The 57,671-nt window shown below is 64.5% G+C and carries 47 protein-coding genes (2 of these 47 only partly in view); 19 read left to right on the top strand and 28 right to left on the bottom strand.

Annotation, left to right across the window (positions count from 1 at the left end; genetic code table 11):
* The 3 genes in view from crtY to fni are tightly spaced (at most 19 nt apart) and all read right to left on the bottom strand, a layout consistent with a single transcriptional unit that may run on beyond the window.
* Positions 1–936, bottom strand: partial view of a lycopene beta-cyclase CrtY gene (gene crtY / locus B597_RS31095; protein WP_024161837.1) — the 5' portion only. Its footprint begins 234 nt before the window's first position; 936 of the gene's 1,170 nt are visible here — the first part of the coding sequence; it begins with the start codon at positions 934–936; its stop codon lies off the left edge, out of view.
* A complete protein-coding gene (locus B597_RS31100; RefSeq protein WP_003293996.1) occupies positions 926–2,212 on the bottom strand; it encodes a glycosyltransferase in 1,287 nt (428 codons plus the stop codon). Before B597_RS31100 ends, crtY begins: the two co-directional genes overlap by 11 nt.
* Positions 2,213–2,231: 19 nt before the next feature.
* Complete coding sequence (fni, locus tag B597_RS31105; RefSeq protein ID WP_024161838.1) at positions 2,232–3,272, bottom strand: type 2 isopentenyl-diphosphate Delta-isomerase; 1,041 nt, start codon at positions 3,270–3,272, stop codon at positions 2,232–2,234.
* 158 nt (positions 3,273–3,430) lie between these two features.
* Here fni and B597_RS31110 point away from each other — a divergent pair, with 158 nt between their 5' ends.
* The 5 genes from B597_RS31110 (at position 3,431) to selO (ending at position 13,056) form a co-directional block, all read left to right on the top strand.
* A complete protein-coding gene (locus tag B597_RS31110; protein WP_003293998.1) occupies positions 3,431–4,321 on the top strand; it encodes a polyprenyl synthetase family protein in 891 nt (296 codons plus the stop codon).
* A gap of 101 nt (positions 4,322–4,422) precedes the next feature.
* The gene (locus B597_RS31115) at positions 4,423–6,225 is read left to right on the top strand and encodes an acyl-CoA dehydrogenase (protein WP_003294000.1); all 1,803 of its coding nucleotides are present in this window, start codon (positions 4,423–4,425) and stop codon (positions 6,223–6,225) included.
* Positions 6,226–6,353: 128 nt separating this feature from the next.
* Complete coding sequence (locus tag B597_RS31120; RefSeq protein ID WP_003294001.1) at positions 6,354–8,099, top strand: potassium/proton antiporter; 1,746 nt, start codon at positions 6,354–6,356, stop codon at positions 8,097–8,099.
* Positions 8,100–8,213: 114 nt separating this feature from the next.
* Positions 8,214–11,504, top strand: a complete 3,291-nt coding sequence (gene mscK / locus B597_RS31125; RefSeq protein WP_003294003.1) for a mechanosensitive channel MscK — start codon at positions 8,214–8,216, stop codon at positions 11,502–11,504.
* A 91-nt stretch (positions 11,505–11,595) separates the two neighbouring features.
* A complete protein-coding gene (gene selO / locus B597_RS31130) occupies positions 11,596–13,056 on the top strand; it encodes a protein adenylyltransferase SelO (RefSeq protein WP_003294005.1) in 1,461 nt (486 codons plus the stop codon).
* A gap of 475 nt (positions 13,057–13,531) precedes the next feature.
* On the opposite strand, the gene B597_RS31135 is transcribed toward selO, so the two are convergent.
* From B597_RS31135 to B597_RS46295, 5 genes are all read right to left on the bottom strand, one after another.
* A complete protein-coding gene (locus B597_RS31135; protein ID WP_003294006.1) occupies positions 13,532–14,722 on the bottom strand; it encodes a hybrid sensor histidine kinase/response regulator in 1,191 nt (396 codons plus the stop codon).
* Positions 14,723–14,724: 2 nt separating this feature from the next.
* A complete protein-coding gene (locus B597_RS31140) occupies positions 14,725–15,327 on the bottom strand; it encodes a chemotaxis protein CheB (protein ID WP_024161839.1) in 603 nt (200 codons plus the stop codon).
* Positions 15,324–16,142, bottom strand: coding sequence for a CheR family methyltransferase (locus B597_RS31145; protein ID WP_024161840.1), 819 nt, complete (start codon positions 16,140–16,142; stop codon positions 15,324–15,326). The genes B597_RS31140 and B597_RS31145 overlap by 4 nt, the downstream gene beginning before the upstream one ends.
* A 1-nt stretch (position 16,143) precedes the next feature.
* The gene (locus B597_RS31150; RefSeq protein ID WP_024161841.1) at positions 16,144–19,653 is read right to left on the bottom strand and encodes a response regulator; all 3,510 of its coding nucleotides are present in this window, start codon (positions 19,651–19,653) and stop codon (positions 16,144–16,146) included.
* A 204-nt stretch (positions 19,654–19,857) separates the two neighbouring features.
* Entirely contained in the window at positions 19,858–20,016 is a 159-nt protein-coding gene (locus B597_RS46295; protein WP_003294011.1) for a YqaE/Pmp3 family membrane protein, read from the bottom strand.
* Positions 20,017–20,450: 434 nt separating this feature from the next.
* Between B597_RS46295 and B597_RS31160 the strand changes: the two genes are divergently transcribed.
* On the top strand, positions 20,451–21,443 hold the full coding sequence (locus tag B597_RS31160) for an SDR family oxidoreductase (RefSeq protein WP_003294014.1): 993 nt from the start codon (positions 20,451–20,453) through the stop codon (positions 21,441–21,443).
* A gap of 9 nt (positions 21,444–21,452) precedes the next feature.
* On the opposite strand, the gene B597_RS31165 is transcribed toward B597_RS31160, so the two are convergent.
* Positions 21,453–21,641, bottom strand: a complete 189-nt coding sequence (locus B597_RS31165) for a hypothetical protein (RefSeq protein WP_003294016.1) — start codon at positions 21,639–21,641, stop codon at positions 21,453–21,455.
* 295 nt (positions 21,642–21,936) lie between these two features.
* Here B597_RS31165 and B597_RS31170 point away from each other — a divergent pair, with 295 nt between their 5' ends.
* Both B597_RS31170 and B597_RS31175 read left to right on the top strand, forming a co-directional pair.
* The gene (locus B597_RS31170; RefSeq protein ID WP_003294018.1) at positions 21,937–22,449 is read left to right on the top strand and encodes an LEA/WHy family protein; all 513 of its coding nucleotides are present in this window, start codon (positions 21,937–21,939) and stop codon (positions 22,447–22,449) included.
* Positions 22,450–22,644: 195 nt separating this feature from the next.
* Positions 22,645–23,574 carry an EamA family transporter gene (locus B597_RS31175; protein ID WP_024161843.1) on the top strand — a complete coding sequence of 310 codons (930 nt, stop codon included), beginning with the start codon at positions 22,645–22,647 and terminating at the stop codon, positions 23,572–23,574.
* 37 nt (positions 23,575–23,611) lie between these two features.
* On the opposite strand, the gene treF is transcribed toward B597_RS31175, so the two are convergent.
* Positions 23,612–25,252 carry an alpha,alpha-trehalase TreF gene (gene treF / locus B597_RS31180; RefSeq protein ID WP_003294021.1) on the bottom strand — a complete coding sequence of 547 codons (1,641 nt, stop codon included), beginning with the start codon at positions 25,250–25,252 and terminating at the stop codon, positions 23,612–23,614.
* Positions 25,249–26,016 carry an SDR family NAD(P)-dependent oxidoreductase gene (locus B597_RS31185; RefSeq protein WP_003294022.1) on the bottom strand — a complete coding sequence of 256 codons (768 nt, stop codon included), beginning with the start codon at positions 26,014–26,016 and terminating at the stop codon, positions 25,249–25,251. The genes treF and B597_RS31185 overlap by 4 nt, the downstream gene beginning before the upstream one ends.
* Positions 26,017–26,215: 199 nt before the next feature.
* Between B597_RS31185 and rarD the strand changes: the two genes are divergently transcribed.
* Positions 26,216–27,106 carry an EamA family transporter RarD gene (rarD, locus tag B597_RS31190; RefSeq protein ID WP_003294024.1) on the top strand — a complete coding sequence of 297 codons (891 nt, stop codon included), beginning with the start codon at positions 26,216–26,218 and terminating at the stop codon, positions 27,104–27,106.
* Positions 27,107–27,109: 3 nt separating this feature from the next.
* On the opposite strand, the gene B597_RS31195 is transcribed toward rarD, so the two are convergent.
* A complete protein-coding gene (locus tag B597_RS31195; protein ID WP_003294025.1) occupies positions 27,110–27,634 on the bottom strand; it encodes a glycine cleavage system transcriptional repressor in 525 nt (174 codons plus the stop codon).
* Positions 27,635–27,860: 226 nt separating this feature from the next.
* Here B597_RS31195 and B597_RS31200 point away from each other — a divergent pair, with 226 nt between their 5' ends.
* The 3 genes from B597_RS31200 (at position 27,861) to B597_RS31210 (ending at position 32,942) form a co-directional block, all read left to right on the top strand.
* Positions 27,861–30,041 (top strand): malate synthase G, encoded by a 2,181-nt coding sequence (locus B597_RS31200; RefSeq protein ID WP_003294026.1) that lies wholly within the window; start codon positions 27,861–27,863, stop codon positions 30,039–30,041.
* Between the two features lie 262 nt (positions 30,042–30,303).
* A complete protein-coding gene (locus B597_RS31205; protein WP_003294027.1) occupies positions 30,304–32,238 on the top strand; it encodes a putative nucleotidyltransferase substrate binding domain-containing protein in 1,935 nt (644 codons plus the stop codon).
* Complete coding sequence (locus B597_RS31210) at positions 32,235–32,942, top strand: 3'-5' exonuclease (protein WP_003294029.1); 708 nt, start codon at positions 32,235–32,237, stop codon at positions 32,940–32,942. The genes B597_RS31205 and B597_RS31210 overlap by 4 nt, the downstream gene beginning before the upstream one ends.
* A 174-nt stretch (positions 32,943–33,116) precedes the next feature.
* Here the strand turns inward: B597_RS31210 and B597_RS31215 are convergent, their stop codons facing one another.
* The 4 genes from B597_RS31215 to B597_RS31230 form a co-directional block, all read right to left on the bottom strand.
* Complete coding sequence (locus B597_RS31215; protein ID WP_003294030.1) at positions 33,117–33,635, bottom strand: hypothetical protein; 519 nt, start codon at positions 33,633–33,635, stop codon at positions 33,117–33,119.
* 98 nt (positions 33,636–33,733) lie between these two features.
* Positions 33,734–35,503: a sodium:solute symporter family protein gene (locus B597_RS31220; RefSeq protein ID WP_003294031.1), complete on the bottom strand. Its 1,770-nt coding sequence runs from the start codon at positions 35,501–35,503 to the stop codon at positions 33,734–33,736.
* 5 nt (positions 35,504–35,508) lie between these two features.
* Complete coding sequence (locus B597_RS31225) at positions 35,509–35,772, bottom strand: DUF4212 domain-containing protein (RefSeq protein WP_003294033.1); 264 nt, start codon at positions 35,770–35,772, stop codon at positions 35,509–35,511.
* Between the two features lie 574 nt (positions 35,773–36,346).
* Positions 36,347–36,856, bottom strand: a complete 510-nt coding sequence (locus tag B597_RS31230; RefSeq protein WP_003294035.1) for a retropepsin-like aspartic peptidase RloA2 — start codon at positions 36,854–36,856, stop codon at positions 36,347–36,349.
* Between the two features lie 177 nt (positions 36,857–37,033).
* Here B597_RS31230 and dbpA point away from each other — a divergent pair, with 177 nt between their 5' ends.
* From dbpA to B597_RS31245, 3 genes are all read left to right on the top strand, one after another.
* Positions 37,034–38,413: an ATP-dependent RNA helicase DbpA gene (gene dbpA, locus B597_RS31235; protein WP_003294037.1), complete on the top strand. Its 1,380-nt coding sequence runs from the start codon at positions 37,034–37,036 to the stop codon at positions 38,411–38,413.
* A gap of 207 nt (positions 38,414–38,620) precedes the next feature.
* Positions 38,621–40,813: a YccS family putative transporter gene (gene yccS, locus B597_RS31240; protein ID WP_003294038.1), complete on the top strand. Its 2,193-nt coding sequence runs from the start codon at positions 38,621–38,623 to the stop codon at positions 40,811–40,813.
* 43 nt (positions 40,814–40,856) lie between these two features.
* On the top strand, positions 40,857–42,041 hold the full coding sequence (locus B597_RS31245; protein WP_003294040.1) for a BaiN/RdsA family NAD(P)/FAD-dependent oxidoreductase: 1,185 nt from the start codon (positions 40,857–40,859) through the stop codon (positions 42,039–42,041).
* Between the two features lie 22 nt (positions 42,042–42,063).
* Here B597_RS31245 and B597_RS31250 read toward each other — a convergent pair whose 3' ends face one another.
* The 6 genes from B597_RS31250 to B597_RS31275 form a co-directional block, all read right to left on the bottom strand.
* Positions 42,064–42,246, bottom strand: a complete 183-nt coding sequence (locus B597_RS31250) for a hypothetical protein (protein WP_003294041.1) — start codon at positions 42,244–42,246, stop codon at positions 42,064–42,066.
* 67 nt (positions 42,247–42,313) lie between these two features.
* Positions 42,314–42,595 (bottom strand): hypothetical protein, encoded by a 282-nt coding sequence (locus tag B597_RS31255; RefSeq protein ID WP_024161844.1) that lies wholly within the window; start codon positions 42,593–42,595, stop codon positions 42,314–42,316.
* A 143-nt stretch (positions 42,596–42,738) separates the two neighbouring features.
* Positions 42,739–44,946 carry a putative bifunctional diguanylate cyclase/phosphodiesterase gene (locus B597_RS31260; protein ID WP_024161845.1) on the bottom strand — a complete coding sequence of 736 codons (2,208 nt, stop codon included), beginning with the start codon at positions 44,944–44,946 and terminating at the stop codon, positions 42,739–42,741.
* A gap of 232 nt (positions 44,947–45,178) precedes the next feature.
* Complete coding sequence (locus B597_RS31265; RefSeq protein ID WP_003294044.1) at positions 45,179–45,652, bottom strand: hemerythrin domain-containing protein; 474 nt, start codon at positions 45,650–45,652, stop codon at positions 45,179–45,181.
* An 88-nt stretch (positions 45,653–45,740) separates the two neighbouring features.
* Positions 45,741–46,019, bottom strand: coding sequence for a DUF3509 domain-containing protein (locus B597_RS31270; RefSeq protein ID WP_003294046.1), 279 nt, complete (start codon positions 46,017–46,019; stop codon positions 45,741–45,743).
* A gap of 177 nt (positions 46,020–46,196) precedes the next feature.
* The gene (locus B597_RS31275; protein WP_003294047.1) at positions 46,197–46,811 is read right to left on the bottom strand and encodes a class I SAM-dependent methyltransferase; all 615 of its coding nucleotides are present in this window, start codon (positions 46,809–46,811) and stop codon (positions 46,197–46,199) included.
* Between the two features lie 264 nt (positions 46,812–47,075).
* On the opposite strand from B597_RS31275, the gene B597_RS31280 reads away from it, so the two are divergent.
* Complete coding sequence (locus tag B597_RS31280; protein WP_003294049.1) at positions 47,076–47,456, top strand: response regulator; 381 nt, start codon at positions 47,076–47,078, stop codon at positions 47,454–47,456.
* Positions 47,457–47,518: 62 nt separating this feature from the next.
* On the opposite strand, the gene fba is transcribed toward B597_RS31280, so the two are convergent.
* From fba to tkt, 6 genes are all read right to left on the bottom strand, one after another.
* Positions 47,519–48,583: a class II fructose-bisphosphate aldolase gene (fba, locus tag B597_RS31285; RefSeq protein ID WP_003294050.1), complete on the bottom strand. Its 1,065-nt coding sequence runs from the start codon at positions 48,581–48,583 to the stop codon at positions 47,519–47,521.
* Positions 48,584–48,762: 179 nt separating this feature from the next.
* The gene (locus B597_RS31290) at positions 48,763–49,098 is read right to left on the bottom strand and encodes an MliC family protein (RefSeq protein WP_003294052.1); all 336 of its coding nucleotides are present in this window, start codon (positions 49,096–49,098) and stop codon (positions 48,763–48,765) included.
* A gap of 23 nt (positions 49,099–49,121) precedes the next feature.
* On the bottom strand, positions 49,122–49,316 hold the full coding sequence (locus B597_RS46300; protein WP_031323314.1) for a hypothetical protein: 195 nt from the start codon (positions 49,314–49,316) through the stop codon (positions 49,122–49,124).
* 134 nt (positions 49,317–49,450) lie between these two features.
* Positions 49,451–50,611 (bottom strand): phosphoglycerate kinase, encoded by a 1,161-nt coding sequence (locus tag B597_RS31295; RefSeq protein WP_003294054.1) that lies wholly within the window; start codon positions 50,609–50,611, stop codon positions 49,451–49,453.
* A gap of 49 nt (positions 50,612–50,660) precedes the next feature.
* Positions 50,661–51,704 (bottom strand): erythrose-4-phosphate dehydrogenase, encoded by a 1,044-nt coding sequence (epd, locus tag B597_RS31300; RefSeq protein ID WP_003294055.1) that lies wholly within the window; start codon positions 51,702–51,704, stop codon positions 50,661–50,663.
* Between the two features lie 107 nt (positions 51,705–51,811).
* Complete coding sequence (gene tkt / locus B597_RS31305; RefSeq protein ID WP_003294057.1) at positions 51,812–53,809, bottom strand: transketolase; 1,998 nt, start codon at positions 53,807–53,809, stop codon at positions 51,812–51,814.
* 298 nt (positions 53,810–54,107) lie between these two features.
* Between tkt and B597_RS31310 the strand changes: the two genes are divergently transcribed.
* The 3 genes from B597_RS31310 to B597_RS31320 form a co-directional block, all read left to right on the top strand.
* Positions 54,108–55,109: an ArsR/SmtB family transcription factor gene (locus B597_RS31310; protein WP_003294058.1), complete on the top strand. Its 1,002-nt coding sequence runs from the start codon at positions 54,108–54,110 to the stop codon at positions 55,107–55,109.
* Between the two features lie 15 nt (positions 55,110–55,124).
* Positions 55,125–56,315 (top strand): methionine adenosyltransferase, encoded by a 1,191-nt coding sequence (metK, locus tag B597_RS31315; protein WP_003294060.1) that lies wholly within the window; start codon positions 55,125–55,127, stop codon positions 56,313–56,315.
* Between the two features lie 196 nt (positions 56,316–56,511).
* Positions 56,512–57,671, top strand: partial view of a PAAR domain-containing protein gene (locus B597_RS31320; RefSeq protein WP_003294061.1) — the 5' portion only. Its footprint extends 745 nt past the window's final position; the window shows 1,160 of its 1,905 coding nt (coding positions 1–1,160); the start codon lies at positions 56,512–56,514; its stop codon lies off the right edge, out of view.

A 57,671-nucleotide genomic window follows, 5' to 3' on the forward strand; every position in this document is an offset into this window, starting at 1 on the left:
GCGCTGGCGCCACTGCAGCGTGGAATAGTCGCGAATCGCGGCGAACAGGCTGCCTGCATCCCAGCGATCGAGGGCAACCAGGTGGTCGGCCAGGCGCATCGCATCAGGCAGCGAATAGCCCGTGGTGGGGTGGAACAGCGCAGCCGACAGCCCGCTCTGCGGCACGCCACGCGCCTCGTCCCAGAACGCCGCGATAGCGCCGGATAGCACGATGGGCAGCACACCCTGCTCTTCGCGCAACACCTCGGCAATGGTCCAGCCGCGCGCACTGGCGTAGCTGGCGATGTTGGCGCGCAGCGTATCCGGGGCCACCGTAGCGCCGTCGGCGTAATAGGTGTCTTCGATCAGCAGGGTGTGCGCATCCAGCGGCAGCACGTAGACGAAGCGATAGCCGTCGTGCTGGGCGACACTGGCGTCCATGATGATCGGCTCCTGCAAGCCGTGCGGTTGTTGCAGGCGCAGTTCCTGGCCGAGAAACTTCTGAAATCCGAGGGCCAGCTGATCGGTCCGGCGCACGCCGCGTCCATCGATCACGGCGCCGGCCTGCAGGATGCCCCCCGAGCCCAGACGCACCCTTTGTGGCTCCACGCTGGCAACGGTGGTACGCAAACGCACGCTATCGCTCAGTTCGGGCATCAGGTACTGATGAAAGCGCTCCGAGAAAATGCTCGCGTAACCGCTGCCCAGCCGACGCTGCAGGTCCGGAAAGATCACTTCATAGCCGGGCCAGCGCTTGCCCACCATGGGCTCCAGCCAACGGTGCTGAGCCGGAGTCAGATCGTGCTCATGAAAGGACCAGGTGTGGTTACCGCCCAGCGCTTCGCCCTGCTCGACGATCAGCAGGCGCAGATCGGGTCGCTGCTGACGCAGGCGCAGGGCCAGAAGGCCGTTGGCCAGCCCGCCGCCAACCAGGATCAGGTCCGTATCAAGCGCCACTCGCCACCTCCAGCCGCTGCCCATCTGTCCCGAGCGCCGCCTCGATCAGCTCGGCGGCACGCACCACACCGCCGGCCTGACGTACTTCCGCCCCGAGCTGCGCCGCGCGCCGGCGGAACTCGCCCTCGTCCAGCAGCCGCTGCAATGCGTGGCCGATCCGCGCCGGGCTCGCCAGTCGCGGCCGCAAGCGCAGGCCGACGCCGGCATGTTCGATACGCGCTGCGACACCCGGCTGATCGAAGGCGATCGGCAGAGCCAGCATCGGCACGCCGGCCTCCAGCGCATCGAGCACGGTATTCAGCCCGGCGTGGGTGATCACTGCCGAGGCCCTGGCCAACGCCGCCCGCTGCGGCGCGAAGTCGGTAGCCCAATGCGCGCCCTCGTCCCGCAGCCGCGCTGTTTGCGCGGCATTCAGCCCGCCGCAATGGGCGATCAACAGCTGTACGCCGAGCGGCTTGCAGGCGCGGGCGATATTGCGCAGCAGGCTGTAGCGATGCCCCTGCAGGGTGCCCAGCGAGGCGAAGACGAACGGTCGCGCCGGGTCGATTGGCAGGTTCAGCTCGGCCTCTCCGGGCAACGGGCGACGCAACGGGCCGAGCCCGTGGAAGTTCGCCGGGAGCTGGCGGCGCGGAAAGTCGAAGCCAGGCACCGTCTGGCTGATCTGCAGCAGCGGCGACAGGCATTCGCTCAAGGTCGCGCGCGGCGCCAGGCCGAACGCCTGGCAGTAGTGCTGGATCACCTCGGCGTGGGGCCGCATCAGGCGGTCGTAGACACGGCTGCTGTGCAGGTTGAGCTGCTCGCCCCAGTCGGTCGCCCGGTAGCGCCAGGGCATTACCGGCAAGGGCACCAGCGGCTCGCGATTGAACGGCAAGGCGCAGGCAATGGAAACGAATGGCAGGCCAAGATGCTCGGCCACCAGCGCGCCCGCTGGCTCCATCTGATCGGCCAGCACGGCATCGACCTTCAGCGTACGCAGCACGCCCGGCGCCTCGCGACAGAACAATGCGGTGCTCGCCGCCATGTCGGCGATGACCCGGCGGATGCCGAGCGGCCCGGGCCGCGCGGCGCGGCGGACCACCGCAGCCAGGCTACCCGGCGGATGGGAATCGGCGCCGATGGCGGCGAATCCGGCCGCGGGCAAGGTCAGCCGCTCGGCGACATCGGCCTGCTGAATAAACGTCACCCGATGGCCGCGCTGTATCAGTTGCCAGGCGACCGCTTCGAACGCGCGCAGGTGGCTGAGAAAGGGCGGCGCGATTGCCGCGAAATGAGTCATCTGGCGGCTCCGCCCGGCGTCAGGCAGCGGCTACTTGCAGCAGCCGCGCCTGCCGCAGCTCGGCCAGGCCGGCCGAACCCGTACAGAAGCAGGCGATCCGCAGCTGCTCGATCAGCACCTCGAAGTGCTTGACCACCGCCTCACTGCTCAGCATCGCGGCTTGCAGCACACCCGCTGCCTGCCCGACCAGATCGGCGCCCAGGCAGATCGCCTTGGCCGCCTCCACGCCGTCGCGAATGCCACCGGAGGCGATCAGCGGCGTATCCGGGCAGGCCTTGCGCACGGCCTGCAGCGCCTGCGCGGTGGGGATGCCCCAATCGGCGAAGGCCTGAGCGATCGCGCGCTGGCTGCCATCGGTGGCGCGCTCGGCTTCCACCGCGGCCCAACTGGTCCCGCCGGCCCCCGCCACATCGATGGCGGCGACGCCTGCGTCGACCAGCTGCCGCGCCACCGTCGCGGATATTCCGGCACCGACTTCCTTGATCACCACAGGTGCTGCCAAGCGGCTGGCAAGCGCTTCGATCGCCCGCAGCACGCCTCGCCAATCACGGTCGCCACCCGGCTGCACCGCTTCCTGCAGCGGGTTCAGGTGCACGATCAGCGCATCGCCATCGATCATCTCGACCGCGCGCCGCGCCTCGTCCACGCCGTAGCCGCGTACCAGCTGGGCGGCACCGAAGTTGGCCAGCAACAGGATGTCCGGCGCCAGCTGGCGCAACTGGCCAGTCAGGCCCTGATCACCGGCGGTTTCCAGCGCGACCCGCTGCGACCCCACCGCCATGGCGATACCCAGCTGTTGTGCGGCTTCCGCCAGGTGCGCATTGATCGCAGCCGAACGTGCGGCACCGCCGGTCATCGAGCTGATCAGCAGCGGCGCCCGCAGACTGCGCCCGAACAGCGTACCGTGCAGGTCGATCTCGTCCAGGTGCAACTCGGGCAAGGCGCAGTGCTCAAAGCGAAATGCACCGAAACCGGTACTCGTCGCACCGGCTGCCCGCGCCGGGTCCAGGACGATATCCAGATGATCGTTTTTGCGGCTGACCAACGATTGTTTGCTCATGGAAGTCGGCTCCCGGGAAGACTTGTTTGGACGTGACACCCTGAAAAAAGTGCTATGCGATGGCAACGAGTTGTACAGGTTTTTGTCATAACGCCCAATCGTTGTACAACATTGCACAACCCTGGTGCGCAAACTGGGGCGCGAGCGAGGGCACCGCCATGCAAACGCAGAACTCCACCCTCCCGCTTCCGCAATGCGACAGCCTGCTGCGCCTGCGGCGCCAGGTCGACGAACGCCTGGCCATACGTCTGCCACGGCCGGAGTCGGAGCTGGACAAGGTCACCCTGGCCTTGCGCGAGGGCACCCTGGCACCGGGCAAGCGACTCAGACCGCTGCTGTTGCTGCTGGCGCTGAGCGATCTGGGAATCGACCCGGATATCGGCCTGGACCCGGCCTGCGCCTTGGAAATGATCCACGCCGCCTCACTGTTTCTCGACGACATGCCATGCATGGACAACGCCAGCCTCCGACGAGGGCAGCCGACCATTCATCTGCGTTTCGGCGAAGACGTCGCCGTGCTCGCCTCGGTCGCCCTGCTCAGTCATGCCTACGGCATAACCGCCACCGCGCCCAGGCTCACCCCCAGGCAGCGCAACGACGCCGTGGCCACCCTGGCGCGTGCAGTTGGTGCGCAGGGCCTGGTGCGTGGGCAATTTCGCGACCTGCATGGCGCACAGGAAGCACAGCAGCTCGACGCAGTGATCGCCACCAATCAGCTGAAAACCGGCTCGCTGTTCACCGCCGCGCTGGAAATTGCCGCCCTGCTCGCGGGGGCTGAGCGGACGCGGACAGGCCATCTGCAAGGCTTTGCCAACGAGCTGGGCCTGGCGTTTCAGCTGCTCGACGATATTGCCGATGGCCTGACGCCCGAGCAGACCGGCAAGGACTGCCAGCAGGACCGGGCCAAGGCGACCGTGGTCTCGCTGCTTGGCCAACAGGCGGCCGAGCAGCAACTGGCAATGCATCGAGCAGCCGCGCTCAGCCATCTCGATGCCGCCGGCCTCGGCGAGGGCGAACTGGCCACGCTGATGCGCCAGCTGTTCGGCTGAATGGCGCGCCCCGTGTTGACGCTCCATCAGTGCAATGGATGAAGCTAGGCAATGGAAAACCGCGGTCCTTAGACTCGGGCCGATAAAAACGGAGGTTGACCATGACCGAGACCCTGCTCTGCCCGCGTAACCTGGCGTTCGAACTCTACGAAGTGCTGGATGCCGAGGCCCTGACGCGCCGCGAGCGCTTCGCCGATCACAGTCGCGAAACCTTCGACGCCGCCATCGGTACCGCGCGCACCATTGCCGAGAAATACTTCGCACCGCACAACCGCAAGTCCGACGAGCATGAGCCGCAGTACGTCAACGGCGAAGCGGTGCTGATTCCCGAGGTCAAACCGGCCGTGGATGCCTTCATCGAGGCGGGCTTCCACAACGCCCAGCGCAGTTTCGAGGACGGCGGCATGCAGATGCCGAACCTGCTGTCGCGGGCCTGCTTCGCCCACTTCCAGTCGGCCAACATCGCCACCAGCTCCTATCCGATGCTGAGCATGGGCGCCTCGCACCTGATCGAAACCTTCGGCTCCGACGCGCAGAAGCAGCGTTTCCTGCAACCGATGCTCGAAGGCCGCTTCTTCGGCACCATGGCGCTCACCGAGCCGCACGCCGGCTCCTCGCTGTCGGACATCCGCACCCGCGCCGAGCCCGCCGCCGATGGCAGCTATCGGCTCAAGGGCAACAAGATCTTCATCTCCGGCGGCGACCACCCGCTATCGGAAAACATCGTGCACATGGTGCTGGCCAAGCTGCCGGACGCGCCGCCCGGGGTAAAGGGCATCAGCCTGTTCATCGTGCCGAAGTACCTGGTCAACGACGACGGCAGCCTGGGCCAGCGCAACGACGTGCTGCTGGCCGGCCTGTTCCACAAGATGGGCTGGCGTGGCACCACCTCCACCGCGCTGAACTTCGGCGACAACGGTGAGTGCGTCGGCTATCTGGTAGGCGAGCCGCACAAGGGCCTGACCTACATGTTCCAGATGATGAACGAGGCGCGCATCGGCGTCGGCATGGGCGCGATCATGCTTGGCTATGCCGGCTACCTCTATTCGTTGAATTACGCCCGCGAGCGTCCGCAGGGTCGCCTGCCGGACGGCAAGGACCCGGCTTCGACCCAGGTGCCGATCATCGAGCACACCGACGTCAAGCGTATGCTGCTGATGCAGAAGGCCTACGTCGAAGGCGCCTTCGACCTGGGCTTGTACTCCGCGCGGCTGGTGGACGACGAGCACACGGCTGACAGCGAAGAGGAGCGCCGCAACGCCAGTGAACTGCTTGACCTGCTCACCCCCATCGTCAAGTCCTGGCCTTCGGAGTTCTGCCTGAAGGCCAACGAGCTGGCGATCCAGATTCTCGGCGGCCACGGCTACACCCGCGAATACCCGGTGGAGCAGTATTACCGCGACAACCGCCTCAACCCGATCCACGAGGGCACCCATGGCATCCAGTCGCTGGACCTGCTCGGCCGCAAGCTGATACAGAACAAGGGCGCTGGCCTGCGCCAGCTGCTCGGGCTGATTCAGGACAGCTGCCGGCAGGCCGCTGCATACGACTCGCTGAGCACCCTGCGCCAGCCACTGGAACAGCACATCGCTCGCCTCACCCAGATAACCCAGGCGCTGCTTGGCGACCTGATGGCCGGCAAGGTCAACCAGGCCCTGGCGAACTCGGCGCTGTACCTGAAGGTGTTCGGTCACGCGGTGGTCGGCTGGCGCTGGCTGGAACAGGCACTGCGAGCCGAACGCGGGCTGGCCGGGGGCAATCCGGCCAATGCCGACTTCTACCGCGGCAAACTGCAGGCCGCACGCTACTTCCTGACCTGGGAAGTGCCGGGCTGCGCCCATGAGCTGGCCATTCTCGAAGCACGCGACGAAACCTGCCTGGCGATGCAGGACGCCTGGTTCTGACCCTCCCCGCAGATCTTGTTACAACGCCCCGCTTGTGCGGGGCGCTTTTTTGACAGCCCGTCAAATCATCAGGTTAGAATCGCTGGCATGCCCCCTGCATGTGGCGGCAATAACCTGGGAGAAGCGCATTGGACGTCGGCAACATCAACCACCTGTTCTTTATCGGTGCCTTGTTGGTTGCGGCGAGCATCCTCATGAGTTCGCTGTCGAATCGCCTCGGCGTGCCGATCCTGGTCATCTTTCTCGCCGTCGGCATGCTCGCCGGCGTCGACGGCATTGGCGGTATCGTCTTCGAGGACTACCAGCTGGCGTTCGTCATCAGCAACCTGGCGCTGGCGGTAATCCTGCTCGATGGCGGCATGCGTACCCGCACCACCACCTTCCGCGTCGCACTCAAGCCGGCGTTCTCCCTCGCCACCATTGGCGTGGCGATCACCTCCGGCCTGACCGGGCTGGCCGCCGCCTGGCTGTTCGACCTGCCGCTGCTGCAGGGCCTGCTGATCGGCGCCATCGTCGGCTCCACCGATGCCGCCGTGGTGTTCAACCTGCTCAATGGCAAGGGGCTCAACGAGCGGGTCGGCTCGACCCTGGAAATCGAATCGGGCAGCAACGACCCGATGGCGATGTTCCTCACCGTCGCACTGATCGACATGCTGCTCGCCGGCCGCAGCAGCTTCGGCTGGGATTTCCTGCTCAGCCTGCTGCAACAGTTCGGCATCGGTACCGTGCTCGGCCTGCTCGGCGGCTGGCTGTTGCTGCAACTGATCAACCGGCTATCGGTGGCGGACGGCCTCTATCCGCTGCTGGCGGTGGCCGGCGGGCTGATGATCTTCGCCCTGTCCGGCGCCATCGGCGGCAGTGGCATTCTGGCGATCTACGTCTGCGGACTGCTGCTGGGCAACCGGCCGATCCGCAACCGCCACGGCATCCTGCACATGTTCGACGGCCTGGCCTGGCTCAGCCAGATCGGCATGTTCCTGGTGCTCGGCCTGCTGCTCACGCCCAGCGAGTTGCTGCCCATCGCCCTGCCCGCACTGGCGCTCTCGCTGTGGATGATTCTGTTCGCCCGGCCGCTGGCGGTATTCCTCAGCCTGCTGCCGTTTCGCAGCTTTCATCTGCGCGAGCGCCTGTTCATCTCCTGGATCGGCCTGCGCGGCGCGGTGCCGGTGATTCTCGCGGTCTTCCCGCTGATGGCCGGGCTGGAGAACGCCCAGCTGTTCTTCAACGTGGCGTTCTTCATCGTACTGGTATCGCTGTTGCTACAGGGCTCGACGCTGGCCTGGGCGGCAAAGAAGGCCAAGGTCGAGGTGCCACCTTCGCCGATGCCGGTCTCGCGCACCGGCTTGCAGGTGCATACCACCAGCCAGTGGGAAATGTTCGTCTACCGCCTGAGTGCCAGCAAATGGTGCGTCGGTGCGGCCCTGCGTGAGCTGAAGATGCCGCCGGGCACGCGCATCGCCGCGCTGTTCCGTGGCAAGGAGCTGCTGCACCCGTCAGGCAGCACCCGGCTGCAGGTCGACGACATCCTCTGCGTGATCGGCCACGACGAAGACTTGCCGGCCCTCGGCAAGCTGTTCAGCCAGGCGCCCAAGCGCGGCCAGGACCTGCGCTTCTTCGGTGACTTCATCCTCGAGGCCGATGCCCAGCTCAGCGCCATCACTGCACTCTACGGCCTCAAGCTCGGCGAGGTGGACGGCGAACAGAGCATCGGCAACTTCATGGCCGAAGAGGTCGGCGGCCGCCCCGTGGTGGGCGATCAGCTCGAATGGAACGGCCTCATCTGGACCGTGGCAGCGATGGAAGCCGGCGCAGTGCGCAAGGTCGGCCTGAAGTTTCCGGAAGGCGACAAGCCCGGCCCGCAATTGATGTTCTAGCGCCACCACAGCCGCCAAACGAGGCGGCTTCGCCGTTCGGTTGCGCGGTACTCGCGCTGGACAAGCCCAGCCCGTAGACTTCCGCACTTTCCAGTCACCCGCGTCACTGCCCTCATGTCACTTCTGCGCGTCCTCTTGTTCTCGACGTTCTGCCTGTTTGTCGCCCCCTTGCATGCTCAATCGCTGGACAGCCTCACCGGGGCGCCGGCCAGCGAGGGTGAAGCGAAGCCTGCGCAACTGCCATTGGGCGATCAGACCCGGCAAATGCTTGAACAGGCCGAAACCAGCAATAGCCGTCTGGATGAGCTGAAAACGCAGCTGGCGCAGGCGCCGAAGGAGATCAGCGAAGCGCAGCGTGCACTGACCAAGCTCAAGGCCAGCCCCGAGCCGGACCCGGCCGAGCGCTACGCCCGGCAGTCGGTGGAAGCGCTGGAGCAGCGACTGGACACCCGCGTCGAAGAGCTCTCGGAATGGCAAAAGCAATACAGCGCGGCCAACAGCATGATCATCTCGGCGCAGACTCGCCCGGAGCGCGCCCAGGCCCAGATCAGCCTGGCGCAGACACGCATCCAGGAATTGAACAGCCTGCTCAAGAGCGGCCGCGAGTCGGGCAAGCCGCTGGGCGAGGAGCGCCGAGCCCTGGCCGAAGCGGAGATCGTCTCACTCAATGCGCAGATCGAACTGCGCCGCCAGGAGCTGGCCGGCAACGGCCTGCTGCAGGACCTGGGCAAGGCCCGCCGTGATCTGCTGGCCGAGCGGATCAGGCGCGCCGAACAGGAAACCCAGGCGCTGCAGAACCTGATCAACGAAAAGCGTCGCGCCGAATCCGAACAGACCGTGGCCGAGTTCTCGGCACGGGTACAGCAGGCCGGCTCGGACAAGCTGCTCGCCGCCGAAAGCGCGGAAAACCTCAAGCTGTCCGACTATCTGTTGCGCGCCACCGAGCGTCTGAACCGCCTCAACCAGCAGAATCTGCAGACCCGCCAGCAACTCGATACCCTCAACCAGACCGACCAGGCGCTGGAAGAACAGATCGCCGTGCTCGAAGGCAGCCTGCTGCTGTCACGCATTCTCTACCAGCAGAAGCAGGCACTGCCGAGCCTGCAACTGGACAAGGACCTCGCCGATGAAATCGCCGATATCCGCCTCTATCAGTTCGAACTGAACCAGCGCCGCGAAGCCGCCGGCAATGCCTCCGCCTATGTCGATCAGTTGCTGGCGCAGCAGAACGAAGAGGACGTGACGCCGGAGCTGCGCCGCACCCTGCTGGAGCTGGCTACCACCCGCAACGAGCTGCTCGACCGCCTCAACCGCGAGCTGGATGCGCTACTCAATGCATCGATCACCCTGCAGCTGAACCAGAAGCAGCTGCAGGGCACCGCCAGCGCCCTCAGCGATACCCTCGACGAGCAGATGTTCTGGATTCCGAGCAACAAGCCGCTGGACTTCGACTGGCTGCAGGGTTCGATTCGCCGACTCAAGGCGCAGCTGGCCGCCATGCCCTGGCTGTCCGCGGTACAGGAGCTGGGCGCGGGATTGAAGGAACGCCCGCTGTTCTTCCTGCCGCTGCTGCTGCTGATCGCCGCGCTGCTCTGGTGGCGCAAGAAGATCGACGCCAAGCTCAGTTCGCTGAGCGAGGAAATCGGCCATTTCCGCAACGACAGCCAGCTGCACACCCCGCTGGCGCTGCTGCTCAACCTGCTGCTGGCACTGCCCGGCGTGCTGTTCCTGACCCTCTGCGGCTACCTGTTGCAGATGGATGCGCGCGGACAGAACTACGTCCTCGGCGCGGCCCTGTACGAAATGGCCCAGGCCTGGCTGGTGTTCTACAGCGCCTACCGGATGCTTTCGCCGGGACGGGTGGCGGAACTGCACTTCGGCTGGTCCGGTCCGCAGGTCGCCTTTCTGCGCGACGAGATTCGCCGGCTGGGCCTGATCGTCCTGGCGCTGGTCGCCATCGTCAGCGTGGCCGAGCACCAGCCCGCGCGGCTGGCCGACGATGTGCTCGGCATCATCGTGGTGCTGACCTGCTTCGCCTTGATGAGCTGGCGTCTCAATCGCCTGCTGCTCAAGGGACCCTCGAGCCAGAATGCACCGCCGGTACGCCTGATGATCGGGCTGCTGTTCAGCATGCTGCCGATCGCGCTGATCGTCGCCGTGGGGTTCGGCTACTACTACACGGCGCTGAAGCTGACCGACCGCCTGATCGACACGCTCTACCTGCTGATGGTCTGGATCGTCGTCGAGGCGGCACTGATCCGCGGCCTGACCGTCGCGGCGCGGCGCCTGGCCTACAAGCGTGCACTGGCGAAACGCCAGGCGCAGGGCGACGACGGCAGCGATACCGTGGAAAGCCAGGGCGAGCCGGGGCTGGATATCGAGCAGGTCAACCAGCAGTCACTGCGACTGACCCGCATGACCATGTTCGGCGTGTTCCTGGTGGCGCTGTACTGGGTCTGGTCGGACCTGATCTCGGTGGTGTCGTACCTGGACAACATCACCCTGTACGAATACACCAGCGGTAGCGGCGATACCCTGACCACGGCGGCGATCAGCCTGAACAACCTGCTCGGCGCGCTGCTGATCATCGCCGTCACCGTGGCCCTGGCGCGTAACCTGCCGGGCTTGCTGGAAGTCATGGTGCTGTCCAAGCTGCGCCTGGCCCAGGGCAGCGCCTATGCCACCACCACACTGCTGTCCTATGCACTGGCCGGTTTCGGCATCGTTGCCACGCTGTCGACCCTCGGCGTCAGCTGGGACAAGCTGCAGTGGCTGGTGGCCGCGCTCTCGGTGGGCCTGGGTTTCGGCCTGCAGGAGATTTTCGCCAACTTCATTTCCGGGCTGATCATCCTCTTCGAGCGTCCGGTACGCATCGGCGACGTGGTCACCATCGGCAATCTCTCGGGCACCGTCAGCCGGATTCGCATCCGCGCCACCACCATCACCGATTTCGACCGCAAGGACATTATCGTCCCGAACAAGACCTTCATCACCGGCCAGTTGATCAACTGGTCGCTGAGCGATACCGTCACGCGGGTGACCGTCAGGGTCGGCGTGGCCTACGGATCGGACCTGGAGCAGGTGAAGACGCTGCTCTACAAGGCCGCTCAAGAGAACCCGCGGGTGCTCAAGGAGCCGGAACCGCAGGTGTTCTTCCTCAACTTCGGCGAAAGCACGCTGGACCACGAACTGCGCATCCATGTGCGCGACCTGGGCGACCGCAACCCCGCCACCGATGAGATCAACCGCTTCATCGACCGCGAGTTCAACAAGGCCGGCATCAACATCGCCTTCCGCCAGGTCGATGTGTTCCTGAAGAACTTCGCCGGCCAGCAGCTGCAGCTCAGTGCCGCGTCCAGGCCACTGACCGACGGACAGAATCCGGCGACCGACGATCGCCCCTGAGGAACGCGCAGCGCTGCTGTCGCCTCCAACGCCCAGAGATGCCCGGCAGCAGCCGGGCTATCCTTTGCCTGATACCGCGCCGGAGGCGTTCTTGAAAACCCTGACCCAGCTGACCTTCGACAACCGCTTCGCCCGCCTCGGCGATACCTTCTCCACCGAAGTGTCGCCACAGCCACTCGACGCACCGCGCCTGGTGGTCGCCAGCGAGGCGGCGATGGCGCTGCTCGATCTGGACCCGGCCAAGGCCGAGCAGCCCCTGTTCGCCGAGCTGTTTTCCGGGCACAAGATCTGGTCCACCGCCGAGCCGCGGGCGATGGTCTACTCCGGCCACCAGTTCGGCAGCTATAACCCGCAGCTGGGCGACGGCCGCGGGCTGCTGCTCGGCGAGGTGATCAACGAGGCCGGCGAGTACTGGGACCTGCACCTCAAGGGCGCCGGCAAGACACCCTATTCGCGCATGGGCGACGGCCGCGCGGTGCTGCGCTCGTCGATCCGCGAATTTCTCGCCAGTGAACACCTGCACGCACTGGGCATTCCCAGCTCGCGGGCGCTGTGCGTCACCGGCTCGGACACCCTGGTCTACCGCGAACGCCCGGAGCGCGGTGCCATGCTGCTGCGCCTGGCGCCCAGCCATGTACGCTTCGGCCACTTCGAATTCTTCTACTACACGCGCCAGCACGCCGAGCTGAAACAGTTGCTCGACCATGTCATCGAGGCGCATTTTGCCGATGTGCTCGAACACCCCGAGCCGTACCACAGCTTCTTCCGCGAGGTGCTCGAGCGCACTGCCGCCCTCGTCGCCCGCTGGCAGGCCTACGGTTTCTGCCACGGGGTGATGAATACCGACAACATGTCGATCCTCGGCATCACCTTCGACTTCGGCCCCTACGCCTTTCTCGACGACTTCGACGCGCGCTTCATCTGCAACCATTCCGATGATACCGGCCGCTACTCCTTCGAAAACCAGGTACCCATCGCCCACTGGAACCTGGCGGCGCTGGCCCAGGCGCTGACCCCCTTCGTCGACGTGAAGGTGCTGCGCGAAACCATGGAACTGTTCCTGCCGCTTTACGAGGCTGAGTGGCTGGACCTGATGCGCCGACGCCTGGGGTTCGACCAGGCCGAAGCGGGCGACGAAGCGCTGGTGCGCCGGCTGCTGCAGTTGCTGCAAACCAGCGCAGTGGACTACACGCACTTCTTCCGCGAACTCGGCGAGGGCACAGCGGAACAAGCGGTACGCCGTCTGCGCGAGGAGTTCGTCGATCTGCAGGGTTTCGATGCATGGGCCGAGGACTACTGCGCCCGAACGGCGCGCGAGGGCGCCGCAGCAGAGGCGCGTCAGGCGCGGATGCAGGCGGTCAACCCGAAGTACATCCTGCGCAACTACCTGGCGCAGCAGGCCATCGAGGCGGCGGAAAAAGGTGACTATGGCCCCGTGCGCGAACTGCACGCGGTGCTCAGCCGGCCATTCGAGGAACAACCCGGCATGCAGCGCTACGCCGAGCGACCGCCGGAGTGGGGCAAGCATCTGGAGATCAGCTGTTCGTCCTGATGGCAAAGCAGCGAGGCGCCTGACGGCCCGCCGATTTCGGCACCGCGGACGAAAAGCATCGCCCCGGGGGCGGGCCTCCCACAAAGCAATCGTGCACCAAAACCCGTGGGAGGCGCGCCCCCGCGGCGATCGCAGGCCACAGGCCTGCCGGAACAACCAACACCGCGCCCCGGAACCAACATCAAAAACAGTCGGTGCGCACTGAACCCGTGGGAGGCGCGCCCACGCGGCGATAGCAGGCCACAGGCCTGCCGGAACAACCAACACCGCGCCCCGGAACCAACATCAAAAGCAGTCGGTGCGCACTGAACCCGTGGGAGGCGCGCCCCCGCGGCGATAGCAGGGCACAGGCCTGCCGGAACAACCGACACCGCGCCCCGGAACCAACATCAAAAGCAGTCGGTGCGCACTGAACCCGTGGGAGGCGCGCCCACGCGGCGATAGCAGGCCACAGGCCTGCCGGAAGAGCAGGCGCCTACTCGCCCAGCGGTAGCAGCACGTGGAACCGCGAGCCCTGGCCTTCCTCGCTCTGCACCTGGATACGCCCGTTGTGCGCCTTGACGATCTGGTCGGCAATGAACAGGCCCAGCCCCAGCCCGGCACTGCTTTCGCTGCCCTCGGCGCGCTCGAACTGACAGAAAATGCGCTCCAGGCTCTTCTGACTGATGCCGATGCCATGGTCGCGGACCTGTATGCAAGCGCCCTCCGGGCACGAGCCAACGCTGACCTGAACCGGCCGGCCGGCCCCGTAACGCATGGCGTTGGTCAGCAGGTTCGCCAGCACCTGCTCGATGCGGAACGCATCCCATACACCGATGACCGGCTCGTTGCTTTCAAGGTGCAGCTCGCAACCACAGGACTCCATCTGCGCTGCGAAGCTTTCCACGACGTTGCTCACCAGTTGCGTGAGATCGATGCGCGACGGCCGGATCGACAGTTTGCCGGTGCGGATGCGCGAGACGTCGAGCATGTCGTCGATCAGCCGGATCAGGCTTTGGATCTGCCGTTCGTCCTTGTCCACCATGCCGCGCAGCCGCTCTTCGCTGAATGCCGAAAAATTGTTGCGCGCGAGCTGCAGCCTGCGCAGCTGTACCTCGAGAATCAGGGTGTTGAGCGGAGTCTTGAGCTCATGGGAAACGATCGACATGAAGTCGTCGCGCATGCGCACGGCGTCCTCCAGTTCGGCCTTGGTGCTACGCAACTCATCGAGCAGCACTTCCTGTTCGCGGCGACTGTGCTCCAGCGCTTCGAGCTGCCGGGCCAGGCGCTTGCGGCCCCGGTAGAGGTCGACGAATACACTGACCTTGCTGCGCACCGCGTGGGCGTCCAGCGGCTTGTGCATGAAATCCACGGCACCGCTCTCGTAGCCCTTGAAGGCATAGTTGAGCTCGCGTCCGGCGGCGCTGACGAAGACGATGGGAATCTGCTTGGTGCGCTCGGTGCCGCGCATCATCTCGGCCAACTGGAAGCCGTCCATGCCCGGCATCTGCACGTCGAGGATTGCCAGCGCAAACTCGTGCCGCAGCAACAGCTCCAGCGCCTGCTCGGCCGATTCGGCCTGATGAACCCGTATGCCGGGCGCCTGCAACAGGGCGTCCAGTGCCAGCAGGTTTTCCGGCAGGTCATCGACGATCAGTAGATTCACCTCGTCGGTACGCTCGTGCATGGTCACTCCAGTTCTCGCAACAATTGATGGATGTCGCGAAGGGGCAAGATAAAATCCGGCGCGAAACGCCGGAGTGCTGCACGTGGCATGGTCGCAACCGCCGCTTCGGAAGGGTCCTGAACCACGGTCAGCCCGCCGCTGCGATGAATCGCCTCGAGACCCGCTGCGCCATCCTCGTTGGCACCGGTGAGCAGTAAGCCTGCGACCTGCTCGCCCCATACATCCGCAGCAGACTCGAACAGCACGTCGATGGACGGCCGCGAGTAATGCACGGGGTCGTCCTGACTCAGCGAAAGGCTGCAGTCGCGCTCGACCAGCAGATGATAGCCCGGTGCTGCAAAGTACAGCGTTGCGCCGCGGACCGTGTCCTTGTCTTCGGCCTCCTTGACCAGCAACTGCGTTCGACGCCGAAAAATCTCGGCCAGATGGGTAGGGCCATTGGCTGGAACGTGCTGAACCACCAGCAGCGGCAGACGGAAATCACTCGGCAGAGCGTCGAGCACCACCCCGAGCGCCTCCAGCCCACCGGCGGAGGTGCCGATCACGACGGCCTCGATGGGTGGCTGGCGGCGCGTCTGCAAAATGGCTAGCGCGTGGTTGCTCATAGCTTGCGGAAGATCCTTTCCGATTTGTCGAACGGCTCGTAAAGACCGGCGAAGGCCGAGAGCTCGACGGTTTCCTTGCTGCCAAGACCGAGGAAGCCACGGTGGCAGAGCGACTCGTGGAACAGGCCGAAAGCGCGGTCCTGCAGCGGCTTGTTGAAATAGATCAGCACGTTGCGGCAGGAGATCAGGTGCGTTTCGGAAAAAACGCTGTCGGTGGCCAGGCTATGGTCGGCAAAGGTGACGTTTTCCTTCAACGACTTGTCCATGATCGCCGACTCGTAAGCGGCGGTGTAATAGTCGGAGAAGCTGGCAGTGCCTCCGGATTGCTGGTAGTTGGCGGTGTACTGGCGCAGGTGGCCGATGGCGAATATGCCCTGGCGCGCCTGCTCCAGCGAGCGCGGGTTGATGTCGGTGGCGTAGATGATCGAGCGCTCGAGCAAGCCCTCTTCCTTGAGCAGAATGGCCATCGAATAGACCTCCTCGCCGGTGCTGCAACCTGCGATCCAGATCTTCAGCGACGGATAGGTGCGCAAGACCGGCACCACCTGCTCGCGCAGCGCCCGGTAGTAACCGGGGTCGCGAAACATCTCGCTGACCGGGATGGTCAAATACTGCAGCAGGTCCATGAACGCCTGCGGGTCGTAGAGGATCTTGCGCTGCAGTGCGGAGATGCCGTCGCACTGCAACTGCTTCAATGCCAGCAACACCCGGCGCTTGAGCGAGGCGCCGGAGTAGTCGCGAAAGTCGTAGCTGTACTTGAGGTAGATGGCCTCGATCAGCAGCTTGAGTTCGATCTCGACATTGCGGTCGGGCATTTCACAACAACTCCACTTTCGGCAGCCAGACGCGGATCAGCGAGAACAGGCGGTCCAGGTCGATGGGCTTGGCCAGGTAATCGTTGGCACCGGCGCGCAGGCAGCGCTCTTGGTCGTCCCTCATGGCCTTGGCGGTGACGGCGATGATCGGCAGCTTGGCGAAGCGGCTTTCCCTACGAATTTCCTGTATGGCGGTGAAGCCGTCCATCTCCGGCATCATGATGTCCATCAGCACCAGGTCGATGTCGACATCATGTTGCAGCTTGTCGATAGCCTCCAAACCGTTGCGGGCGATTTCCACCAGCGCGCCCTTCTGTTCCAGCGCACTGGTCAGGGCGAAGACGTTGCGCACGTCGTCGTCCACCACCAGGATTTTGCGTCCCTCGAAGGCCTTTTCGCGGCTGCGCGCGCTCTTGAGCATTTTCTGCCGCTCCGGTGGCATGTCCGACTCGACCTTGTGCAGGAACAGCGTGACCTCGTCGAGCAGGCGCTCCGGCGAGCGCGCACCCTTGATGATGATCGAACGCGAATATTTGAGCAGTGCCGCTTCTTCGTCGCGGGTGAGGTTGCGCCCGGTGTAGACGATCACCGGCGGGAACGAGCAAATGTCTTCCTTGGCCATGCGTTCGAGCAGCTCGCTGCCGTCCATGTCCGGCAGTTTGAGATCGATGATCATGCAATCGAAGACCGTGTCGCGCAGCAGTTCGAGTGCCTGTTCGCCGAACTCGACGGCGGTGATCTCGACGTCGACATCCTCGATCAGCCGCGAGACGCTCTCGCGCTGGCGAGCATCGTCCTCGACCAGCAGGATGCGTTTGACCTTCTGCGCCAGCTTGGCTTCCAGGCGGCCGAACACCTCCTTGAGCTCATCGCGCGAAGCCGGCTTCATGGCATAGCCCACCGCCCCCATTTGCAGCGCGGCCTCCCTGCGGTCCTCGACGGAAACCACGTGCACCGGGATATGCCGGGTAGCCGGATTCTCCTTGAGACGCTCGAGCACGGTCAGGCCGGAATGGTCGGGCAGGCGCATATCGAGCAGGATCGCGTCGGGCTTGTACTGTGCCGCCGTGTCGAAGCCATCATCGGCATTCTGCGCCAGCAGGCAGCTGTACTGCAGCTCATGGGCCAGATCGTGGAGGATGCGCGCGAACTGCGGCTCGTCCTCGATCACCAGTATGCAGCGCTCCTTGAACGGCAGGTTGTCGCGGTCATCGGGCCAGCGCGGTACGGGCGCGGCGGCCCGATGCAGCAGGTCACGCTCGGTGCTTCGTTCAGCCGTGATCGCCGGCATGACAGCAGCAGCCGGGGCGGCAGCGACCGGCTGCGCCGCCACAGGCGTGACCGTCTGCACTGCGGTGTAGTTTTCCGGCAGCACCAGGGTGAAGGTGCTGCCCGCCCCCGGAGTACTCTGCACCTCGATCCGGCCACCGAGCAGGCGTGCCAGCTCACGGGAGATGGACAGGCCCAACCCGGTGCCGCCGTAACGCCGGTTGGTGGTGCCGTCGGCCTGGCGAAAGGCTTCGAAGATCGCTTGCTGCTGTTCATGCGCGATGCCGATGCCGGTGTCGCGCACGGCGAAGGCCAGCTGGTCTTCGCCACGCCGCTCGACATGCAGGATCACCGAACCTTTCTCGGTGAATTTGAAGGCATTGGCCAGCAGATTCTTGAGGATCTGCTCCAGACGCTGGCAGTCGGTGAACAGGCTCGCCGGCAGGTCGTCCGCCAGCTCCACGCTGAACTGCAGCGACCTTTCCATCGCCTGCGGCAGGAACAGACTCTTCATGCCACCGACAAGGCGACTGAGAACGGTCACTTCGGCATGTACCTCGAGCTTGCCGGCTTCGACCTTGGAAATGTCGAGGATGTCGTTGATCAGGTTGAGCAGGTCGTTGCCCGCCGAATAGATGGAACGGGCGAACTGCACCTGATCGTCGCTGAGGTTGTCCTCGGGGTTGTCCGCCAACAGCTTGGCCAGGATAAGCGAGCTGTTCAGCGGCGTGCGCAGCTCGTGGGACATGTTGGCGAGAAATTCGGATTTGTAGCGGCTGGCGCGCTGCAGTTCGTCGGCGCGCTGCTCGAGCATCAGCTGGGCTTCGTTCAGGCGCTGATTCTTCTCGTCCATCTCGTCGCGCTGGCGTGCCAGGGTGTTGGTCTGCTCAGCCAGTTGCTCGTTGGTCTGCTCCAACTCGGCCTGTTGCTCCTCCAGATGCGCCTGGGATTCGCGCAGGGCATTGGATTGCTCTTCCAGTTCCTCGTTGGCGGCACGCAGCTCCTCCTGCTGCACCTGCAGTTCCTCGTTGAGCTGCTGGGTCTCGGCCAGCACCCGCTGCAGCCGCTGGCGGTAACGCGCCGCCTCGATGGCCGAACCGATACTGGGCACGATCCGCCGCAGCAACTCGCTATCCTGCTCGCGCAGCGGCCGCAGGAAGCCCAGCTCGATCACCCCATTGAGCAGGCCGCTGTCTTCCACCGGTACGATGAGCACCGAACGCGGCGTGGTATCGCCCAGCGCCGAGCTCACCTTGAGGTAGTTCGCCGGCAGATCTTCGAGGGCCATCACCCGACGCTCCAGCGCCGCCTGGCCGACCAGGCCGGAGCCGACATCGAGGCTGCGGCCACTCTGGATGTGTTCCGGATCGTAGGCATACTCGGCGACGCGCTGCAGCTTGCCATCCTGCATGACATAAAGCGCGCCAACCGCCGCATCGATGTAGCGCGCGAGAAAGGTCAGTACAGCCTGGCCCAGCGCCGAAAGAGCCTGCTCGCCGATGATCGCGTCACTGAGCTGCGACTGCCCGGTGCGATACCAAGCCTGCTGCTCCAGCGCCTCGGCATGAACCTGCTGTTTGCGCAGGGATTCCGAGTAGGTCTGCGACAGGTAGGTCAAGTCGCGGCGCCCCAGGTACACCAGCAGGCCACTGACGACCAGGCTGAACAGCAGAAAGCCGCCAATCAGCACAGTAGTGATGACTTCCGACGTTTCGGTGCGTTCGGCGCGCAGTTGGCGCTCGCGCGCAATGAAGTCGTTGAGCAGGCGGCGCTGGTCCTCCTTCAGCTCGAGGCCGCGTTTGCTCTGCACGTCCTCGACGATCGACAGCCCCTGGCCGCGCTGAGCAATCACCTGCTCGGCGAAGTTCAACCATTGCGCGTGCTGCATGGCAGTGCGCTCGACGCGTTCGAGCTGCTCGGGGTCGTCCGCCGAGTAATCGCGCATCAGTTGCAGCTGCTTCTCGAACAGCGGCAGCTCGCGCTGGTAAGGCTCAAGGAAACGCGCTTCGCCGGCAATCAGATAGCCCCGCATCGAGGACTCGATGTCGTTGAGCATCTTCTGCGCCTCGTGGGCGTAGGCAACGCCCTTCACCGACTGGTCGACCCAATGGCTGACGCTGATCAGGTAATAGACGATGGCGCTGAAGAAAAACGCGCTGAGGAAACCGAAACCCAGCGGCACCGCCACGTTGCGGTTGAGTATCCGCCTGAAGTTGTTCTGGTCGATGAAAGACTCGCTCATCTGGTTTCCTTTCCGTGACCCGAGGCGGGTCGAACGCAAGCTGAGTTGCACAAGCCAGGCATCGCTAGCGGCGGATCGCACTCGGTTGCCAGCGTTTTCTTGAGTGTTTCGCGCGCAATAGGTTCCGTAGCGCCAAGCCGGCGACTCTACACGGCCAGGGGAGGGAGTTCAAAACGCGGTCCGGTCTAACCGGACCGGCGGCTGTCAGCGGCGGGCGATGATCCACACTGCATGGATGATGCCGGGAATGTAACCCAGCAGGGTCAGCAGGATGTTCAGCCAGAACGCGCCAGCGAAGCCTACCTGGAGGAATACGCCCAGCGGCGGCAGCAGAATCGCACAGATGATGCGGATGAGGTCCATCATGGTCTCCGTCAGGTCGGGGTTGCCATATTAGGCTTACCTGAATCGACCCGATCAGTACAGACCGGTTCCTTCATGTGACCGGGGAATGGCATCCGCCGCCGGAGGCAGCGGACAGGAATCCGAAGGCGACAGGATCAGTCGCCAGGGGCATCCGACGGATGCACGGAGGAAAGGACGCAGCCGCACCATGTCGGTGACCCGCTGCGTCGTGCCGCTTCGCCTTTTGAGCCAAGGGGCGGCGCCAGGCTGATCGCTTAGCCTGCTAACCATCGCAGACGAAGCGCCCGACCACCATTGGCCATTGGTCGAAAGCCCAGCGGGGCACTCGGGCAAATGCCGGCAGGTCGCAGGAACTCGTCACGACTGCAACGGGTCGTCTTAGCAGGGCAGAGCTGCGTACTGATGCCGGCTTGCCAACTGGGGGATTGCTCATGCCTGAACCGATCGTGGTGATCTGCGGTGCGACCGCCGGGGTCGGCCGTGCGACGGCCGTGGCCTTCGCCAAGGCCGGCTACCACGTCGCGCTGATCGCCCGAGGCGAACAGGGCCTGCGCGATACCCGGGTACAAATCGCGGCGCTGGGCGTGAACGTCCTGGCGATTTCCGCCGACGTCGCCGATGCCGAGGCGCTGGATGCAGCGGCCACACGCATCGAGTCGGAGCTGGGGCCCATCGATGTCTGGGTGAATGCCGCGATGGCCACGGTGTTCGGTCCTGTCGTCACACTCAGCGCCGACGAGCTGCGCCGCGTCACCGAGGTGACCTACCTCGGCAGTGTGCACGGCACTCTCACGGCCCTGCGCTGCATGCGGCCGCGCGACCACGGCACCATCGTCCAGGTCGGCTCGGCGCTGGCCTATCGCGCGATTCCGCTGCAGTCGGCCTATTGCGGTGCCAAGTTCGCCATCCGCGGCTTCATCGACTCGTTGCGCTGCGAGCTCATTCATGAACGCAGTGCCATCCGCCTGACCATGGTCCAGTTGCCGGCGCACAACACGCCGCAATTCGACTGGGCACGCAACAAGATGAGCTGGCGCGCGCAGCCGGTCCCGCCGATTCACACCGCCGAAGTGGCAGCCCGAGCCATCCTCCGCGCGGCCCGGCAAGCACCGCGGGAGCTCTGGCTGGGGACCGCCAGTTTCAAGGCGATCCTCGGCACGCTGCTGATGCCCGGCCTGCTCGATCGCCTGCTCGCCCGCCAGGCCTGGGACGGCCAACTGACCGCCGAACGCGCCCCGGAGGAACGAGCGGACAACCTGTTCGAGCCTGTCGAGGGAATGCATCGGACCGATGGCCGTTTCGCCGGCCAGGCCAGGCCGCATGCAGTCGCCCTCAGTGCGGCGACAGCCAGCGGGCTGGCGGTCGCTACCGGCGCACTGCTGGCATTCGGCGTGGGCCTGGTGCTGGGGCGACGACGACGTTGACGCAATCCTTCACGAGCGCGGCCCGCGCTTGCGGCGGATGTTGATCCACGACAGCAGCGCCAGCGCCAGCATCGCACCGGCCATGTTGAAATTGCCAATGGCGGCATAGCCCAATGCCGCCAGCGTGCAGGCGCCCAGGCCCGTCCAGCGAACGGCGCTCAGCATGCGCTCTACAGCCTTGCTACGCGGCGCAGCCATCAGCGTCGTACCTGGCCCGACGCCTGGTCGAGCCAACATCGGAAAATGCTCATTGAACGCTCCTCTTGCCATGGCGGCACACAGGTCACCGACATGCTGTTCTGATGCAGCTGGCACACCCGGGTTCAACCGGCGGAACGCGAGGGGCAGGCCAGGGTCACTCATGCAAGGGCATCTGCAGTCGCGGAAAAACCGGATGCCCCGGGCAACATCGCCGACGGCTAGAGTGTCATCATCACCGCCCCGCTGCCATCGATCTGCTGCAGGACAACAGGATCTCGACAGGAAATCCCGAGTGAAAATATCTCCCACGCATCATCTGCAATCCCAGCCGCTGCGCCTGCTGCTGATCGCCCTGCTTGCCTCGCTGCTCGGCGCCTGCGCCGCCCTGTCGCCGCGCGACCCAGTCAATGTCCAGGTCGCCGGCATCCAGCCGCTGCAGGGCGAGGGGCTCGAAATCCGCTTCATGGTCAGGCTGCGCCTGCAGAACCCCAACGAGGGTGCCATCGACTACAGCGGCGTCGCGCTGGACCTGGAGGTCAACGGCCGGCGCCTGGCCAGTGGCGTCAGCGATCAACGCGGTACGGTAGCGCGCTTCGGTGAAACGGTGCTCAACGTGCCGGTGACCATCTCGGCCTTCTCCGCGGCGCGTCAGGCGCTGGGACTGACCGAGCAGGCCGACCTCGGCGAAGTGCCCTACGTCTTGCGCGGCAAGCTCGCCGGCGGCCTGTTCGGCACCCAGCGCTTCGTCGACAAGGGCACCCTCGACCTGTCTCCGCTGACGGCGAACCCCTATCGCCAGCGCTGATGCACGGCATGCCGACTTGCTGTCGCCATTCGAGCCGGCGATCATTCGGCCCTTTGCGCGCAGGCACGCCTGTAGAGCGAGCCATGCTCGCGAACCGGCCCACTGCAAAACTTCGCGGGCATGGCCCGCTCGTGCGATAGAGCTTCGCGACGACGCGGCTTGCGGCGAAACGGCAAACCCTGACAAGAGAACCCCATGTCCACGCCCCCCGCAGTTGCTCTCGCAGCGACGCCCTTTCCCCGCCATATCGCCGTGCTTCTGCTGCTCTGCCTCGGCTGCGCATTCGCCGGCAACCACATCGCGGCACGGATAGCCTTCGACGACGGCGCCGGCGTGCTGCTGGCGATCCTGCTGCGCTCCGGCGGCACCCTGCTGGCGCTCGCTGCCCTGGTGGCCTGGCAAGGCGAACGTATTCGCCTGGGCGCTGCCACCTGGCGCTGGCAACTGCTGCTCGGCCTGCTGATCGCAACGCAAAGCCTGTGCCTGTATTCGGCCGTGGCTCGCATACCCGTGGCCATCGCATTGCTGGTGGCGAACCTGTTTCCGATCCTGCTGGCCCTGCTGACCTGGGCACTGGGCGGGCCCAGACCGACGGCGCGCACTGCAGCACTGATGGGGGTGATCCTCGTCGGTCTGGGGCTGGTGCTGGACGTGCCGGCCTGGCTGACCAGCGACCGGAGCGGCGGCCCGCAGTGGGTACTCGGCGTGACGCTGGCATTCTGCGCCGCCACGGCCTTCGCCAGCGCACTCTGGGTCACCGATCACAAGCTGTCGACGGTACGCGGCTCGGTGCGCAGCATGCTGACCATGCTGGTCGTGTTCGCCAGCGCCAATCTCGCCGGCTTCGGCGGGGTGCTGCCCGGCGGGCTCGACCTGCCGGGCAGCAGCACCGGCTGGCTGGCGCTGGCGACACTGGTGGTGCTCTACGGCAGCGGTTTCATCACGCTGTTCGTCTCGGTGCCGCGGCTGGACATGCCGCGCAACGCGCCGGTGATGAACGTCGAGCCACTCGCCAGCCTGCTGCTGGGCTGGCTGGTGCTCGACCAGATGCTCAATCCGGGACAGATCGTTGGCGGCCTGATCGTCGTCGCCGGCATCGTCCTGCTGACCTACCGCCGCCAGTGAACGGCCGCAACGACGCCCTCGACCGGTAGCCCGGCCGTCACGGCTCGACTCCCGCCTTGCGCTGGAGATCGTCCGCCCACGGCGCTCGACAGTGACCGGCACGGCAGCGATTGGCCTGATGGCCGGGGTCTTCCTGCATCAGTTTGCGGGTGACGCCGTTGGTCCAGCCGAAGCCATCCTGCAGCGGATATTCGCCGCCACCGGCATGCTCGGTACAGGGCCGCAGCACATATTTCTCCACCAGTTTGCTCTCGCGTTCGAACAGGTGGCCGACGATGCTCAGCCAGCGCGCCTCGATGTCCAGCGCCAGCTCGTCGTGGCCGTAGTGCTGCAAGCCGCGAATGGCGATCCATTGCAGCGGTGCCCAGCCATTGGGCTGGTCCCACTGTTCACCGCTGCCACTGATCTCGGTGGTCGACAACCCGCCCGGCGCCAGCAGCCGCCTGTGCACCACCGCGGCAACCGCATCCGCCTGCGCGGCGCTGGCCATCTGCACGAACAGCGGTGCCAATGTGGCGGCAGTAAGGTTGTCGCGCTGCCGGCCACGTTGCCAGTCGTAGTCGAAATAGGCGCCGGCACGCGGGTTCCACAGATAACGGTCGATGGCTGCCAGGCGGACCTGTGCGCGACGGGCGAACTCGCTGGCACAGGCCTGCCGGCCCTTCACCGCCGACAGCTCGCCGATCTGCCGCTCGAGCCGATAGAGCAGCGCGTTGAGGTCTATCGGCAGGATGCCGGTGGTGCGGATGGTGGCCAGCCGATGGGCATCGTCCAGCCAGCGCGAGCTGAAGTCCCAACCCGATTCGGCACCGGCACGCAGGTCGCGATAAACCTCGTGGTGTGGCCGACCGCTGGCACGTGCGGTCTCGACGTCCTCGCGATACGACTCCTCGCGCGGCGTGTCGCGCTCATCCCAGTAGCGATTGAGCACCACGCCATCGGCCAGGCAGACGCAGCGCCGATGCGCCTCGCCCGGACGCAGCGCCTCGGCACCCTCCATCCAGAAGGCGTATTCCTTGTGCAGTTGCGGCAGGTAATCACTGGCCCGGTGCACGCCGTTCTCCTCGAACAGCTCGGTCATCAGGGCAAATACCGGCGGCTGCGAGCGACCCAGGTAGTAGGTGCGGTTGCCATTGGGCACGTGGCCGTAGGTATCGATCAGGTAGGCGAAGTTGTCCGCCATCGAGCGCAGCAGATCGCAATGTCCGCTCTCGTCCAGGCCCAGCATGGTGAAGTAGGAGTCCCAGTAGTACAGCTCGGTGAAACGCCCGCCCGGCACCACGTAGTCGTAAGGCAACGGCAGCAGCGAGGAATATTCGGGGTGGTCCTGCGGATGCCGGGTCAGGACCGGCCAGAGCCGGTCGATGTGCTCGGCCAGGCTGTCGTCGGGATTGGCGACGAATTCCTTGGCCGGCACCTCATAGCGGCGGAAATGCTCGTGCACGAAGGCGCTGAGATCGAAGCCGGGCTGGTCGCAGCGGGCACGGTAGTCGTCGAGGATCGCTTCGGGATGCCGGCGCGGCTCGCAATCGACGAAGGTCTTGCTGTCGGCAAAGACCCGCTGCATCTGCACCGCGACGAACAGCTCCTGATAGCGTTCGGCGGGGCTGAGCGTGTCGGCCAGCGAGATGGCGCGGGCATCGTGGTCGAACGGCTGGTACGGCGGGATATCGGTCATTGCTCGCTATAATTCCATAGCAGGCCGCCATCGACCACCAGTGTGGTCCCGGTGATGTACTCGGCATCCGCAGAAGCCAGAAAGGCGACGACGCCAGCGATGTCGTGTGGCCGGCCGAGGCGCCCGGCCGGGATGTTCTGCAGCAGGCTGGCAAGCTTGTCCGGCTGATTCATCAGTTCACGGTTGATTGGCGTCTCCACCGCGCCCGGGGCCACGTTGTTCACCGTGATACCCAGTGGGGCGAGTTCGATGGCGATATTGCGCATCAGCATCTTCAGGCCGCCCTTGCTCGCGCAGTAGGCGGTGAAGTTGGGGTGCGGCAATTCCTCGTGCACCGAGCTGTTGTTGATGATGCGACCGCCGCGGCCCTGCTCGCGCAGATACCGGGCAAACGCCTGGGCGAGGAAGAACGGTCCGCGCAGGTTGACATCGAGTACCTGGTCATATTCGTCTTCCTCGGCATCGAGAAATGCGGCGTGCTTCTGCACCCCGGCATTGTTGACCAGAATGTCCAGTCGCCCCATCTGCTCGATGCTCTCGCGCACCAGTCGTTGGCACTGCTCGACCTCGCTGACATCGGCCGCGATGAAGCAGGTGCGCCGCCCGAGGGCGCGCACCTGCTCCAGGCTCTGGCGAGCCTGTTCGTCCTCTTCGCGACCGTTGATGACGATGTCGGCACCCTCCTCGGCCAGGCGCACGGCGATCCCGCGACCGATACCGTGGGTACTGCCGGTGACCAGAGCCACCTGATTCTGCAAGCGCATTGCTTACCTCCGCATGCACGTCGCCGGAGCGCGACGCCGTCTCGATTGGCGATGCAGATCAGACGAGGGGCGCCGTCACGCGTTCCCTGCCGAGGGTAGCGGGTCGCATGGTGTTCCGACGTTGTTAGCTCGCTAATCTTTCTCTCCTGCGGACAAAAGCGCAAAATGACCGGCTCTCCGCTACCCGTCGAAGGACGCCATGGCTACCGCCGATCTGCGCAAGGGTTATCTGCTGGGGCTGGCCACTTTCAGCATCTGGGGCATGTTCCCCCTCTACTTCAAGGCACTCGAACAGTACGGCGCGCTCGAGATCGTTACCCAGCGGGTGATCTGGTCGGCGGTGTTCGGCTCGCTGGTGCTGCTGGTCTGGCGCCACCCGGGCTGGTGGCGCGAATTGCTGGCGCATCCACGGCGCCTCGGCGTACTCGGCATCTCCAGCGTGCTGATCGCCGCCAACTGGCTGATCTACGTCTGGGCGGTGAACCACGACAGGATGGTCGAGGCCAGCCTGGGCTATTACATCAACCCGCTGGTCAACGTGCTGCTCGGCATGATCGTGCTGCGCGAGCGGCTGCGCCCGCTGCAATGGCTGGCCGTGGCGATGGCCACCGTCGGCGTCAGCCTGCAGTTGCTCATGCTTGGCGAATTCCCGTGGATTTCCATGGTGCTGGCACTGAGCTTTGGCAGCTACGGCCTGCTGCGCAAGCTGGCACCGGTCGCCGCGCTGCCCGGACTGGTGGTGGAAACCTGGCTACTGTTGCCGGTAGCACTGGCCTGGCTGTTCTGGTTCAGCAGCGGCACGAGCACCGAGCCGGCCTTCTGGACCAGCAGCGACGCGCTCTTGCTGATGGCCGCCGGGCCGGTGACGCTGATCCCGTTGCTCGGCTTCAACGCCGCCGCGCGCCACCTGCCGTATTCGACCCTCGGCTTCCTGCAGTACCTGACCCCGACGCTGCTGCTGGTCCTCGCCGTGCTGGTGTTCGGCGAGCCCTTCCCGGTGGACAGGCGACTGGCGTTCTTCTGCATCTGGGCGGGCCTTGCGGTGTACAGCCTGGACGCCTGGCGGGTGATGCGCAAAAGCGCCGGCTGAAGGCTACGATTGCTCGGTCGGCTGCAGCTTGAGCTCGACCATCAGGTCGTCGGCGAGGGTTTCCAGGCGCTGCTGCAGAACCTCCAGCGACAGCTCGCTGGGCACCGCCAGGCGAACCTCGGCGCGGAACAGCAGCTCGCTGCTCATCGGCGCCGGCAGTACCTCGGTGTCCAGGCTTTCCAGATTGACGCCGTGCTCGGCGAGCAGTCGGGTAATGTCGCGCACGATGCCAGGGCGGTCGTTGCCGACCAGTTCCAACTGGATTTCCTGCCAGCTGGCCGTCGGCTCCGCACCACTCTGCGCCATCAGTACACGAATGCCCTGTGCCTGCAGATCCTGCAGCGCGGCTGCGAGTTCGGCATGAGCCTCCGGCGGCACGGCCACCCGCAGGATGCCGGCGAACTGCCCGGCCATGCGCGACATGCGGCTCTCCAGCCAGTTGCCACCGTGATCGGCGATGCACTTGGCCAGCCGCTCGACCAGGCCGGGCTGATCTTCGGCAATGACGGTGAGGACGAGGTGATCCATGAACGGCTCCTTTGGCGGTTTATCACTCGCCCGTTGGCGAGGCCTCATAGGTATAGCAGGCACACGCTCCGCTGACAGCACCACCGGCCCGGGCATGGCCGCAAAGGCAACACAACCGGCTCTTTCAGCCGACTGATTTTCCCCGGCGCTTCATGTAGTATCCGCCGACTCGGACTACACGACACGAAACTGTCCGTCGAATTAGAAGAACCAAGTGAGGCGAGTAATGACTGAGCGCGTTCAAGTCGGTGGCCTGCAGGTCGCCAAAGTCCTGTACGACTTCGTTAACAACGAGGCGATCCCCGGCACTGGCATCGATGCCGCCGCCTTCTGGGCCGGCGCCGACAGCGTCATCCACGACCTGGCGCCGAAGAACCGTGCCCTGCTGGCCAAGCGCGACGAGCTGCAGGCACAGATCGATGCCTGGCACCAGGCCCGCGCCGGTCAGGCTCACGACGCCGTGGCCTACAAGGCCTTCCTGCAGGAAATCGGCTACCTGTTGCCCGAAGCCGAAGACTTCCAGGCCACCACCGAGAACGTCGACGAAGAAATCGCCCGCATGGCCGGCCCGCAGCTGGTGGTGCCGATCATGAACGCGCGCTTCGCCCTGAACGCCGCCAACGCCCGCTGGGGCTCGCTGTATGACGCGCTCTACGGCACCGACGCCGTCTCCGAAGAAGGCGGCGCCAGCAAGGGCCCGGGCTATAACGAGATCCGCGGCAACAAGGTCATCGCCTACGCACGCAACTTCCTCAATGAAGCCGCACCGCTGGAAACCGGCTCCCACGTCGATTCCACCGGCTACCGCATCGAAGGCGGCAAGCTGGTCGTGTCGCTGAAGGACGGCAGCACCACCGCCCTGAAGAACCCGGCCCAGTTGCAAGGTTTCCAGGGCGACGCCAGCGCACCGATCGCCGTGCTGCTGAAGAACAACGGCATCCACTTCGAAATCCAGATCGACCCGGCCAGCCCGATCGGCCAGACCGATGCCGCCGGCGTGAAGGACATCCTGATGGAATCGGCGCTGACCACCATCATGGACTGCGAAGACTCCATCGCCGCCGTCGACGCCGACGACAAGACCATCGTCTACCGCAACTGGCTCGGCCTGATGAAGGGCGATCTGGTCGAAGAGCTGGACAAGGGCGGCAAGCGCATCACCCGCGCCATGAACCCGGACCGCGTCTACACCCAGGCCGACGGCAACGGCGAGCTGACCCTGCATGGCCGCTCGCTGCTGTTCATCCGTAACGTCGGTCACCTGATGACCAACGATGCCATCCTCGACAAGCAAGGCAACGAGGTGCCGGAAGGCATCATGGACGGCCTGTTCACCAGCCTGATCGCGGTGCACAACCTCAACGGCAATACCAGCCGCAAGAACACTCGCACCGGCTCGATGTACATCGTCAAGCCGAAGATGCACGGCCCGGAGGAAGTGGCCTTCGCCACCGAGCTGTTCGGCCGCGTCGAGGACGTCCTCGGCCTGCCGCGCAACACCCTCAAGGTTGGCATCATGGACGAGGAACGTCGTACCACGATCAACCTCAAGGCCTGCATCAAGGAAGCGCGCGAGCGCGTGGTGTTCATCAACACCGGCTTTCTCGACCGCACCGGTGACGAGATCCACACCTCCATGGAAGCCGGCCCGATGGTCCGCAAGGCGGCCATGAAGGCCGAGAAGTGGATCAGCGCCTACGAAAACAACAACGTCGACGTGGGCCTGGCCTGCGGCCTGCAGGGCCGCGCGCAGATCGGCAAGGGCATGTGGGCCATGCCTGACCTGATGGCCGCCATGCTCGAGCAAAAGGTCGGCCATCCCATGGCCGGCGCCAACACCGCCTGGGTACCGTCGCCGACCGCCGCTACCCTGCACGCCATGCACTACCACAAGATCGACGTGCAGGCGCGTCAGGTCGAACTGGCCAAGCGCGAGAAGGCTTCGGTCGACGACATCCTCACCATCCCGCTGGCGCCAGACACCAACTGGAGCGAGGAAGAGAAGCGCAACGAGCTGGACAACAACTCGCAGGGCATCCTCGGCTACATGGTCCGCTGGGTCGAACAGGGTGTCGGCTGCTCCAAGGTACCGGACATCAACGATGTCGCACTGATGGAAGACCGCGCCACCCTGCGCATCTCCAGCCAGCACGTGGCCAACTGGATGCGTCACGGCGTGGTGACCAAGGACCAGGTTCTCGAAAGCCTCAAGCGCATGGCGCCGGTGGTTGACCGCCAGAACCAGGGTGATCCGCTGTATCGTCCGATGGCGCCGGACTTCGACAACAGCGTGGCCTTCCAGGCTGCCCTGGAGCTGGTCCTCGAAGGCACCAAGCAGCCCAACGGCTACACCGAGCCGGTGCTGCACCGCCGCCGTCGCGAGTTCAAGGCCAAGAACGGTCTTTGACCCGCGAGAGCGCCCTTCGAGGGCGGACAGGCTGCAGACGAACCCCGCCCCTACGGCGGGGTTCGTCTTTCTGGCACCTGGCCGCCGCCAAATCCCACGGCTCGAACGGCTCTTCAGGCCGGTGCGATGCCGCAGCAGCGCAATAGCGCGAAACACCAAGCTGACCCCGATCAGCTCGCGCACGCCCCCGGCTGACTAGACTTACGTCCAATTGGGTCGGGGTGCCCCGCAGCCCACCATTAAACAAAAATGGAAGCCAACCATGAGCACACCCGACGCCTTCTCCCAGGCTGGCAAGACGGCTGTACTGCAGAACATCCATGGCACGATGGAATTCCTGCGCAAGTACGCCCCGTTCAACCAGATGGAGCCGGCCCATCTCGCCTATCTGGTGGAGAACTGTCAGCTGCGCTTCTATGCCGAAGGCGACTGCATCATTTCACCCGACGACGGCGTGGTGCAGAACTTCTATATCGTCAAGCAGGGTCGTGTGCATGGCCAGCGACCGCATACCGCCAAGCGCGGCACCGACACCACGTTCGAAGTCATCGTCGGCGAATGCTTCCCGATGGCCGCCCTCATGGGCGAGCGGGCCACGCGCACCGCGCACCTGGCAGCCGAAGACACGTTCTGCTTCCTGCTGAACAAGGCAGCCTTCGTCAAGCTGGTGTCCAGCTCAGACGTTTTCCGCGATTTCGCGATACGCGGCGTCAGCAGCCTGCTCGACCTGGTCAACCAGCAGGCGCAGATGCGTGCCGTGGAGAGCCTCGGCGAGAACTTTTCGCTGGAAACCAGCATCGGCGAACTGGCCCTGCAGCACCCGGTTTCCTGTCTGCCCAGCCGGCCGCTGAACGAGGCAGTGGCAATGATGCACGAGGAGAATGTCGGCAGTATCGTCATCGTCGACGAGGCGCTGCATCCACAAGGCATCTTCACCCTGCGCGATTTGCGACGGGCCGTCGGCACCGGCACCACGGACCTGAGCCAGCCAATCTCGCAGTTCATGACGCACGACCCCTTCTACCTGCCTCCGGATTCGACCGCCTTCGATGCGGCAATCGCGATGACCGAGCGGCACATCGCCCATGTCTGCGTGGTGGAAGACGGCCTGCTGCGTGGCGTGATCTCCGAACGCGACCTGTTCTCCCTGCAGCGCGTGGATCTGGTGCATCTGGCGCAGACCATTCGCCATGCCGAACACGTCGAGGCGCTGGTGGTCATCCGCAGCCGCATCCGGCAACTGGTCGACAACATGCTCGCCCACGGCGCGTCGTCGATGCAGATCACCCACATCGTCACCTTGCTCAACGATCACACCGTGTGCCGAGTCATCGAGCTGGCCATCAAGCACATGGGGGACCCGGGCATTCCATTCACCTGGCTGTGCTTCGGCAGCGAAGGTCGCCAGGAGCAGACCCTCTACACCGACCAGGACAACGGCATGCTCTTCGAGGCCGCCGATGCCGCCGACGCCGCCCATATCCGCGGGCGCCTGCTGCCACTGGCCGAGCGCATCAACCGCGATCTCGACACCTGCGGCTTCACCCTGTGCAAGGGCAACATCATGGCCAGCAATCCGCAGCTGTGCCTGTCGCGCCAGGAGTGGAGACGGCGCTTCAGCTCGTTCATCCGCGAGGCCACGCCGGAAAACCTGCTGGGCAGCACCATCTATTTCGACCTGCGCAGCATCTGGGGACCTTCGGAAGGCTGCGAGCAACTGCGTCAGGACCTGCTGGATGAAATCCGCGAAAACAGCCTGTTCCAACGCATGATGGCCGACAACGCACTGCGGCACCGCCCGCCGGTGGGACGCTTTCGCGACTTCGTGGTGGCGCGCAAGGGCGAAGGCAAGGACACCCTGGACCTCAAGATACAGGGCCTCACGCCCTTCGTTGATGGCGCTCGCCTATTGGCCCTGAGCCACGACATCGGTACCTGCAACACCCTCGAGCGGCTGCGCAAACTGGTGGAAAAGGGGGTCATCGAGAAAAAGGATGGCGCGGCCTACGAAGAGGCCTATCACTTCATTCAGCAGACCCGCATGCAGCATCATCAGCAACAGGCACGCGACGGACTGCCCTATTCCAACCGCCTGGATCCGGATACGCTCAACGTGCTCGACCGTCGCATCCTGCGCGAGTCCTTCCGCCAGGCGCAGCGTTTGCAGGCCAGTCTCGCGGTGCGCTATCAGTTATGAGCATGTTCTGGTTCAACCCACGCGGCCCGAAGCTGCCCCAAGAGCAACAACGTCGCGTTGCCGAACTGCCACGGGCATCGCTGCCCAAGGCCATCCCCCTGCGTGAACAGCGGCTGGTCGTACTCGATCTGGAAACCACCGGGCTGCACCTCAAGCGCGATCTGGTCATCGCCATCGGCGCGGTGGTCATTGAAGACGGAGCCATCGTCTATTCCCAGCAGTTCGAGTGCACCCTGTGCCGTCAGGTCAAGGTCACCGAAAGCGTTCTGATCCACGGCATCGCGCCCAGCGAGCTGGCCAGCGGCCTGCCACCGGCAGAAGCTCTGCTCAGCTTCATGGAATTCGCCGCCGACAGTGTCATCCTGGCTTTTCACGCCCCTTTCGATCAGCGCATGCTGGCCCGCGCACTGAAGAACGAACTGGGATACAACCTGGAGCACACCTTCCTCGATGTAGCCGATCTGGCGCCCATGCTGTTTCCGGAAGCGATGATCCATCGCGGCGGCCTGGATCACTGGCTCGACTACTTCAACATCCACATCCCGCAGCGTCACAACGCTTCGGCCGATGCCATGGCCACGGCGGAAATCGCCCTGATCCTGCTCAATCGAGCTCAGCGTAACGGACTGCAGCAGTTCGACGAACTGGCACAACGACTCAGGTGCTGGCAACGCGCGCGCAAGGCCGCTTTCAACTCGATCTGAAGGCAAGCGCAGAACACCTCGAACCGCCTGTCGCTGACCGAAGGGTTCACGCTGATCGGCTTGCACGGAGCCCGATTCCCTCGCCCGGCCTGCGCTCCCAGGACAATCGTCAGCCCGGTGGCGAGCGCGCATCAGATGATGCTGACACGCGGAGCCGTAGGTCGGAGCTACCCGTTATCGGTCGCCTTCACAGATGGCCTGGTAAATCGGCGAGTCGACTTCCAGCTCGGTCAGCGTCTCGACCTTCGCCTCACCGGCCTCGTTCAGCCTGAACATAGCCCTTTCGGTGCAGATCACCTGATAGCTGGCGCTCTTTACGGTCGATGTCAGGTGTTGCTTCTCGAAACGGTACAGCACGAAGCGGCCAAGGCGGCCCTGTGCGGTGTCCTGTACCTGGGCGTTCGCGCCGTCCAGCACCGTATAGGCCAACGGCATCGGATACATCATCGTCCACGGGCGCCAGAGCATTTCGCCCTCTTCGCTCATGACGACCAGCGATCCTTCCGGCAGGCGCGCCTGCTTGGTTTCGAACCAGGTGTACTCGTAATGGATGGTGTAGCTCAGCATTCCCAGACCGGCGAAGGCGGGAATGATCCATTTCGGCAGCCGCTTACGCGTCAGTGAGCGCAGCAGCAGGCCGATACCGGCTCCCGCCACACCTGCGACGATTGCCGCGATTAGATGCCAGAACATATACGTCTCCCCCTAAAAAAATCGGGCTTCCATATGGAAGCCCGACTTCTACCTCAACCTTGTGTCAGAGCAGGTCTGACGTCCGGCTGCATTATCAGTTAGTGATCAAGCGCAACGCCAGCACCCTTCGGGGTACGAACGCTCTCGACCAGATCCTGAATCTCCTGCGGCGGAGCCTCGGTAGCCATCGAAACGGCGTAGGCAACAGCGAAGTTCAGAATCGCACCCACGGCACCGAAGGCCTGCGGGGAGATGCCCATCCACCACTGATCAGGCGTGTTCGGGATGCTTGCGGTGCCAGGGATGAAGAACCAGCCCAGGTACAGGAAGATGTACACGGCGGTACTCACCACACCGACCAGCATACCGGCGACAGCACCCTTGCTGTTCACGCGCTTGGAGAAGATACCCATCATCAGCGCCGGGAACAGGCTCGCTGCCGCGAGACCGAACGCCAGTGCCACCACCTGCGCGGCGAAGCCAGGTGGGTTCAGACCCAGCCAGGTTGCCAGCAGGATCGCTGCCGTCATGGACAGGCGAGCGGCCAGCATTTCATTTTTCTCGCTGATCTTCGGATTGATGAGTGTCTTGATCAGGTCATGACTGATGGCAGACGAGATCGCCAGCAGCAGACCCGCAGCAGTCGAGAGCGCAGCAGCGATTGCACCCGCAGCGATCAGACCGATGACCCAGCCCGGCAGGTTGGCGATTTCCGGGTTGGCCAGAACGATGATGTCATTGTTCACGGTCAGCTCGTTGCCGTTCCAGCCACGCTCGGTAGCGGTCGGAGTGAAGGCGGCGTTGGCGTCGTTGTACATCTGCACACGACCGTCAGCGTTCTTGTCTTCCCACTTGATCAGGCCAGTCTGTTCCCAGGTCTGGATCCACGCCGGACGATCTTCGTAGCGGATCGCTTCAGCCTGCGGGCCTTCCGGATAGATGGTATCTACCAGGTTCAGACGCGCCATCGAGCCAACGGCCGGGGCGGTGAGGTACAGCAGGGCGATGAAGATCAGCGTCCAGCCAGCGGACCAACGAGCATCGGCCACCTTCGGTACGGTGAAGAAGCGAATGATTACGTGCGGCAGGCCAGCGGTACCGATCATCAGCGACAGGGTGAACAGGAACATGTTCAGCTTGTTGTCGACGTCAGCGGTGTAGGCGGTGAAGCCGAGGTCGGTAACCACCTGGTTCAATTTTTCGAGCAGCGGCAGACCGGATTCGGTATGGGTACCGAACATGCCGAACATCGGGATCGGGTTGCCAGTCAGCTGCATGGCGATGAACACGGCCGGAATGGTGTAGGCGATGATCAGAACCACGTACTGCGCCACCTGGGTGTAGGTGATGCCTTTCATGCCGCCGAATACCGCGTAGGCGAACACGATGGCAGCAGCAATCCAGATACCAGCGGAGTTGCTCACTTCCAGGAAGCGGGAGAACGCCACACCAGCACCAGCCATCTGACCGATTACGTAGGTAACGGAGATGAGGATGAGGCAGACGACAGCTACCAGGCGAGCGCCACGGCTGTAGAAACGGTCACCGATGAAGTCCGGCACGGTGAATTTGCCGAACTTGCGCAGGTACGGCGCCAGCAGCATCGCCAGCAGCACGTAGCCACCGGTCCAGCCCATCAGGTACACGGAGGTGGCATAACCGCCGGAAGCGATCAGACCGGCCATGGAAATGAAGGAAGCCGCAGACATCCAGTCTGCCGCCGTTGCCATGCCGTTGGTTACCGGGTGAACACCACCACCAGCGACATAGAACTCTTTAGTTGACCCGGCGCGAGCCCATACCGCGATCCCGATATAGAGCAGGAACGAGGCGCCCACGAACAGCATGTTGATCCAATATTGGCTCATGGTGGTTACTCCTCAACCCCGAATTCCTTGTCCAGTTTGTTCAGCCGCCACGCGTAGTGGAAGATGATCGCAATGAACGTGATGATGGAGCCCTGTTGAGCAAACCAGAAGCCGAGATCGGTACCCCCGACGGGGATCCCGGAAAGCATGGGACGCAAGAGGATGGCAAAGCCATAAGAGACCAGAGCCCAAACCACGAGGCTCCATGTTATGAGGCGAACATTCGCCTTCCAGTACGCAGCAGCATTTTCTTTATCGTTGTCGGCCATTGACGTTCTCCGCCTTATTGTTATTGCAAGTGAAGGAAACCACATGGTGAATCTAACAAAGGTGCCTTATAGAATGAAAGCCCCGACTTTAGTCTGACAAACAAGGGCGACCGGCCATCAAGCGCCGCTACAGGGCCTCTCCACCCCGCCTCAGCGCATCAAAGCATTTTGCCATCACCTAGCCCAAAACCTTCGACGCAGACCGTCCGACCTCTCGTGCAGAGCGTTGGTCCACGAGGACGCGGGCGGATCACCCTGCTGCGCCGAAGCATGCTCCTACGACCGCCCGACCAGCAGATAACTAGTCCCTCTACATGGACTTACAACACCGAATTTAAAATTAACATTAGCGTACTAATTCCATAAAGCGGACCAATAAAGATATCCGCCAAGTGAAGACAACCAGAACATCAATAAATAAGGCACACATAAAGGCGAAATATAGATCTTCATATATTTCGCCTTTATTGCATTTCCGAAGGATTTTTGCGGCTGACAGGGTATAGCGGACCGGACGCCCGCTCCCGGAACGGTCACGCTGCTGCCATCGAAGCCTGCGTAGCGCGGGCCTGCCTCAGCAGGCCGGCTGGCCTGCCGTATATTTCTCGGTGGGATAGATTGCCGCGTTCAGATCGCGGATAGTCTCGGCGCCGATCAGCAGCGGGTAACTGAAATGGCTGCGGTCGGTGAGATTGACCTCCACTTCACGCAGCTGATCGCCGATGCACAGCTGCATGCCGATGATCGGCCGCTCGGCCCGCGGCGGCTCACTGCCAGGCTCCAGGTTCGCGAGCTCCTCGGCACGCGACTTGATCCGGCTGATGCCGATCAGCCGCTGCTCATAGAGGGTGTCGTCGGCGCCGTCGACGGCCAGGCGGAAGCGCACCCAGTCCTCGCCGTCGCGTTTGAACTGTTCGATGTCGCGTGCCGACAGCGAGGCGGTCATCGCACCGGTGTCCATCTTGGCGGGAAGGATCTTGCCGATCTCTTCGAGCTTGATCTGTTCGTACCGTCCGTAGAGGGTGGGCTCGGCCGCCAACGTCGGCAGCGCCAACAGCCCGGCAAGGAAAAGAACGCGAGACAAAACAACCTCCTGCGTGAAGCGAATGGGTTGCTTTCGATCGAATGGGCCTGTCGGGGTTCCGTCTGGCGGCCTTGCAAAACATTTCGCCATGCTGCCAACCCCGGCAGATCCAGAGTGCTACCCGGGCTACCGCGGCCTGATAGACTGCAGACCGATCCCTCTCCGAAGACTCTTTCCGTGCCCAGTACCACCTTTGCTTCGCTGCCCCTGTCTGCCGCCATGCTGGCCAATCTCGAGGCCCTCGGTTACGCGACGATGACCCCGATTCAGGCGCAAAGCCTGCCCGTCATGCTCAAGGGGCAGGACCTCATCGCCCAGGCCAAGACCGGCAGCGGCAAGACGGCCGCCTTCGGCATCGCCCTGCTCGACCCGCTGAACCCGCGCTATTTCGGCTGCCAGGCGCTGGTACTGTGCCCAACCCGCGAGCTTGCCGACCAGGTCGCCAAGGAACTGCGGCGGCTGGCGCGATCGGCGGACAACATCAAGATCCTCACCCTGTGCGGTGGCGTGTCGATCGGCCCGCAGATCGCATCGCTGGAACATGGCGCCCATGTCATCGTCGGCACGCCGGGGCGGGTCCAGGAACACCTGAAGAAAGGCACCCTGAAACTCGATGGCCTGAACACCCTGGTGCTTGATGAAGCCGATCGCATGCTCGACATGGGCTTCTACGATGCCATCGCCGAGATCATCGGCCAGACGCCCGCCAAGCGGCAGACCCTGCTGTTCTCCGCGACCTACCCGGCCGGTATCAAACAGCTTTCCGCGACCTTCATGCGCGACCCGCAGCAGGTGCGTATCGAGGCGCTGCACGACGATACGCAGATAGAACAGCGCTTCTACGAGATCGATCCCGAGCAACGCCTGGACGCCGTCGTGCGCCTGCTCGCCGCTTTCCGTCCGCAGAGCTGCGTGGCGTTCTGCTTCACCAAGCAGCAATGCCAGGAACTGGTGGAACAGCTGCACGCCAACGGTATTTCGGCCATGGCGCTCAATGGCGACCTGGAACAGCGTGACCGTGACCAGGTACTGGCGATGTTCGCCAATCGCAGCCTTTCGGTGCTGGTGGCCACGGATGTCGCGGCGCGCGGCCTGGATATCGATGCGCTGGACATGGTGATCAATGTCGAACTGGCGCGCGATCCCGAGATACACGTACACCGCGTCGGCCGTACCGGACGTGCCGGCAACCAGGGCCTCGCGGTCAGCCTGGTGGCGCCGGCTGAAGCCCATCGCGCCCAGGCCATCGAAACCCTGCAGAGGTCGCCGCTCAACTGGCAGCAGCTGAACGCGCTCACGGCCCAGACCGGCGCACCGCTGCAACCAGCGATGGTGACGCTGTGCATTGCCGCGGGGCGCAAGGACAAGCTTCGCCCCGGCGACATCCTTGGCGCGCTGACTGGCGACGCCGGCATTCCCGGCAGCCAGGTGGGCAAGATCGCCATCTTCGACTTCCAGGCCTTCGTCGCGGTCGAGCGTGACGTGGCCAGACAGGCGCTCAAACGGCTGAACGACGGCAAGATCAAAGGCCGCTCGCTGAAGGTGAGGCAGCTGTAAAACGGAAATCACGCGTCGCCATCGCCCCCCGGGTCCGTGCCGCGGGCAGGTCGATGCAGCAGGCAGGTCGATGCAGCAGGCACGATGGCGTTGCGGTGATACAGGAGGGTTGGCGGGTATAAGCTTTGCAGTACGATTCCGGACACACCGTGACAGCCGGGGCAGCGGAACCGTCCAATCCGTCCGCACCCCGTAATGGATCGATTCATGCCGCAACCCTCGCTCAGCCAATCCCTGCGTCGCCTCTGGGCGCTGGACAAGTTCGGCTACAGCCTGCGCGTACTGATCGCAATGGCTGGCAGCATGGGCCTGAGCTGGCAACTCGGGCAACCGACCCTGATCATCCCGCTGTTTCTCGGCATCATCGCCAGCGCCCTGGCGGAAACCGACGACAGCTGGCTGGGCCGGCTCAGCGCGCTACTGGTGACGCTGCTGTGCTTCAGCATCGCCGCCGTGGCAGTCGAGCTGCTGTTCCCCTATCCGTGGCTGTTCGTGCTCGGGCTGGCGCTATCCACGTTCGGCCTGGTCATGCTCGGGGCGCTCGGCGAGCGCTACGGGGCGATCGCCCAGGCCACGCTGATCCTGTCGATCTACGGCATGATCGCCGCCGACCAGCGCGCGGGCGAACTGCAGCACTTCTGGCGTGACCCTCTGTTGCTGGTCGCAGGTGCCGCCTGGTACGGCCTGCTGTCGGTGTGCTGGAACGCGCTGTTCGCCCACCAGCCCGTGCAGCAGAGCCTAGCCCGGCTGTATCGCGAGCTGGGCTTGTATTTCCGCTACAAGGCGGCGCTGTTCGAACCGGTACGCCAGCTGGATGTGGAGCAGCGCCGGCTCGAACTGGCACAGCAGAACGGGCGGGTGGTCAGCGCCCTCAACGCAGCCAAGGAAACGCTGCTGCACCGCCTGGGCAACGGCCGCCCCGGCAGCAAGATCAATCACTACCTGAAGCTGTACTTCCTTGCCCAGGACCTGCATGAACGGGTCAGCTCGTCGCATTATCCGTATCAGGCACTGGCCGAAGCCTTCTTCCACAGCGACGTACTGTTTCGCTGCCAGCGCCTGCTGCGTCTGCAGGCCAGCGCCTGTGCCGGGCTCGCAGAAGCGATCCAGCTGCGTCAGGTGTTCCGCTACAGTGAGGCCAACGCCCAGGCACTGGACGATCTGCAGGCCTCTCTGGAGCATCTACGCGAACAGAACAATCCGGCCTGGCGCGGCCTGTTGCGCTCGCTGCGCGCATTGTCGGCGAACCTGGCGACGCTGCAGCGCCAGCTCGCCAGTGCCAGCGATCCCGGTACGCTGGAGGGCGAGCAGGACAGCAGCCTGCTCGACCGTCAGCCGCAGACCCTGCGCGAGGCATTCGGCCGTATCCGCCAGCAGCTGACACCCACCTCCCTGCTGTTCCGCCACGCCCTGCGCATGACCATCGCGCTGGTGGCCGGTTACGCCGTGCTGCATGCGATTCACCCGGAGCAGGGCTACTGGGTGCTGCTGACCACCGTGTTCGTCTGCCAGCCGAACTATGGCGCCACGCGGATCAAGCTGGTGCAGCGTGTCGGTGGCACCGTACTGGGTCTGGTCGCCGGCTGGGCGCTGTTCGACCTGTTTCCCAGCCAGCAGGTGCAGGCGCTGTTCGCTGTCGTCGCCGGCGTGCTGTTCTTCGCCACCCGCAGCACCCGCTATACCCTGGCCACCGCGGCGATCACCCTGATGGTGCTGTTCTGCTTCAATCAGGTCGGCGATGGCTACGGGCTGATCTGGCCGCGGCTGTTCGACACCCTGCTCGGCAGCCTGATCGCGGCGACCGCGGTATTCCTGATCCTGCCGGACTGGCAGGGCCGGCGCCTCAACCAGGTGGTCGCCAATACGCTGAGCTGCAACAGCGACTACCTGCGCCAGATCATGCGCCAGTACGACAGCGGCAAGCGCGACGACCTGGCCTATCGGCTGGCCCGGCGCAACGCGCACAACGCCGATGCGGCGCTGTCCACCACGCTGTCGAACATGCTTCTGGAGCCCGGGCATTTCCGCAAGGAGGCCGAGACCGGCTTTCGCTTCCTGATCCTCTCGCACACCCTGCTGAACTATCTCTCCGGCCTGGGCGCGCACCGCGAGAGCCTGCCGGACGACGCCAGCGATGCGCTGCTCGAACGCGCGGCACAGCAACTGGCGTCCAGCCTCGACGACCTCGCCGCGGCGCTGGCACAGAAGCGCCCGGTGGCCATCTACAGCGAGGAGGAAGAAGCCCTGGCCCAACAGCTGGAACAGAGCCCGGACGAGATGGACGACGCCCATCGCCTGGTACAGACCCAGCTGGGGCTGATCTGTCGCCAGCTCGCGCCGCTGCGCAGCATGGCCGTGCACCTGCTCAAGCAGGGCGGAGAAACGCCCGCGCAGCCATGACAGCGCCGCGGTAAGATGCGCGGCTGCCAAGGGGGGGATTGCCGTGCTCAGTACAGACGTAACCATCATCGGCGCCGGCGCGGCCGGCCTGATGTGCGCCTTCACCGCCGCCGCACGCGGGCGCCGGGTGTTGCTGCTGGACCACGCCAACAAGGCCGGCAAGAAGATCCTCATGTCCGGCGGAGGGCGCTGCAACTTCACCAATCTGTATACCGAGCCGGCGAATTTTCTTTCCAGCAACCCGCATTTCTGCAAGTCGGCTTTGGCCCGCTACACCCAGTGGGATTTCATCGAGATGGTCAGCCGTCACGGCGTGCCCTATCACGAGAAGAAACTCGGCCAGCTGTTCTGCGACAACAAGGCCAGCGACATCCTCGACATGCTGCTGGAGGAGTGTGCCCTGGCCGGTGTCGATCTGCGCCTGGACACCGCCGTTGCGGCGATCGACCAGCATGACCAGGGTTACGCGCTGCAGACTGCCATCGGCGTGGTGCATTGCCAGTCACTGGTGATCGCCACGGGCGGCCTGTCGATCCCGACCCTGGGCGCCACCGGCTTCGGTTACCAGATCGCCCGTCAGTTCGGTCATACCGTGCTGCCGACACGGGCCGGGCTGGTGCCTTTCAGCATCACCGAGCCACAGCTCAAGACCATCTGCACCGAGCTGTCCGGCACCTCGGTGGAGGATTGCCTGGTCAGCTGCAACGGCCAGAGCTTTCGCGAAAACATCCTGTTCACCCATCGCGGCCTGTCCGGCCCGGCGATCCTGCAAATCTCCTCCTTCTGGCAACCCGGCGACGTGGTGCAGATCAACCTGCTGCCTCATCTTGAGCTGAGCGAGTGGCTGGCGGCGCAGAGGCAGGAGCGCCCCAATAGCGAGCTGAAAACCGTGCTCGGCGAGGTCTTCACGCGCAAGATGGCCGGCCTGCTGTGCGAACACTGGTTCGAATCCAGGGCGTTGAAGCAGTACACCGCGGGCGAGCTCGAAGCAATCGCCGAGCAACTGGGCAATTGGCGACTGGTACCGGCAGGCACCGAAGGCTACCGCACGGCAGAGGTGACGCTGGGTGGGGTGGATACCCGGGAAGTTTCGTCCAAGACCATGGAGTCGGGCAAAGCGGCCGGACTCTACTTCGTCGGCGAGGTGCTGGACGTCACCGGTCACCTGGGTGGGTTCAACTTCCAGTGGGCCTGGGCGTCGGGCTACGCGGCCGGCCAGTACGCCTAGCCACGTAAAGGGCGGAGCGACGTTACTCGTTGGTCCTGTTGGACGGCGGCGAGAGTTCGCGCGGACCCGCCGGGTCGGTCGCGGTGTTCTGGTATTCCTGCTGGTTGCGGGTGTTGTTGTCCAGCGCGGACTTTTCCTCGTCCGGCGAACAACCCGACAACGCCAGTACAGCCAGTACGCCGGCCATCGCATGTCTCGACTTCATCGTTGTCTCCTGCTGAAGGGCCCCTCGCGCCGAGCGCGAGGGAGCCTGGATCAGCTGCAGTGCGCAATTACTGAGAGGTGCCGGTGCCCGGTGCGGTGCCGGAGCCGGACTCGGTGCCCATGCCGCTGCCGTTGTCGGCCGGCGGGGTGGTCATGCCACCGGAAGTGCCGGTCCCGGTGCTCGGCGCAGTACCCGTGCCAGTGCCCGCAGGCGGCGTGGTGGTATCGGTCGAGGGTGCGGCCGGCTGCTCGGTGGTGGCCGGTGGCGGGGTCGGCTCGCGCTCTTCGTCAGGGCCGCAACCGACCAGCAGAAGTCCAAGAACAGGGGGCAGCAAATAGGTAAGACGCATGATTAACCTCCTTCAGAGTGGTCCGGCGGGTGGCCGGCGAATGCTTGAATCGTCAGATTCACAGAAGGTTGACCCTGTCTTGGCACAAGAGTGCCGTGCGCCGTCTCCTCGGTTATCTGCACCGGTCGTCAAACCGCCCGCCATCACGCCTGCAGCAGCCCCCAGAGCCCGTCGATGCAGCGCTCGCGATCGAACAGGCACTCCAGTTCCGGAGCCATCCGCGGCGGGCTGAACCAGTAGCCCTGGACCGTCTGGCAGCCTTCATCATCCAGGAAAGCGACCTGATCGGGCCTTTCCACGCCTTCGGCGATAACGTCAAGCCCCAGGCTCTGGCCCAGCCCGATGATCGCGCGACTGATGGCGACCGAGTCGGCATCGACTGGCGCGGCGGCGATGAAACTGCGATCGACCTTGAGCACGTGCAGGGGATAGCGCTTCAGGTAGCCGAGCGAGCAGTAGCCGGTGCCGAAATCATCCAGTGCCAGACGTACGCCCAGCGCGGCGATCTCGCACAGGCAGGCCAGCATCGACTCGCTGTCGTGCATCAGCAGGGTTTCGGTGATCTCCAGCAGCAGGCTCGGCGGCGGCAATCCGGTTTCCTCGAGTATGCCTGCCAGGCGCTCGGCGAAACCGACCTGCTGCAGCTGCCGGATCGACAGATTGACCGCGCAGTACAGCTGCGCCTGCCCGGCCTGCTGCCAGCGACGGACCTGACGACAGGCCTCGCGCAACACCCACTCGCCGACCCGGACGATTTCGCGGGACTCCTCCAGCACCGGAATGAATTCGTTAGGCGCCACCGGCTTGCCGTCGAAGCGCCAGCGCAGGAGCGCCTCGACGCCGAGCAGATAGGGCTGCCCGTCCCGGACCCGACAGATCGGCTGATAGTGCAAGACGAACTCGCGACGTGTCAGTGCCTGTGCCAGCGCGCTCTCGAGCTCCAGCTGACGCGCGGCCTTGCTATGCAGGCCATCGCAGAACAGGGCGAACTGGTCCTTGCCGGCGCTCTTGGCCCGGTACAGGGCCAGGTCTGCAGCCTGCAGCGCATCGAGCGCCTGCCCGTCACGCTGCAACGGCGCAATGCCGATGCTGGCGCTGAGCGAGAGGGTGCGCTCGCCGAGCCGCAGCGGCTCGCGCAACGCCACCAGCATCCGCTGCGCAACACGTTCGGCGTCGGCCTCGCAGGCCAGATCGCCGAGCAGGGCGACGAACTCGTCGCCACCAAAGCGCGCCAGATGATCACCGGGGCGCAGACAGCGCAATAGCCGTTGCGCCACTTCCACCAGCACCTGATCGCCAGCAGCATGCCCGAGGCTGTCGTTGATCAGCTTGAAACGATCCAAATCGACGAAGAGCAACGCGGCGGCGCGCCCATGCGGGCGCTGCTGAACATCCCTGAGCAACTCGTCCAGATGCAGGCGGTTGACCAGCCCGGTCAGCGCATCATGGCGTGCGGCGTGCCGCAGGCATTCCTCGGCCGCCTTGCGGGCGCTGATGTCGGTCTGCGAGCCGGCCATGCGCAGCTTGCCCTGCTCGCAGCGCTCGGCCACGCCCCGCAGCAGCACCCAGAGATAGTCGCCACGCTCGGTGCGCACCCGGTACTCACGGGTCAGTGACGGCGTGAGCCCGTTCAGGTGATCGGCGATGGCCTCGCGCAAGCCGGGAAGGTCGTCGGGGTGTACCCGCTCGAACCAGCTGTGACTGCTGTAGTCGGGCTGCGCCGGCATGTCGAGCATGGCCGTCCAGCGCTCGGACAGGTGCAGCTGGTCGTGTTCGATGTGCCACTCCCAGATGCCGTCTTCGGAGCCTCGCAGCGCACGCGCCAAGCGCGCCTCGCTGTCTTCCAGCGCGTGTCGCTGGGCTGCGCTGTAGGTGTCGATGGCCAGTATGATGTCGAAAAAAACGATCTTCAGCAGGCTATCGTAGATAGCCTGCTGCTCGCCATCACCGAGCAGGGCATGCAGCATTTCCGACAGGTATAGCCGATAGGCACCCAGGTACCATTCCAGATCGACGCCGACACGTTGATGCACCAGGCCGACCAGCAGGCGGTCGCGCACATAATCGCGCTCGTAGGGGCCGTTCCACAGGCGCCGGTAATACTCCTGCTGGCGCTGCTTGAGGCGTGACAGACCGGCGCTGTCGTTCTGCATGACCGCCGGCTGACCGAACGTGGCGAGATGATCGTAGAGCCTGTCAATGAAGACACGATGGGCAGGCTCCAGCTCCTCCGCGGCCCGATTCAGACGCAGCGCGTCGTCCGCCTGCCATTGCAGAAAGCGCTGGCGAGTCAGAATCTGCTCGGAACCCAGGCCGACCCTTTGCAGCAATGCCCTCAGCTCGTCTTCCATGCCCACCCCTGTTCGATGCACACACCCGACCACACCTGCGCATACGGGCTTTACGGCCGCGCCATCGTTACAGGAGCGTGGTTACAGGAGCGCGCGTCAGCCGATGCCATATAGCTATCAGGTTCGCAGCGGCGCTTTGCCGCCCTGTTGATGCAAGTCAGCAAACATGGTGGTTGGAGCGGCCTCAGGGGGTGCCGGGACGAGACAGCCCCGGCGGTCCATCGAGGGTGGCTCAGGCGGCCTGCTTGTCCGCCAGTTCCTTCTTCAGACGGCTGCGCAGTTCGCTCATCTGGGCGCCCATTTCCTCAAGGCGCTCGGCGTCGAACAGCTCTCGCGCCTGCGGGAACATCTCCGACTCCTCTTCCTCGATGTGATGCTCCAGTAGCTCCTTGCAAACCTTGGCCCGCCCGGAAAACTGCACGCTGCCCGGATCGGTAGCCTTGAGATCGGGCAGCACCAGGGAATCGACGGCTCGGTGCTCTTCCGTGGCCTCGTAGAACATCTTCAGTTCCTCCTTGCCGCCTGCTTCCTTGTAGGCCGGGTAGAGAATCTGTTCCTCGAGCTGGGTATGGATGGTCACTTCCATCTCCAGCTTGCTCAGCAGCTCGGCACGGGTCTTGACGGCGCGCTCGGTGGAATCGGTCAGGCGCGTCAGCAGATCCTTCACGCGCTCATGGTCCTCGATCAACAGGTCGATGGCGTTCATGTAGTGTCCTCTTCGGCTTCACGGCAATGAACCGGACGCTGCGGCCCGGCTCTAAAACATGGCTGCGGGCAGGCCACAACCGGACGGTTCAGGCGTACTCGTAAGTAGGCAGTGCGGTACGACTCTGGCTTTGCAGGTGCGCGATGGAAGGCGACATGCCCGCCTCCAGGGCCAGATCACGGCGAACCGAGCTGACCACCCACTCAAGCTGCGTTCGGGTCTGAGTCTGACCCTTGGAGAGCGCGCGCTTGACCAGAATGCGGTCGTCGTTGCGCAAGCTCAGTAGCAGCCCGCCATCCGGACGGGGCTCGGTGAGCACTTCGAACTCGGGGAAAGCGGCAGTAAGGAAACGTTGTGCAGCGGTCATTGTTCTGTACTCCAGTTATGTTCCAGCGAACGTTAACGGAGCAGCGTTCATGCCAACCCAGTTTTTTATTTTTAACCTTTAAAATCAAATATTTATGCAAAAACGGAAAAGACTTAAGCCGTGCAAAACGCAAGACGCAGCAGCCTGCGGGTTGCATTCTGCGACCTGCTCGACAATTCAGCCCTTGCGCCAGACGCTGGCAAGCCACGGTTGTTGCGCGCGCGGCAGCCCGGCCGGACGGTAGTAATGCTCGAGCTCGCTGAAGCCGGCAGCCAGTAGCAGCCTGCGCCAGGTCGGCCAGTCGTACCAGACACCGTAGCGATCACCGCTCCAGCCCTCCTCGTTGCGGCCGCGCGGATTGGAGCAGAACAGCACGCCTTCGGACCTCAGGGTCTGGTGCAACTGCGAAAGCACGCTCGGCAGCTCCGCACTCGGGACATGGAACAGCACCGCGTTGGCGAAAACGCCATCGAACGAGCCATGGGGAAGGTCCAGTTGCAGCAGATCCTGTTGCCAGACCTCGCAGCCGCTGTCGACACGGGCCATCTCGACGAAGGCCGCGTTGCCGTCCAGGCCGACGGCGACATGCCCGCGTGCCGTGAATGCCTTGAGATCGCGCCCCGGCCCGCAGCCAAGATCGAGGATACGCAGCGGCGCACGCGCCCGGATGTGACGCACCAGGGCCTCGATATTCTGACTGACGTCGTGCTCGCGCGTGCCCTCACGAAAGGCCTCCGCGTTGAGGCGGTAATAGTCGAGAGTACGCTGCGCCGCGTCGTGCGGATCGCTCATGGTCTGCTCCTGCAATGGATGATATGCGCCACCCTAGCGTGGCCTCGAGCCGACAACCAGGGCTACCTCCGGCCAAGGCCAGCATTGAGCGCTGCGCGAAAAACGCCGAGGATGAGCACAACGTGCGCCAGCGCACGCCGCTGACCCAGGCGTCGACCGTCCAGCCGCAGGACTGAAACTTGCAGCACGTAACATGTCGAAACCCTGTCTGGCTCCTTGCCACGGGCGGGGCATGCAGCACGTATCGGAACATCGAGACCCATCATGAACCAAGCTCTGCCGAAAATCGTACTGCTCGTCGAGGACGAGCCGCATATCCTCAGCCTGCTCTCGGACTATCTGGCCAGTGAAGGCTATCAGGTGCTGGAAGCGGACAGTGCGCCCAAGGCCTTCGAAATACTGGCGAGCAAGCCCCGTCTGGACCTGCTGGTGACGGACTTTCGCCTGCCGGGCAATGTATCGGGAGTGATGATCGCCGAGCCAGCGCTCAAGTTGCGCCCTGATCTCAAGATAATCTTCATCAGTGGCTACCCGATCGAGATCTTCGAGTCCGGCAGTGCCATTGCCCGCTCGGCACCGGTACTGGCCAAGCCCTTCGCGCTGGATACGCTGCGCAGCCAGATCCAGCAGTTGCTCGCCAGCTGAGCGACGTTGGCGCGATAACGAAAAAGCCCGCTTTGCAGCGGGCTTTTTCATGGCTGGACGGATCAGTTGATCTTCGGATCCAGTTCGCCGCTGGCGTAGCGCTGGAACATGCCTTCCAGCGAGATCGGCTTGATCTTGCTGGCATTGCCGGCGGTACCGAAGGCTTCGTAGCGGGCGATGCAGATGTCGCGCATGGCGGCGACGGTCTTGGCGAAGTACTTGCGCGGGTCGAATTCGCTGGGGTTCTTCGCCAGGAACTCGCGGATCGCGCCGGTGGAAGCCAGACGCAGGTCGGTGTCGATGTTGACCTTGCGCACGCCGTACTTGATGCCCTCGACGATTTCTTCGACCGGCACGCCGTAGGTCTCGCCGATCTCGCCACCGTACTGATTGATGATCTTCAGCCACTCCTGCGGAACCGAGGAGGAGCCGTGCATCACCAGGTGGGTGTCGGGAATGCGCGCATGGATTTCCTTGATGCGCTGGATCGACAGGGTGTCGCCGGTCGGCGGCTTGGTGAACTTGTAGGCGCCGTGGCTGGTACCGATGGCGATGGCCAGGGCGTCGACCTTGGTCTTGGCGACGAAATCGGCGGCCTCTTCCGGATCGGTCAGCAGCTGGCTGTGATCGAGCACGCCTTCGGCGCCGACGCCGTCTTCCTCACCGGCCATGCCGGTTTCCAGGCTACCCAGGCAACCCAGCTCGCCCTCCACGGACACGCCGCAGGCGTGGGCGAAGGCCACCGTCTGCTGCGTCACGCGGACGTTGTAGTCGTAGTCGGCCGGGGTCTTGCCGTCTTCCTTCAGCGAACCGTCCATCATTACCGATGAGAAGCCCAGCTGGATCGAGCGCTGGCAGACGTCCGGACTGGTGCCGTGATCCTGGTGCATGCACACCGGGATATGCGGGAATTCTTCGATCGCCGCCAGGATCAGATGACGCAGGAACGGTGCACCGGCGTATTTGCGCGCACCGGCGGAAGCCTGGACGATCACCGGGGAATCGGTCTTGTCGGCCGCTTCCATGATGGCGCGCATCTGCTCGAGGTTGTTGACGTTGAAGGCCGGCACGCCGTAGCCGAATTCGGCAGCGTGGTCGAGCATCTGGCGCATGCTGATGAGTGCCATGTTTTCCTTTCTCCCGGTCTGGGTCGTTTGATCGTGTAGAGCCTGCCGCAGTGGCCGGCGCTGTTCAAGCGCCGCACGCTGGGCGCGGCATTGTAGTGGCGGGCGCGACAAATGCCAGCGTCCCGCCGGCTTTCAACCGAATGCCTCGCAGCGGCGAAGCAGTTATAACTCGTGTCTCGCTAGATACTGATGAGCGACGCACTGCAGCCGTGGGCCAGTACCTGGTCATCGGCGACGCGGTACACCAACGCTTCGTTGCCCTTGTCATGGAAGGCGAGCACGCCATCGCTATAGAAAGTGCCACGCGTGGCAGGTTCCTTGTGCAGCGTATGAATGCGCTCGTCATTGCCGACCTTCAGGTCGATGACGGTGCGCCGGTCATCGGCGTAGCGCCAGGCGATGGTCTGCTGGCCCTGGCATTTCCAGCGAACGAAAGGCGCGTCCGGGCCGGATTGCCAATGTCCGCAACCGCCAAGCAGCACCGCAGCAAGCAGCATGGACAGGCCTTTGTTCATTCCTTCTCCTTGGCAGACGGTGATCAGGGGCAATCCTGCAGGCCGCCTTGCGTAGTGATGGTCGGGTCACCCGTGGCCTGCATTTCGACACGCTGGTCATGCTCGGCAGTCGGGCCGAGGACAGGCGGTGGCTCGAGTACCTGGCAGGCGCTATCCGGTGAATTCCCGGCGCAACCGGCCAACCCCAGGCAGCAAGCAGCAACAACGGCATATCGCATGGTGCATCCCCTTTCCTTGTTCCAGATAGAACAAAGACCACGGTGAGCCGCGGGGGTTGCTCCATGCACTGCCGGCCCGGCATATCCCGGGCCGGCAGGCGAGCGGCGCGAGGCGTTCACCTCGCCCGCGAAGTTCAGCCGGCGCGCTGTTCCAGCACCTCGACCGCCGGCAGCACCTTGCCTTCGACGAACTCGAGGAAAGCGCCACCACCGGTGGAAATATAGGAGATCTGTTCGGCCACACCATACTTGTCGATGGCCGCCAGGGTGTCGCCACCGCCAGCGATGGAGAAGGCCGGACTCTGCGCGATGGCCTGGGCCAGCACCTTGGTGCCGTTGCCGAACTGATCGAACTCGAACACACCCACCGGGCCGTTCCAGAGGATGGTCTGCGAGGCCTTGAGCATTTCGCCGAACATGGCGGCGGTCTTCGGCCCGATGTCCAGGATCATGTCATCGTCGGCAACGTCGGCAACGTCCTTGACCGTGGCCTCGGCGCTTTCGGCGAATTCCTTGGCAACCACCACGTCGACCGGCAGCGGTACGGCGACCTTGGCGGCGATGGCCTTGGCTGTGTCGAGCAGATCGGCCTCGTGCAGCGACTTGCCGACCTTGTAGCCGGCCGCGGCGAGGAAGGTGTTGGCGATACCGCCGCCGACGATCAGTTGGTCGCAGATGTCTGCCAGCGAAGTCAGTACGTCGAGCTTGGTCGATACCTTGGAGCCGGCGACGATGGCCACCATCGGCCGAGCCGGCTTGTCCAGGGCCTTGCCCAGCGCTTCCAGCTCGGCCGCCAGCAGCGGGCCGGCGCAGGCGACCTTGGCGAACTTGGCCACGCCATGGGTCGAGCCCTGGGCGCGGTGCGCGGTGCCGAAGGCGTCCATGACGAAAACGTCGCACAGCGCGGCGTATTTCTGCGCCAGCTCGTCGGTGTTCTTTTTCTCGCCCTTGTTGAAGCGTACGTTCTCCAGCAACACCAGCTCACCCGGCTGCACTTCGACGCCTTCGAGGTAGTCCTTGATCAGCGGCACGTCGCGGCCGAGCGCTTTGGACAGGTAGTCGGCGACCGGCTTGAGGCTGTCTTCCTCGCTGTAGACGCCCTCTTCCGGGCGGCCCAGGTGCGAGCAGACCAGCACCGCCGCGCCCTTCTCCAGGGCCAGCTTGATGGTCGGCAACGAGGCCAGGATGCGTGCATCGCTCTTCACCGCGCCATCCTTCACCGGCACGTTGAGGTCCTCGCGGATCAGCACGCGCTTACCCTGGAGGTCGAGATCGGTCATCTTCAAAACGGTCATGTTGGTCTTCCTTAAGGTCGAGAAGCAGCGATGTTCCAGGCGCGGCACGCTAGCGATGAGCCACGCGCAAATAATGGTCGGTGACGTCGAGCATGCGGTTGGCAAAACCCCATTCGTTGTCGAACCAGGCCAGCAGGTTCACCAGGCGCGGACCGGACGCCCGCGTCAGGCTGCCATCGACGATCGCCGAATGCGGATCGTGATTGAAATCGCAGCTGGCATGGGGCAGCTCGGTATACGCCAGCAAGCCCTGCAGGGGCCCGCTTTCGGCGGCTTCGCGCAGCACCCGGTTGATCGTTCGCGCATCGGTATCGCAGGCGGTCTGCAGCGTGATATCCAGGCAGGACACGTTCACCGTGGGCACCCGCACCGCTTTGGCCTGAATCCGCCCGGAGAGTTCCGGGAGCAGGCGTTCGATGCCACGCGCCAGCCCCGTGGACACCGGAATCACCGACTGGAAGGCCGAACGCGTGCGACGCAGATCCTCATGGTGATAGGCGTCGATCACCGGCTGGTCGTTCATTGCCGAGTGAATGGTGGTGATCGAGGCGTACTCGATACCCACCGCATCGTTGAGCAGCTTGAGCAATGGCACGCCACAGTTGGTAGTGCAGGATGCGTTGGAGACCAGCCGCTCGGCGCCGCTCAGTTGCTGCTGGTTGATGCCCATCACCACCGTGGCGTCGACATCGGCGGCACTGGCCATCGGCTGGGAAAACAGCACCCGCGGCACGCCTGCCGCGAGAAAGCGCTCGCCATCGGCACGGCTGGTGTAGGCGCCGGAACATTCCAGCACCAGATCGACATCCAGCGCACGCCAGTCGACCGCTTCTGGCGTCGACTCGCGCAACACCTTCACGCAGTGCCCGTTGAGATGCAGGCAGTCGCCATCCACGCTCACCTCGCCGGGAAAGCGACCGTGGGTGGAGTCGAAACGGGTGAGGTATTCCAGGCTGGCCATGTCGGCCAGATCGTTGAGGGCAACGAACTGAAAGTCGAAGGCTGCGCCGCGCTCATAGAAGGCACGCAGCACGCAACGGCCGATGCGGCCGTAGCCATTGAGGGCGACGCGATAGGGACGGGCGTTGGCCATGGGATTCGTCGGTCCTGGCGGTGGAAAACCGCTGCGCGGGTTTTCCACCCTACGCAAGGTGGCGTGACGTAGGGTGGATGACCGCAGTCATCCACCGCCGCTCGATTTCAGTCTTCCAGCAGCTCTTCGGCCACCGCGAGGATGTTGTCGACGGTGAAGCCGAACTCCTCGAACAGCTGGCCGGCCGGAGCCGACTCGCCGTAGCTGGTCATGCCGATGATGCGCCCGTCGAGACCGACGTACTTGTACCAGTAGTCCGCGTGCGCCGCCTCGATGGCGATGCGTGCACCGACTTCCACCGGCAGCACCTGCTGACGATAGGCCGCGTCCTGGGCGTCGAACACGCTGGTGCACGGCATCGAGACGACGCGCACCTTGCGGCCCTGCTCGGTCAGCTTGTCGGCGGCCTGCACCGCCAGGCTGACTTCCGAACCGGTGGCGATGAGGATCAACTCCGGCTCGCCGGCGCAGTTCTTCAGGATGTAACCACCGCGGGCGATGGCCGCTTCGGTTTCGTTGTCACGCACGTGGAACGGCAGGTTCTGGCGCGAGAAGATCAGCGCGCTCGGGCCGTCCTTGCGCTCGACCGCGTGCTTCCAGGCCACCGCCGATTCGACGGTGTCGGCCGGGCGCCAGGTGTCCAGGTTCGGCGTGGTGCGCAGGCTGGTCAGTTGCTCGATCGGCTGGTGGGTCGGACCGTCTTCGCCCAGACCGATGGAGTCGTGGGTGAACACATAGAGCACCCGCTGCTTCATCAGCGCGGACATGCGCACGGCATTACGGGCGTATTCCATGAACATCAGGAAGGTGGCGCCGTAGGGGATCAGGCCGCCGTGCAGGGCGATGCCGTTCATGATCGCGGCCATGCCGAACTCGCGCACGCCGTAGTACATGTAGTTGCCCGAAGCATCCTCGGCCACCACCGGCTTGCAACCCTTCCACAGGGTCAGGTTGGAGCCGGCGAGGTCAGCCGAACCGCCGAGCAGTTCCGGCAGCAGCGGGCCGAAGGCATTCAGGCAGTTCTGGCTGGCCTTGCGGCTGGCGATGGTCTCGCCCTTGCTGGCGACTTCACGGATGAACGCGCTGGCCTTCTCGGCGAAGTCGGCCGGCAGCTCGCCCGCCATACGCCGCTTGAACTCGGCGGCCAGGGCCGGGAATTCGGCCTCGTAGGCGGCGAAGCGCTTGTTCCACTCGTTCTCGGCGTCGGCGCCTTTCTGCTTGGCATCCCACTCGGCGTAGATCTCGGCCGGGATTTCGAAGGGGCCATGCTTCCAGCCCAGTGCTTCGCGGGTCAGGGCGATCTCGGCATCGCCCAGGGCGGCACCGTGGGATTCTTCCTTGCCCTGCTTGTTCGGCGAGCCGAAGCCGATGATGGTCTTGCAACAGATCAGCGTCGGCCGGTCGCTCTTGCGCGCGGTCTCGATGGCCATCTGGATCTCGTCGGCGTCATGCCCGTCGACATTGCGGATCACCTGCCAGTTATAGGCCTCGAAGCGGCGCGGGGTGTCGTCGGTGAACCAGCCGTGCACTTCGCCATCGATGGAGATGCCGTTGTCGTCGTAGAAGGCGATCAGCTTGTTCAGGCCCAGGGTGCCGGCCAGCGAGCAGACTTCGTGGCTGATGCCTTCCATCATGCAGCCGTCGCCGAGGAACACGTAGGTGTTGTGGTCGACGATGCTGTGACCGGGGCGGTTGAACTGCGCCGCCATGACCTTCTCGGCCACGGCGAAACCAACGGCGTTGGCCAGGCCCTGGCCCAGCGGCCCGGTGGTGGTCTCGACGCCGGCGGTGTAGCCGAACTCCGGGTGGCCCGGGGTCTTGCTGTGCAACTGGCGGAAATTCTTCAGGTCATCGATGGACAGGTCGTAGCCGGTCAGATGCAACAGCGAGTAGATCAGCATCGAGCCGTGGCCGTTGGACAGCACGAAACGGTCGCGGTCGGCCCATTGCGGGTTGGTCGGGCTGTGCTTGAGGTGGTCGCGCCAGAGCACTTCGGCGATGTCCGCCATGCCCATGGGGGCACCCGGGTGGCCGCTGTTGGCTTTCTGCACGGCATCCATGCTGAGTGCGCGGATGGCATTGGCTCGCTCACGACGGCTGGGCATCGCTGATCTCCTGCGGGGGTGTACGTAGAAAAAGGCGGCCATTTTCCCCTACCGAGGGTGGCCGGGGCAATGACTGAATGCCCCGGCACGCGCCGTCAATCCGCCAGCTCGACGCCCTGCCCGGCCAGCCGACAGACGCTCGATTCGTTATCCCCACGGGCCAGACCGGCAATTGCCGTCGCAGGGCGCAGCCGTCGCTGCCTGCCGGGACAGTCCGATTGGTGCAGCAAGGCCAATATCAAAACATTTTGATATTGGCCTTGCTGTACGAAAAGTGACCGACTAGACTGCGCACCTTATGAGCCTGCGCATTTCCCAGATCCGTTACGACGCCAGCGAGCAGCTCGCCGTTCTGTGCAAGGCCGGCGGGGATGCGCTGCGCCTGAACGTGCTGCGCGTACTGGCCAGCGATTCGTTCGGCGTACTGGAGCTGGCACAGATTTTCGCCATCGGCCAGTCGGGAATGAGCCATCATCTCAAGGTGCTGACTCAGGCCGGCCTGCTGGCGACGCGCCGGGAAGGCAACGCGGTGTTCTACCGACGCAGCCTGCCACAGGTGGACAGCCTGGGCGGCAAACTGCACGCGGCACTGCTCGACGAGGCCGACCGGCTGGAGCTGCCACGCGAGATCGAGGCCCGTATCGCCGCCGTGCACGCCCAGCGCAGCGCCGCCAGCGAGGATTTCTTCGCGCGCATGGCCGGTAGCTTCCAGGCTCGCCAGGACCTGATCGCCGGCCTGCCGCAGTATCGCGACAGCGTGCTGGCCCTGCTCGATGCGCTGAGTTTCGACGGCGCCGCCACCGCGCTGGAGGTCGGCCCCGGCGACGGCAGCTTCCTGCCGGAACTGGCCCGGCGTTTCGCCCGGGTGGTGGCGCTGGACAACAGTCCGGCGATGCTCGAGCTGGCGCGTATCCGCTGTGAAGAAGCGGGGCTTGGCAATGTCGAGCTGAAGCTCGCCGACGCGCTGCATGACGACTGCTTGCCGGCCGACTGCGTGGTGCTGAACATGGTGCTGCATCACCTGGCGGCGCCGGGCGAGGCGATGAAACAGCTGGCACGGCTGGTGAAAACGGGCGGCAGCCTGCTGATCACCGAGTTGTGCAGCCACAACCAGAGTTGGGCCAGGGAGGCCTGCGGCGACCTTTGGTTGGGCTTCGAACAGGACGATCTGGCCCGTTGGGCCGATGCCGCGGGGCTCACGCCCGGCGAGAGCCTCTACATTGGCTTGAAGAACGGTTTTCAGATCCAGGCCCGGTACTTTTCCCGGTCCGTCCCTGACGACCGACTCACCCACCGGTAATTAGGAAACCGATAGATGAGCGAATACTCGATTTTTACCTCCGAGTCCGTGTCCGAAGGGCATCCGGACAAGATCGCCGACCAGATCTCAGATGCGGTGCTCGACGCCATCATCGCCGAGGACAAGCACGCCCGCGTGGCCTGCGAAACGATGGTCAAGACCGGTGTGGCGATCGTCGCCGGTGAAGTGACCACCTCGGCCTGGGTCGACCTGGAGCAGTTGGTGCGCGACGTCATCGTCGACATCGGCTACAACAGCTCGGAAGTCGGTTTCGACGGTGCCACCTGCGGCATCATCAACATCATCGGCAAGCAGTCGGTGGACATTGCCCAGGGCGTCGACCGCTCGCGCCCGGAAGACCAGGGTGCCGGTGATCAGGGCCTGATGTTCGGCTATGCCAGCAACGAAACCGACGTGCTGATGCCGGCGCCGATCCGCTTCTCCCACGCGCTGGTCGAGCGCCAGGCCGAAGCACGCAAGAATGGCCTGCTGCCCTGGCTGCGCCCGGATGCCAAGAGCCAGGTCACCTGCCGCTACGAGAACGGCAAGGTTGCCGGTATCGATGCCGTGGTGCTGTCGACCCAGCACAACCCCGAGGTCAAGCAGAGCGACCTGCGCGAAGCGGTGATGGAGCTGATCGTCAAGCATTGCCTGCCGGCCGAGCTGCTGCACAAGGACACCCAGTATCACATCAACCCGACCGGCCAGTTCGTCATCGGCGGTCCGGTAGGCGACTGCGGCCTGACCGGACGCAAGATCATCGTCGACACCTATGGCGGCATGGCGCGCCACGGTGGCGGCGCCTTCTCCGGCAAGGACCCGTCCAAGGTCGACCGCTCGGCTGCCTACGCCGGCCGCTACGTGGCCAAGAACATCGTCGCCGCCGGCCTCGCCGAGCGCTGCGAGATCCAGGTGTCCTACGCCATCGGCGTGGCCCAGCCGACATCCATCTCGCTGAACACCTTCGGCACCGGCAAGCTCGGTGACGACAAGATCATCGAACTGGTCCGCGAGCACTTCGATCTGCGCCCGTACGCGATCACCACCATGCTCGACCTGCTGCACCCGATGTACAAGGCCACCGCGGCCTACGGCCACTTCGGCCGCACGCCCTACGAGATGACGGTGGGTGGCGACACCTTCACCGCCTTCACCTGGGAGCGCACCGACAAGGCCGACGCCCTGCGCGCTGCTGCCGGACTGTAGAAACCGCTGGCTGCGCATATCGAGCAAGCCCCGCCGGCCCACGCCGCGCGGGGCTTGCTCGTTTTTGCAGGGAACAAACGGCGGCGCATGCCCCGCCTCTGGTGCGAACCAGCCCTGAAAAACGCGATACGCAGCTTGCGCAGCCTCGGCGCGGTTAGGCAAGGTGATGCCCGGATAACCGATAGGGAGATTGGTCATGTCCGGCAAACCCGCCGCCCGCCTGGGCGACCCCAGCAGGTGCCCGAAAACCGGGCACGGTAACAATCCCATCGTCACCGGCTCGCCCGATGTTCTGTTCGACGGGCAGCCCGCCGCCCGCGCGGGCGACGCCACCGGCTGTGGCAGCGCGCTGACGGGCAACCTCATACCCAACGTGCTTATCAACGGCAAGCCCGCTGCCACCCTGGGCAGCCTGGGCGATCATGGCAACGCTATCGTCAGCGGGTCCGGCACCGTCAGCATCGGCAACACCCATACGCCCGCGTCTTTCACTCCCCCAGCGCCACTGCACCCGGCGCTCACCGCTGCTCTGGCGCCCGCCAGCGTACCGACGCAGCCGCAACCAGCTGTGCCCTTGGCTGCGCGTGCCTGGCGCGAGGAGCCCGGCGATCCCGCTCCGCTCGATCTGGAGGAAGAGGACGAGGAGGAAGAACTGACCACCGACCAGCGGATCACCTTGCGCATCGGGGTATTTTTCGACGGCACCGGCAACAATGCCGGCAACAGCACCATCGGCACCCAGTGCCGCGCAGCGGCGCTCGGCATCGATGAGCAGCAGGCCCAGGGCCTGATCCAGCGCTGCGAAACCCATCACCTCGACCCGGACAGCAGCTATGCCAACGATGTGAGCAATATCTGGCGGCTGTATGATCTCTACCGTGATGATTCAGGCCAACCATTACCTTCGGGCAAGGGCAATGCCGATTTACGTGTGTACGTTACCGGCATCGGCACGAGCACTGGCGAACCGGACACCCTGTTCCCCGGCCAGGCTTTCGGTCGCGGCGCGACGGGCGTGCCGGCCAAGGTCGAAGAAAGCATGAAGCTTCTCGCGCAGGCCCTGGACAGCTTCGCAGCGGAAAACCCCGCCACCCCTCCGACCCGGCTTGAACTGGACATTTTCGGCTTCAGCCGCGGCGCGGCGGCAGCCCGGCATTTCGCCAACCAGGTGCTTCTGCGCGAAGGGGGACCGCTGGGCGAATTGCGCCGCATGGGCAGGCTCGGCCTGGCCCCCGGCTTCGACTGGCAGGCCGATGTGCTGATCAATTTCATCGGCCTGTTCGACACCGTCGCGGCGCTGGGTGGCTGGGACGATTGGGGCGACCCCGCTGACGGCATCAATGGCGGTATCGATCT

It is taken from the genome of Stutzerimonas stutzeri KOS6 (assembly GCF_000307775.2).
GTDB classification, from domain to species: Bacteria; Pseudomonadota; Gammaproteobacteria; order Pseudomonadales; family Pseudomonadaceae; genus Stutzerimonas; species Stutzerimonas stutzeri_B.

Excerpts from the sequence above, each read along its gene's own strand:
- B597_RS31100 (WP_003293996.1), bottom strand. The coding sequence starts at position 2,212 with ATGACTCATTTCGCGGCAATCGCGCCGCCCTTTCTCAGCCACCTGCGC.
- fni (WP_024161838.1), bottom strand. The coding sequence starts at position 3,272 with ATGAGCAAACAATCGTTGGTCAGCCGCAAAAACGATCATCTGGATATC.
- B597_RS31110 (WP_003293998.1), top strand. The coding sequence starts at position 3,431 with ATGCAAACGCAGAACTCCACCCTCCCGCTTCCGCAATGCGACAGCCTG.
- B597_RS31115 (WP_003294000.1), top strand. The coding sequence starts at position 4,423 with ATGACCGAGACCCTGCTCTGCCCGCGTAACCTGGCGTTCGAACTCTAC.
- mscK (WP_003294003.1), top strand. The coding sequence starts at position 8,214 with ATGTCACTTCTGCGCGTCCTCTTGTTCTCGACGTTCTGCCTGTTTGTC.
- B597_RS31135 (WP_003294006.1), bottom strand. The coding sequence starts at position 14,722 with ATGCACGAGCGTACCGACGAGGTGAATCTACTGATCGTCGATGACCTG.
- B597_RS31140 (WP_024161839.1), bottom strand. The coding sequence starts at position 15,327 with ATGAGCAACCACGCGCTAGCCATTTTGCAGACGCGCCGCCAGCCACCC.
- B597_RS31145 (WP_024161840.1), bottom strand. The coding sequence starts at position 16,142 with ATGCCCGACCGCAATGTCGAGATCGAACTCAAGCTGCTGATCGAGGCC.
- B597_RS31150 (WP_024161841.1), bottom strand. The coding sequence starts at position 19,653 with ATGAGCGAGTCTTTCATCGACCAGAACAACTTCAGGCGGATACTCAAC.
- B597_RS46295 (WP_003294011.1), bottom strand. The coding sequence starts at position 20,016 with ATGGACCTCATCCGCATCATCTGTGCGATTCTGCTGCCGCCGCTGGGC.
- B597_RS31160 (WP_003294014.1), top strand. The coding sequence starts at position 20,451 with ATGCCTGAACCGATCGTGGTGATCTGCGGTGCGACCGCCGGGGTCGGC.
- B597_RS31165 (WP_003294016.1), bottom strand. The coding sequence starts at position 21,641 with ATGGCTGCGCCGCGTAGCAAGGCTGTAGAGCGCATGCTGAGCGCCGTT.
- B597_RS31175 (WP_024161843.1), top strand. The coding sequence starts at position 22,645 with ATGTCCACGCCCCCCGCAGTTGCTCTCGCAGCGACGCCCTTTCCCCGC.
- treF (WP_003294021.1), bottom strand. The coding sequence starts at position 25,252 with ATGACCGATATCCCGCCGTACCAGCCGTTCGACCACGATGCCCGCGCC.
- B597_RS31185 (WP_003294022.1), bottom strand. The coding sequence starts at position 26,016 with ATGCGCTTGCAGAATCAGGTGGCTCTGGTCACCGGCAGTACCCACGGT.
- rarD (WP_003294024.1), top strand. The coding sequence starts at position 26,216 with ATGGCTACCGCCGATCTGCGCAAGGGTTATCTGCTGGGGCTGGCCACT.
- B597_RS31195 (WP_003294025.1), bottom strand. The coding sequence starts at position 27,634 with ATGGATCACCTCGTCCTCACCGTCATTGCCGAAGATCAGCCCGGCCTG.
- B597_RS31200 (WP_003294026.1), top strand. The coding sequence starts at position 27,861 with ATGACTGAGCGCGTTCAAGTCGGTGGCCTGCAGGTCGCCAAAGTCCTG.
- B597_RS31205 (WP_003294027.1), top strand. The coding sequence starts at position 30,304 with ATGAGCACACCCGACGCCTTCTCCCAGGCTGGCAAGACGGCTGTACTG.
- B597_RS31210 (WP_003294029.1), top strand. The coding sequence starts at position 32,235 with ATGAGCATGTTCTGGTTCAACCCACGCGGCCCGAAGCTGCCCCAAGAG.
- B597_RS31215 (WP_003294030.1), bottom strand. The coding sequence starts at position 33,635 with ATGTTCTGGCATCTAATCGCGGCAATCGTCGCAGGTGTGGCGGGAGCC.
- B597_RS31220 (WP_003294031.1), bottom strand. The coding sequence starts at position 35,503 with ATGAGCCAATATTGGATCAACATGCTGTTCGTGGGCGCCTCGTTCCTG.
- B597_RS31225 (WP_003294033.1), bottom strand. The coding sequence starts at position 35,772 with ATGGCCGACAACGATAAAGAAAATGCTGCTGCGTACTGGAAGGCGAAT.
- yccS (WP_003294038.1), top strand. The coding sequence starts at position 38,621 with ATGCCGCAACCCTCGCTCAGCCAATCCCTGCGTCGCCTCTGGGCGCTG.
- B597_RS31250 (WP_003294041.1), bottom strand. The coding sequence starts at position 42,246 with ATGAAGTCGAGACATGCGATGGCCGGCGTACTGGCTGTACTGGCGTTG.
- B597_RS31255 (WP_024161844.1), bottom strand. The coding sequence starts at position 42,595 with ATGCGTCTTACCTATTTGCTGCCCCCTGTTCTTGGACTTCTGCTGGTC.
- B597_RS31260 (WP_024161845.1), bottom strand. The coding sequence starts at position 44,946 with ATGGAAGACGAGCTGAGGGCATTGCTGCAAAGGGTCGGCCTGGGTTCC.
- B597_RS31265 (WP_003294044.1), bottom strand. The coding sequence starts at position 45,652 with ATGAACGCCATCGACCTGTTGATCGAGGACCATGAGCGCGTGAAGGAT.
- B597_RS31270 (WP_003294046.1), bottom strand. The coding sequence starts at position 46,019 with ATGACCGCTGCACAACGTTTCCTTACTGCCGCTTTCCCCGAGTTCGAA.
- B597_RS31275 (WP_003294047.1), bottom strand. The coding sequence starts at position 46,811 with ATGAGCGATCCGCACGACGCGGCGCAGCGTACTCTCGACTATTACCGC.
- B597_RS31280 (WP_003294049.1), top strand. The coding sequence starts at position 47,076 with ATGAACCAAGCTCTGCCGAAAATCGTACTGCTCGTCGAGGACGAGCCG.
- fba (WP_003294050.1), bottom strand. The coding sequence starts at position 48,583 with ATGGCACTCATCAGCATGCGCCAGATGCTCGACCACGCTGCCGAATTC.
- B597_RS31290 (WP_003294052.1), bottom strand. The coding sequence starts at position 49,098 with ATGAACAAAGGCCTGTCCATGCTGCTTGCTGCGGTGCTGCTTGGCGGT.
- B597_RS46300 (WP_031323314.1), bottom strand. The coding sequence starts at position 49,316 with ATGCGATATGCCGTTGTTGCTGCTTGCTGCCTGGGGTTGGCCGGTTGC.
- B597_RS31295 (WP_003294054.1), bottom strand. The coding sequence starts at position 50,611 with ATGACCGTTTTGAAGATGACCGATCTCGACCTCCAGGGTAAGCGCGTG.
- epd (WP_003294055.1), bottom strand. The coding sequence starts at position 51,704 with ATGGCCAACGCCCGTCCCTATCGCGTCGCCCTCAATGGCTACGGCCGC.
- tkt (WP_003294057.1), bottom strand. The coding sequence starts at position 53,809 with ATGCCCAGCCGTCGTGAGCGAGCCAATGCCATCCGCGCACTCAGCATG.
- B597_RS31310 (WP_003294058.1), top strand. The coding sequence starts at position 54,108 with ATGAGCCTGCGCATTTCCCAGATCCGTTACGACGCCAGCGAGCAGCTC.
- metK (WP_003294060.1), top strand. The coding sequence starts at position 55,125 with ATGAGCGAATACTCGATTTTTACCTCCGAGTCCGTGTCCGAAGGGCAT.